We start from the raw sequence: 53,774 nt of genomic DNA, 5'->3' as shown, positions 1-53,774 counted from the left end.
CTGCACCGTCCGGCGCGCGGGCCCGGCCGCTCCCCTCGGGCCCTGGCCCCCCGCCCGGCCCCCCCCCCGCCGCCCCCCCCCCCCCCCCCCCCCGGGGGGGGGCCGCCCCCACCCCCCCCCCCCCCGCCCCCGACTCACATGCCGACCCCGTCGCCGCGGGGGCTGGGCGGCGCCTGCTGGGGCCCGGCCCGTCCCGGACCGCTCTCTCCGGCGCCGGGCGCCGGGGCGGAGGTACCGCGCCGCTCGGCGGCGCCGGGCTGCTTGTGGGTGAAGCCCGCCTGCCACGAGGGCGCATTGTTCTCGGGAGCGGCGGGCGCAGGGCCGCTCCTCGGGGCGGGCTGGGTGTGCGTGAAACCCGCCTGCCACGCGGGCCGGGGCTGCTCCGGTGCGGGTTGCTGAGGTGCGGGGGTCTGCGGCGCGGGATTCTCCTGACCGGGGGGCTGCTGGCCGGGAGTCTGCTGCCCAGGGGTCTGCGGTGCCGGGGTCTGCTGCCCGGGGGTCGCAGGCGCCGGGGTCTGCGGCCCGGGGGTTCGCGGCCCTGGACCTTCCTGCTCCGGACCTTCCTGCCCGGGACCTTCCTGCCCGGGTCCCTCCTGCCCGGGTCCCTCCTGCCGGGGACCTTCCTGCCCCGGACCCTCCTGCCCGGGCCCCTGCCGCTGTTGGCCGATGGCGGCCTGCTGAGGCGCCTGTTGCTGCCCTTGTTCCGGCGCCTCGGGCCTAAGTACCTGCCCGTTGGGTCCCTGGACCGTGCGGGCCGCGTCCCGCTCCTGGGCGGTGGCCATCATTTCGGGCCCGCGCTGCGGCAGCGGCGTCTGCTCCATGGTCGCCTGGACCAGGGCCTGCACGGCGTGGTCCCAGGAGTACTGCTGGAGTACGTCCCGCAGGTAGAGGGCGTCAGCCTGGCGCTGGGGGAGCTCCTCCTGCAGCCGGTTGATCGCCTGGAACCACGCTTCGGCACGGTCGCCACCGTTGGGCGGCTCGGGTACCACGACCCGCTCGCCGATCTCCTCCGGCACCCGATCGGTGTCCTGGAAGAACATCGCGGCGCCGCTCTCCTCGTTGACCAGCACCGGGACTCCATGGGCAAGGCCCTCGGGCGCCACCATGCCGTAGCCCTCGTGCTTCGAGGGCATGATCACCGCGTGGGAGTTCCTGATGTCCTCATTGAGCTCTTCGACGTTGCTCGTGCGGCCCTTGACCGTCGCGTTTCCGCCGCTGAGCTCTGCGATTCTGGCCGTAGCATCTGCTAGTTCCTCATCCTTGACACCTCGGACGGTGAGGTGGATGGAAACGCCGGCCTCGTTCAGCAGGGCAACCGCCCTCGCGGCGTCGTCCATGCCCTTGAGGGGGTCACTCACCCGTCCCATGACCAGGAGGTTCAGTCGGTCCGGTGCGGGGTCGTGCTGCACCGGATCGTAAATTCGGGTGCCCGGGACCACTTCATGGGAATGGGGAATGTTCGGACCGTCTTCGGAAAGCTGCCTGCTTACTTCCGACAGAAGAGGTCCGACTCCGGCCGCGACATCCGCGCGCGCCATTGTTGCCCGCTCGACAGCAGAGTCCCTGGCCGCCTTTCCCTGCGCCTTCTCGAGGGGATCTCCCTTGAAGAACGGCAGCCGTTCAGGGCTTGTGTGCAGGAAGTGCACCATGCGTGCTTCCGGGTACCAGTTCTCCCGCAGTTCAGCAGCGGCCGGTCCGGAGAAGCGTGAGTGCCCGATGATCATGTCGTAGGGCTGGCTCGCCGGATCTTCCAGACCGTACTCCGTGGGATCCTGGCCGGCGAGATGCTCGATCCAATCCCGTCGCTCCATCCCCCCTTGAGGCTGCGTCTGCACGATCCTCTGTATGCCCTCGTGCTGGGGCATTTCAGGGTTGGCCGTGAACAACGTGACGTTGTGGTGGCGGGCGAGAGCCTCGGCCATCTCCTGGTTGAAGACCTCCACGCCTCCCTCGCCTCGGCCGCTGTTGTCCGACACGACGAGAATGTTGTACCGCTTTTTAGCCATTGGTCCCCCCGTATTCCTCAATCACCGCTCGCCCCGTGTCAGAAGCCGTAGGTTTCCGCCAGTTCGCGGCCGATTCCTTCGGAGATGAATTCCGTCAGGTCGAAGGCGGAGAGGTGCATGATGCCGGATTCCGCACCCGGGTGGATCCTCGCGGCGTACTCGTCCAGGAGCTCCGCCAGAATTCCCGCGCGAACGGCGGAGATGGCGACGTGATCCGGGTCCCCCTTCTCGCGGAAGATGCGGCGCTCTCCGGGGTGCGGTGCCCTTGGCTTCTGTCCGAGTTCCTCACGGCGGGCGAAGGATTCCGCCGTGTCTCCGATCGGCCTGGGAACCGGCTGACCTTCGGGCCACTGCACTCCGGCGGTCGAGTGCACGCTCGGGTCGATCAACTCGTGCCGTTCCCGCCAGAACACCCGCGCCCGCCCGGCCAGCAGATTCTGAACGTCCTGCGCCGCCTTGGTTGTCGTCGGTTTCACCGAGGCATCCCCGGTCTGCCGCATGTACGCCAGGGTTGGCATGTTCTCCGACGCGCGCGAGGCCGCCCGGAACAGTGCGTCATACCGAGGCCGCAGGTCGTCCACGTCGGACGGCCGGTGGGACACCCGCGCCACGTTGACCGACCCGACCGGGTGCGGTGTCGGGGCGGACGCGCCCATCGCCGCCCGCAGGTCGTCGGCCGCGACGTGCACCAGTCGGCTCAGCTCCGCCGTGTCCCCGGCGATTTTCAGCGCGGGCCGGCCCGGCGCAAGCCTGTTGACCATGTCACCGAACGGGAAGGTCAGCGTCATCATGTGCCCCTCAGGCACGACCACCGCCCGCCCCGGCACCAGGTAGTCGTCCAGAAACGGCTCGCTCCGGGTCTCCCACGGACCCGGATCCGCGGCCATCCGGGCCTCCCACTCCGCCACCGCCTCCGCGAAGGTGATCGGGCGGTCGACCGGCCCGGCGGCACGCCGAGAGATCAGATGGCGCGCCGGATCCGAGGGTTCCCCTTCCTGCGGCGCGGGGCCTTCGGAGACCGACAGAGCCGCCTCCAACTCCCGCCACGTCGCTCGGCGTTCCTCCGACCACCGTCCGCCCCCACTGTCCAGGCGCCACACCCTGTTCTCCTGGACCCACATCATCCGCGAGGCCGCCGAATAGATCATTTCGTATGCGTCGGCAAGTTCCAGTTGGCCGCTCATCCCGACTCTCCTTCACGATCGATCAACTCACCCACATCCTCACATCGCACATGCGATCCGATCATCTTCGCGGGTCGAGCTGTTCTTGTGGCGCCCCGTCAGGAAGACGGCAGCCGTGAGCCCCGTGGGACCTTTCGGTTCCGCGGGTCGTCGGATTATGCGGCCTCGGCCTCGTCCGTCACCGTCACCCGGGTCAGCAGGTCCTCGTACGCCCCCCGGTCGAACTCGCCCGCCACCGGGGAGAGCACCGTCGCCGCCGAGAGGGCTACCGCGTGGGTGAGGCGGTCCGGCCAGGGGAGTTCGTCGACCAGGCCCGCCAGGAGGCCCGCGACGGCCGAGTCGCCCGCGCCCGTGGGGTTGCCCTTCACCGCGGCCGGCGGGGCCGCGTGCCACAGGCCGTCCGCGGTGGCGGCCAGCATGCCCTGGGGGCCCAGTGAGGAGACCACCGCGTGCGCGCCGCGGCGGCGGGCGTCGCGGGTGGCGCGGTGCGGCTCGCGGGAGCCGGTGAGCTGGGCGAGCTCGTCGGCGTTCGGCTTGACCACGTCGGGGCGGGCGGCGATACCGCGCCGCAGGGGCTCGCCGCTGGTGTCGAGGAGGACGGGGACGCCGGCGGCGCGGGCGAGCCGGATCAGCTCCGCGTACGCGCCGACGTGGATGCCGGGCGGCAGGCTGCCGCACAGGGCCACCGCGCGGGCGCCGGCGAGCAGCTCGGTGTAGCGGGCGGTGAGGGCGGACCACTCGGCGGGCGTGATGGTGGGGCCGGGCTCGTTCAGCTGGGTGGTGTCGCCGGTCGTGGTGTCGACGATCGCGACCGTACGTCGGGTGGGGCCCGCGACCGGGACCAGCTCGTCGCGGACGGGGCTCGGCGCCAGGTGTCCGCGCAGGATCTCGCCCGTGGAGCCGCCCGCGAAGCCCGTCACGACCGTCTCGTGACCGAGGGCCGCGAGGACGCGGGCGACGTTGAGGCCCTTGCCGCCGGGACGTTCGATCACCTGCGTGACGCGGTGGGAGGCGTGCGGGGTGAGGGCGGGGACGCGGTACGTGAGGTCCAGAGCCGTGTTGAGGGTGACCGTAAGAATCACCTGCCGTACCCCCGTAGCCCGTCGAAAGTTCTTGGAACAGCCGTAGAACGCGCCACGATCATGCCAAACGGAAGGCGGTTGGCCCAGTCCCCGGGCCAACCGCCTTGCGCTGTGCGGGCGCGATCAGGCCGACTGCGGCTCGACCACCCAGGTGCCCTTGCGCATCACGCCCTTGACGTCGAAGTCGGCGTCGAGGACGACGAGGTCGGCGTCCTTGCCGGGCTCCAGCGACCCGACCCGGTCGTCGATGCCGAGCACCCGCGCCGGGTTGGCGGAGATGGCCTGGACGACGGACTCGACGGGCAGCCCGTCGACGGTCGCGGCCCGCTTGAACGCGCGGTCCAGGGTGAGGGTCGAGCCCGCGATGGAGCCGCCCTCGACGAGTCTCGCCACGCTGTCCTTCACCTCGACGGCCAGCGTCCCGAGCATGTACCGGCCGTCGCCGAAGCCCGCCGCGTCCATCGCGTCCGTGATGAACGCGACCCGGCGCGGCCCCGCGTGATGGAACGCCAGCTCCAGGGCGGCCGGGTGCAGATGCGTGCCGTCGTTGATGAGCTCGACCGTGATCCGCTCGTCCTCCAGGAGCGCGGCGATCGGGCCGGGGGCGCGGTGGCCGAGGGCGGGCATCGCGTTGTAGAGGTGGGTCGCCACGGTGGCGCCCGCGTCGATCGCCTCGACGGTCTGCTCGTACGTCGCGTCCGTGTGGCCGATCGCGGCGACCACGCCGTGTTCGGCGAGGAGGCGTACGGAGTCGATGCCGCCGGGCAGTTCGGTGGCGAGGGTGACCATCCTGGCCTGGCCGCGGGCGGCGTCGATCAGTTTGCGGACGTCGGCCGGGTCGGGGTCGCGCAGCAGCGTCTCGTCGTGTGCGCCCTTGCGGCAGGGGGCGATGAACGGGCCCTCGAAGTGGATGCCGGCGATCTCGCCCTGCTCGGCGAGTTCGGAGAGCAGTCCGGCGCGGGTGCTCAGGAAGTCCATCTCGCCGGTCACGAAGGAGGCGACGACGGTGGTGGTGCCGTGCAGCCGGTGGGTGTGGACGCCGGTGAGGATCTCGTCCACCGTGCCGGAGGTGAAGGAGGCGCCGCCGCCGCCGTGGTTGTGCATGTCGACGAAGCCGGGGACGACCCAGTGGCCGGTGAGGTCGATCGCCGGCGCGTCGGCGGGCGCGGCGCCCGCGATGCGACCGCCGTCGACGATCACCCGTCCGTTCTCGACGATGCCGGTCGGCAGCACCACACGGGCACCGGCGAGAACTGTGGAAACGGCCATCAGGCGGATACCTCCGAGTCGAGGGAGAGAAGGTCCCAGGCGAGGAGGCCCGCGCCCAGGCATCCGGCGGTGTCCCCGAGGGCCGCGGGGACGACGGCGGGCAGCTTCTGGAACGTGACGCGTTCCTCCACGGCGGCCCTCAGTGGTGTGAACAAGGTTTCCCCGGCCTCGGCGAGACCGCCACCGATGATGAGCGTGCGGGGGTCCAGCAGGGTGAGCGCGGTGACCAGGCCGTCGGCGAGCGCGTCGACGGCGTCCTGCCAGACCCGTACGGCCCTGGTGTCGCCGGACTCGACGGCCTTGGCGCAGTCGGCGGCGTCGGCGTCCGGGTCGCCGGAGGCGGCGGCCCAGGCGTGGGAGACGGCGGAGGCGGAGGCGTACCGCTCCAGGCAGCCGCGCTGGCCGCAGCCGCACTCGGCGCCGCCGGGGCGGACGACGATGTGGCCGATCTCGCCGGCGTAGCCGTGGGCGCCGGCCTCGATGACCCCGCCGATGCCGATGGCGCCGGCGATCCCGGTGCCGAGCGGCACGAAGAGGAAGCGGTCGGCGCCGTTCCCGGCGCCGATCCGGCCCTCGGCGAGGCCGCCGGTGCGGACGTCGTGGCCGAGGGCGACCGGGATGCCGTCGAGGCGCTCGCTGAGCAGGGTCCGCATCGGGACGTCGCGCCAGCCGAGGTTGGCGGCGTAGACGGCGATGCCGTTCTCGGCGTCGACGATGCCGGGTACGGCGACTCCGGCGGCCGCGGCGGGCTCGCCGTACCGCTCCAGGCCGTAGGCGCGCAGGTCGGCGGCGAAGCCGAGGATCGTCTCGACGACGGCCTCGGGGCCGCGCTCGCGCCCGGTGGCGCGGCGTGCCTCGTGGAGCAGGGTGCCGTCCGTGCCGACGAGGGCGGCCTTCATGCCGGTGCCGCCCACATCGAGGGCGATGACGTGTCTCACGGGAACAGTCTCGCGCGTGCGGGCCCGAAAGGTCTAGTCCACTGGCCGATATTGTTGCGCAGGGATACAAATCCGGGCGGCAACCGCCCGGGCCGGGCTTCACAAGGCCTTCACCCGATCCCGAGGATCTACCCAAGTGGTGTAGACCTTATGCTTCCTCTTCTGTGAAAATCACAGCTCAACGACGAGCACGAGGGTGGGGCAACGCTGTGCAGCGGCGATTTCTTGGACTGACCGCGACGTTCGCCGCGCTGGGCATGACCGCCGGTCTCTCCGGCTGCGGCCTCTCCGGCAGCGACTCTGGCGACGTGACCCTGAAGCTGGTCGCCGCCGACTACGACCTGACCGGTGGCGACACCACCAGGAAGTACTGGGACGGGCTCACCGCCGCCTACGAGGCCGAGCACCCCGGCGTCCAGGTCGAGGTCCAGATCGAGTCCTGGAACGACGTCGACCGCAAGGTCGCCGAGATGGTCAAGACCGGCCAGGCACCCGACATCGCCCAGATCGGCGCCTACGCCGACTACGCGGCCGCCGACGAGCTCTACTCGGCGGACGAGCTGCTCTCCATCCCCGTCCAGGCCAACTTCCAGGCCCCCCTCGCCTCCGCCGGCGAGCACAAGCGCACCCAGTACGGCCTGCCCTTCGTCGCCTCCACCCGGCTGCTCTTCTTCAACGAGGACCTCTTCGAGCAGGCCGGCATCAGCAAGCCCCCGACCACCTGGGACGAGCTGGCCGCCGCCGCGGAGAAGCTGAAGGACAAGGACGTGAAGTACCCCTTCGCGCTGCCGCTCGGCCCGGAGGAGGCCCAGGCCGAGACGATGATGTGGCTGCTCAGCGGCGGTGACGGCTACACCGACGGCACCGACCGCTACCGGATCGACTCCGAGCAGAACATCGAGACCTTCGACTGGCTGAAGACGAACCTGGTCCAGAAGAAGCTCACCGGCCCGGTCGCCCCCGGCAAGCTCAACCGCAAGGACGCCTTCGCCGCCTTCTCGCGCGGTGAGGTCGGCATGCTCAACGGCCACCCCTCGCTCATGCAGGAGGCCGAGAAGAAGGGCGTCAAGGTCGGCAAGGTCGCCCTGCCCGGCGCGACCGGCAGGGCCAAGGCGTCCATGGGCGTCGCCGACTGGATCATGGGCTTCAAGCAGAACGGCCACCGCGAGGAGATCGGCGACTTCCTCGACTTCGTCTTCAGCGACGAGAACGTGCTGAAGTTCGCGGGCGACAACGACCTGCTGCCGGTGACCGTCAGCGCGTTCTCCCGGATGGAGAGCGACGAGGAGCACAAGAACCTGCGCGAGTTCCTCACGGAGCTGCCGAACTCGCAGCTCCCGCCGGTCGGCAAGACGTCCTGGGCCCAGGTCAGCGACCACATCAAGCAGAACATCGGCAAGGCCGTCACCCCGGGGGCGAAGCCCTCCGACGTCCTGGGGCAGATCGCTCGTGAGGCGACCGCGGCCGAGAGCGCGGAGTAATAGGTTGTTCGTATGACCGACACGAGCGTCTCCGGACCGAGCGACGACGGGGCCGGGGACGCGGGGCAGGACTCCGGGCTCGGGGCGCGGGAGCGGGCCGTGCTCGCCCTCGAACGGCGCTCCTGGCCCGGCCCCGGAGCCAAGGAGCGGGCCGTCCGCGAGCAGCTCGGCCTCTCCGCGACCCGCTACTACCAGCTCCTCAACGCCCTCCTCGACGACCCGCGCGCCCTGCGCCACGACCCGGTCACCGTCAACCGGCTGCGCCGGGTCCGTGCGGAGAAGGAGCAGCGCCGGTGAGCCCGCGTCGGTAGGGTCGTCGTATGGTCAGCAGCCTTCCGCACCCGACCACATCCGCAGGCCGCGACGGTCTGGCCGCGCTTCTCGCGCGCCCGGAGAAGGCCGTCGTCGCCCTCGACTTCGACGGGACGCTCGCCGAGATCGTCCCGGACCCCGAACAGGCCCGCGCGCACCCCGGCGCCGTGCCCGCGCTCGCCGCCCTCGCCCCGAGGATCGCCTCGGTGGCGGTGGTGACCGGCCGCCCGGCGGGCGTGGCCGTACGGTACGGCGGCTTCGCCGGCGTCCCCGGCCTCGACCACCTCGTCGTCCTCGGCCACTACGGCGCGGAGCGCTGGGACGCGGTCACCGGCACCGTCCAGGCCTCCGCCGTCCACCCCGGCGTGGCGTCCGTACGCGCCGAGCTCCCCGGCTTCCTCGACGGCGTCGGCGCCTGGCCGGGCACCTGGATCGAGGAGAAGGGCCGCGCGGTCGCCGTCCACACCCGCCGCTCCACCGACCCGGAGGCGGCCTTCGAGGCGCTCAAGGCCCCGCTCGCCGACCTCGCCACCCGCCACGGCCTGGTCCTCGAACCCGGCCGCATGGTCCTCGAACTGCGCCCGCCCGGCATGGACAAGGGCGTGGCGCTCGCGGAGTACGTACGGGAGGTGGGCGCCGGGTCCGTCCTGTACGCGGGCGACGACCTGGGCGACCTGCCCGCCTTCGCGGCCGTGGAGAAGCTCCGCTCGAACGGCACCCCGGGCCTGCTGGTCTGCAGCGGCTCGACGGAGGTCCACGAACTCTCGGACCGCGCCGACCTGTCGGTCCCGGGCCCGCAGGGGGTCGTGCGGTTCCTGACGGACCTGGCGGAGGCGGTACGCGCCGCGGAGGCCTGAGAGACCGTCAGCGCGGCGGCGCCGGGGGTTCGGTGTCGTCGCGCAGCGCGTTCAGCTGGGCCAGGAACCACTGCTGCGGCGGAAGCGCCGTCGCCGCCTCGGCGAGGTGCTTCGAGCGGTCCGCACGCTCGGTGGCCGGCATCGACAGGGCCCGGTGCAGGGCCGCCGCGGTCTCCGAGACGTCGTACGGATTGACCGTCAGCGCCGCCTCGCGCAGCTCGTCGTACGCCCCGGCCCCCGTCGAGAGCACCAGCGCGCACCCCGCCTCCGACACCACCGGGATCTCCTTGGCCACCAGGTTCATCCCGTCGCGGATCGGGTTGATCAGCGCTACGTCCGCCATCCGGTAGGCAGCGAGGGAGCGCGGGAAGTCGTCCTTCACCGACAGCAGCACCGGCTGCCAGTCGTCCGTGCCGAACTCCGCGTTGATCTGCTCCGCGAGCCGGGCGACCGCCTCCGTGTACGCGCGGTAGACCTCCAGGTCCTGGCGGGAGGGGTACGCCGAGGCCATGTGGACGACCCGGCCGCGCCACTCCGGGCGCTCCTGGAGCAGCTCCCGGTACGCGAGCAGGCCGCGCACCACGTTCTTCGACAGCTCCGTACGGTCCACCCGCACGATCGTCTTCCGGTCGCCGACCTCGGCGCGCAGCGCGGCCAGGCGGTCGTCGACCTCCGGCCGGTGGGCGAGCGCCCGCAGCTCGTCACCGTCCACACCGAGGGGGTAGACGTGGACCCGGGTGCGCCGAGGGGTGCCCCCCGCCCGGTGGTGGTGCACCCCGCGCCAGGGATCGTCGGGGCCCAGGGCTCCCTCGGCCGTGCCGCCCGCGCTGTCGATGTGCGCGCCGGTGATGAACGACCGCGCCCATCCCCAGGTGTGGAAACCGAGCTCGTCCGCGCCGAGCATCCCCCACAGAAGCTCCTCGCGGATCTCCTCCGGCAGCATCCGCATGTACTCCGGCGACGCCCACGGTGTGTGCGTGAAGTGGCCGATGCGCAGGTCGGGACGGAGCTCGCGGAGCTGCCCCGGCACCAGCGCCAGGTGGTAGTCCTGCACCAGGACCGCGGCGCCCTCGTCGGCCTGGGCCGCGAGCTCCTCGGCGAAGGCCCGGTTGTAGCCGCGGTACGACTCCCAGAGGCGCCGGAACTCCGCGTCGAAGACCGGCTCGTGCGGCACGTCGTACAGATGGTGGTGCAGGAACCACAGCACCGAGTTCGCGATCCCGTTGTACGCGCCGGCGTACACCTCCGGGGGGATGTCCAGCATGCGCACGCCGGGCTCGGCGACCCCGCGCCGCACCGCCTCGCGGTCGCCGTCCCCGAGGGCCGCGCACACCCACACGCTGTCCTGGGAGGACACCGCGCTCAGCCCGGAGACGAGACCGCCCCCGCCGCGCCGGGCACCGAGGGTGCCGTCGTCGGCGAGGGCGTACGAGACCGGACCCCGGTTGGACGCCACAAGCACAGAAGCCATGTGGCGAACCTAGCCCGTGACGTAAACGCTCAAACGTACGTATACGACTCTGGCGAATCCACGCCTCATGGCTCCCGGCGGCCGCGGAGGGCCGCCTTCGCCACCACGCCGGTCGCGGCCAGGGCGAGTGCGAGGCCGCCGAGCAGCCAGAGCCGCTCGCCGCTCGATCCGGTCTCGGCCATCGAGCCCCCGGTGCCGTGAGGGGCGTCCGGGGCGTCCGGACGCGGCTCGTGGGGGGTGGGGGCGGCGAGCAGCCCGATCTCGGACTCGCTCGGGTACGGGATCGGGGTCGGGGTGGAGGGCGGGGTGGGAGACGGGGTCTGGGAGGGGGACACCGTGCGCTCAGGGGCCTTCGGGTCTTCCGGGGCCGTCGGAGAGGGTGTGGGAGTCGTGCTCGGGCCGGTGCTCGGGCCAGCGGTCGGGGCGGTGCTCGGGCCGGTGCTCGGGCCAGCGGTCGGGGCGGTCGTCCGGCTCGGCTTCGGCGGGGCGATGACCGGGGTCACGGCGCAGGCCGGGTCCTCGCTGCCCTCTCCGCAGTTCGAGCGCGGCGACACGGCCTCGACGCTGTTCCGGAGCGTGCCGTCCCCGCGCACCGGGTCGCCGACCTTCACCGAGTAGGTGATCTTCGCGGTCCGGCCGGCCGGGATGTCACCCACATAGGTGATCTTCGGTGCGTCGTACGTCACCGTGCCGATCGTGGCCTTCGCGTCGCCGTTGTAGACGGCGTCGTCCAGGTTCCCCGTCAGGTCGTCGCCGAATCGGGCGTTCGGGTGGTCGAGGGGGCCCGTGTTCCTCGCCGTGACCGTGTAGGTGACGGTGTCGCCCGGCTTCGGCTTCAGCGGGCTCGCCGTCTTGGTGATCTCCAGGTCCGGCACCGGTACGGAGAAGGCGACGGCGGAGGGCACGTACGTGTCGCCCGTCGTCGTGAAGGTCAGCTCCGCCGACCGTGCGCCCACCGGCACGGCGCCCTTCGGGATGTCGAAGGTCTTGGCGTCGATGCTCAGGTTGTTCGTCAGCGCGGGCGACACGGCGCCGTCGTCCCCGCCGACGAAGAAGTTGCCGGCGTCTCCGGTGTGGGCCTCCGTGACGTTCCTGCCGTCGACGAGGAAGCGGTCGCCCGGCGCGTTCCGGTCACCTTCGTACGCCGTGACGCTCGCCCGCGCCCTGCCCGCCGTCCGGTGGAAGCCGTCGACGGTGATCGTGGTCGCGGGGGAGGTGGACCGCTGGAGGACGTGTCCACCGTAGATGTGGACGGCGCGCCGGTCCGGAGCGAAGGCAGGCTCGGGGCCGGGGAACTCGTGGACCACCGTCAGGGACCAGCCCGCCACACAGCCCTGGCCGTCGGCCGCCCAGATGTCGCCGACCGCGACCCGGATGTCGGTGCCGGTCACGCCCGCGAACGCGGCCGTGACGTCCGACTCGCCCGTGTAGTAGTGCGCCCCGCCGGTGTCGGCCGGGTCGGTCACCATGCTGTCGATCGAGACCGTCGTTTCGGGCCCCGCCCCGACCCTGATGCGCGGCTCGGTCGTGGCGTGGTCGCCGGGCGAGGTCACCACGTCGCGGCTGCCGGAGCTGTCGCACCGCTTCGTCTGCGCCCCGCTCGGCGCCCGGTACGTACCGTCGTTGCCGCCCCAGAAGAGCCGGGCGTACGCGACCCGGGCGCCGACCGGGATCACGACGTGGCCGATGCTGGAGCCGTAACCGGCGGTCATGGCCGCGGTGTCGATCCGCTCCATGGCGAACGTGTCGTTGTCCTCGCGGCCCTGCCCCGCGGCCGCGATGGCGCAGCGTGCGGCCAGGTCGGCGGGGGCGGTGGGGCAGCCCATGACCGTGTTGCCGATGGTCGTGAAGTCGCCGTAGAGCGACGCTTCGTAGCGCTTGCCGAAGGGCTCCACCACATCCGCCGCGGCCGGGCCGGCCGCGGCGAGGGTGAGCGAGCCGAGCGAACCGAGTGAGCCGGCGGCGAGGCCGAGCGCCGCCAGCAGCGTGGTCATTCGATGGGTGAACGGCATAAAACCGAAATGTATGCAAAAAGCATCATCATTCGGCGTTACGCCACGCGGCGGTGCGTGTACTCCGTGATGTCGATCATGGGTGGCCGTTCCTCGGTGTCCACGGCGTACGTCCGCGGGGTGAAACCGGTGTCGTCCCGCTCGAACTGGGTGAGCCGGGGCCGCACGAGATGCCCGCGGGAGAGGCGCAGCTGCGCCGTCCGGTAGATCGCCGCCGCCATCCGTCCGAGTGCCCTGCCGTCCTGGTGCCGGTGCTTGCGCACCCCGACGTCGACCTGGGCCAGGGCGTCCAGACCGACCGTGTGGAGCGCGTCCACGAGCAGGCCCAGCTCCACTCCGTAACCGACGGGGAACGGCAGCCGTTCGAGCAGCGAGCGGCGCGCCGCGTACTCGCCGCCGAGCGGCTGCACGAAGCCGGCCAGCTGCGGCCAGTGCAGATTGAGCAGCGGCCGTGCCACCAGCTCGGTCACCCGACCGCCCTGACCTGGGGCGTCGCCCAGCGGACGGTCGTACATCGCCTTCACGAAGTCGACGTCCGGGTCGGTCAGCAGCGGGCCGACGATCCCGGTGACGAAGTCCGCGGAGAAGTCCCGCAGGTCCGCGTCGACGAAGCAGACGATGTCACCGCGCGTCACCATCAGTGACCGCCACAGCACCTCGCCCTTGCCGGGCACGGCCGGTATCCGGGGAAGGATCGCGTCGCGTGCCACGACACGCGCCCCGGCCGCCGCCGCGACCTCCGCCGTACGGTCGGTGGAGCCGGAGTCGATCACCACCAGCTCGTCCACGAGCGGGACGGCCTCGGTCATGAGCTCCCGGCGGATCACGGAGACGATGTCGCCGACCGTCGCCTCCTCGTCGAGCGCGGGCAGGACGACGCTGACCGTCGTCCCGTGCTTCGCCGCCAGGACGCGGTCGAGCGAACGGTCCGCCACGGACCAGGACCGCCGGCCCAGCCAGCGCTCCACTTCCTCCAGCACGTGATCTCCATCTCGCGGTTCGGACGGCAGGTTCAACCCTCCGGGCCTTCGGTTACAGTCTTGAACAACGCGGATGCCCGATGCATGTCGGGGTCCCGCCCGCGTCCCACAACCGCTTCACACAATCGAATACCGCTCATCCAGAGGGGCAGAGGGAAACGGCCCGTTGAAGCCCCGGCAACCCTCCAGTCGGTCTCGTCCGCGTAGACAACGCGCCAGCGAGGCTCCCGGCTAGGGAAGGTGCCAAATCCGTCTCATGACGACATTCGTCATGGGAAAGATGAGGAGAAAGGGCCTCGCCTCCATGGCTGTACAGACTGTTTCCACCGAAACCTCCCGGACCGTCGATCTCGGTCCCGCTTCCGGCCTTTCCTGCCGGGAATGCGGTGAAGTCTTCCCGCTCGGCCCGATCTTCGCCTGCGAGCTCTGTTTCGGCCCGCTCGAAGTCGCGTACGACCTCCCCACCGGTGACCCCGAGGCGCTGCGCAAGCAGATCGAGGCCGGCCCCGCCAACATCTGGCGCTACGCCCCGCTGCTGCCCGTCCCGGCCGACGTCGCCGAGAAGCCGAACCTGAACCCCGGCTGGACCAAGCTCGTCCAGGCCGACAACCTCGCCCGCGAGCTCGGTGTCGAGCCCGGCAAGCTCTTCGTCAAGGACGACTCCGGCAACCCGACGCACTCCTTCAAGGACCGCGTCGTCGCCCAGGCCCTCGAGGCCGCCCGCGCCTTCGGCTTCACCACCCTGTCCTGCTCCTCCACCGGCAACCTGGCCGGCGCCGTCGGCGCCGCCGCCGCCCGCGCCGGCTTCCGCTCCTGCGTGTTCATCCCGCACGACCTGGAGCAGGGCAAGGTCGTCATGGCCGCCGTCTACGGCGGCGAGCTCGTCGGCATCGAGGGCAACTACGACGACGTCAACCGCTTCTGCTCGGAGCTCATCGGCGACCCGCTGGGCGAGGGCTGGGGCTTCGTCAACGTCAACCTGCGGCCGTACTACGGCGAGGGCTCCAAGACGCTTGCGTACGAGATCTGTGAGCAGCTCGGCTGGGTGATCCCGGATCAGCTGGTGATCCCGATCGCCTCCGGCTCGCAGCTCACCAAGATCGACAAGGGTCTGCAGGAGCTCATCAAGCTGGGCCTGGTCGAGGACAAGCCGTACAAGATCTTCGGCGCGCAGGCCGAGGGCTGCTCGCCGGTGTCGGCGGCCTTCAAGGCCGGTCACGACGTCGTACGGCCCCAGAAGCCGAACACCATCGCCAAGTCGCTCGCCATCGGCAACCCGGCCGACGGCCCGTACGTCCTCGACATCGCGCGCCGCACGGGTGGCGCGGTGGAGGACGTCGACGACGAGCAGGTCGTCGAGGCGATCAAGATCCTGGCCCGTACGGAGGGCATCTTCGCCGAGACGGCGGGCGGTGTGACGGTCGGCGTGACGAAGAAGCTGGTCGAGGCCGGCCTCATCGACCCGGCCCTCACCACGGTCGTGCTCAACACGGGTGACGGCCTCAAGACGCTGGACGCGGTGGCCGATACCTCGCAGGCGACCGCGACGATCCGCCCGAGCCTGGACGCGTTCCGCGAAGCCGGCCTGGCGGGCTGACGCCCGCGACCGCCGTGGTGCGGGGGCGGCCGGTGCTCCGGCCGCTCCGGCCGCCGCCCCGCTCCTCCGTCCCCGCCCGCCCCGCACCCGCCCCGTAGCCACCGAAGGTGATCAACCCATGAGCGTGAAGGTCCGCATCCCCACCATCCTCCGCACGTACACCGGCGGCCAGGCCGAGGTCGCCGCCGAGGGCGCGACCCTGTCCGAGGTCATCGCCGACCTGGAGAAGAACCACGCGGGCATCGCGGCCCGCGTCCTGGACGACCAGGGCAAGCTGCGCCGCTTCGTGAACGTGTACGTCAACGACGACGACGTCCGGTTCGAGCAGGGCCTGGAGACGGCGACGCCGGACGGCGCGGGCGTCTCGATCATCCCCGCGGTGGCCGGCGGTTGCTGAGCCTTCCGGCCCCCTGTTACCCGGCGTAACCGAGTTGCCCCCTCCGCGAGAGAAGCGGAGGGGGCAATTCTGCATGGTTGAGCGCGGTAGAGTTGGGGAAGTCCCCCCGGCCTTCCCTCGCTGCTTGTGCCAGACGCATATGAGAATGCGTCCGCGCCCGACAAGAAGCAGCCAAAGTGTTCGAGTGTTGTGTACCTTCTGCGCACTTTGCCGGGCCCGACTTGCCCCGGAATTCAGTGAATTCTCCGCAATTCTCCTTTACGCCATGCCCAGAATTCTCGCCCGATTGACCTGTTGCAGAGGGCAGTTGGGCAGATACATTCAGCCGCGGTCGACGCGTTCCGGCGCAGGGTCTGACCCGGGTCCCGCGAAGTGCGGGTCCCGCGCAAGGGCCAGTAATAGGGGAGTTAGGCATGGCTCAGGGCACCGTCAAGTGGTTCAACGCGGAGAAGGGCTACGGCTTCATCGCGGTCGACGGTGGTGCGGATGTATTCGTCCACTACAGCGCGATCCAGATGGACGGCTACCGCACCCTTGAAGAGGGTCAGCGGGTCGAGTTCGAGATCTCGCAGGGCCAGAAGGGTCCGCAGGCGGACATGGTCAAGCTCGCCGTCTGAGCACGGCGCGATCGGCCACCACGTACGCACTCACGCGTTCTCACGCCGAGGGGTCCGCATCCTGACCAGGATGCGGACCCCTCGTGCGTGCGCGGGAGGTGGCGCGGGTCGTCTCTCGATCTGCGGGAGTCGCTTGCACTCGCATGGGCCGAGTGCTAATCATTGGCGTTAGCACTCTGAAGGTGAGAGTGCTTACGAGGATCGGGCAGACGAGGTCCGCGGCCAGGTGGGGCAAGGAACCACAGGGCACGCAGGCCGTCCGTCGCGGGCGTCGGCGCGGTCCTGGAGCGTTATCCACCCCATGTCCGGGAGGACCACTTCACATGGCCAAGATCATCGCGTTCGACGAGGAGGCACGGCGCGGTCTCGAGCGCGGGATGAACCAGCTCGCCGACGCCGTCAAGGTCACCCTTGGCCCCAAGGGCCGGAACGTCGTCCTCGAGAAGAAGTGGGGCGCCCCCACGATCACCAACGATGGTGTGTCCATCGCCAAGGAGATCGAGCTCGAGGACCCGTACGAGAAGATCGGCGCCGAGCTGGTCAAGGAAGTCGCCAAGAAGACGGACGACGTCGCCGGTGACGGTACGACCACCGCGACCGTCCTCGCCCAGGCGCTCGTCCGCGAGGGCCTGCGCAACGTGGCGGCCGGCGCCAACCCGATGGCCCTCAAGCGCGGCATCGAGAAGGCCGTCGAGGCCGTCTCCGGCGCCCTGCTGGAGCAGGCGAAGGATGTCGAGACCAAGGAGCAGATCGCTTCCACGGCCTCCATCTCCGCCGCCGACACCCAGATCGGCGAGCTCATCGCCGAGGCGATGGACAAGGTCGGCAAGGAAGGCGTCATCACCGTCGAGGAGTCCCAGACCTTCGGTCTGGAGCTGGAGCTCACCGAGGGTATGCGCTTCGACAAGGGCTACATCTCGGCGTACTTCGCCACCGACATGGAGCGTATGGAGGCGTCCCTGGACGACCCGTACATCCTGATCGTCAACTCCAAGATCTCCTCCGTGAAGGACCTGCTCCCGCTCCTGGAGAAGGTCATGCAGTCGGGCAAGCCGCTGCTGATCATCGCCGAGGACGTCGAGGGCGAGGCCCTGTCGACCCTGGTCGTCAACAAGATCCGCGGCACCTTCAAGTCCGTCGCGGTCAAGGCTCCGGGCTTCGGCGACCGCCGCAAGGCCATGCTGAACGACATCGCCATCCTCACGGGCGGCACGGTCATCTCCGAGGAGGTCGGTCTCAAGCTCGAGAACGCCGGCCTGGACCTGCTGGGCCGCGCCCGCAAGGTCGTCATCACCAAGGACGAGACCACGATCGTCGACGGTGCCGGTGACAGCGAGCAGGTCGCCGGTCGCGTCAACCAGATCCGCGCCGAGATCGAGAACTCGGACAGCGACTACGACCGCGAGAAGCTGCAGGAGCGCCTGGCGAAGCTCGCCGGCGGTGTTGCGGTCATCAAGGCCGGTGCCGCGACCGAGGTCGAGCTCAAGGAGCGCAAGCACCGCATCGAGGACGCCGTCCGCAACGCGAAGGCGGCCGTCGAGGAGGGCATCGTCGCCGGTGGTGGCGTGGCCCTGCTCCAGGCCTCCAACGTCTTCGAGAAGCTCGAGGCCGACCTCTCGGGCGACGAGGCCACCGGTGCCGCGATCGTGAAGCTGGCCCTGGAGGCCCCGCTGAAGCAGATCGCCGTCAACGCCGGCCTCGAGGGTGGCGTCGTGGCGGAGAAGGTCCGCAACCTGCCCGTCGGTCACGGCCTGAACGCCGCGACCAACGAGTACGTGGACCTCATCGCCGAGGGCATCATCGACCCGGCGAAGGTGACGCGTTCCGCCCTGCAGAACGCGGCCTCCATCGCCGCGCTGTTCCTGACCACCGAGGCCGTCATCGCCGACAAGCCCGAGAAGGCCGGCGCGGCCGCCCCGGGTGGCATGCCGGGCGGTGACATGGACTTCTGAGCCTCGGCTCGGTAGTTCCTCGCTGTACGCGACCGAGGGCGGCACTCCCTGCTGGGGGTGCCGCCCTCGGTCGTTCGGGGTGATGCTGGTGGGGTGGGGGCGGTCAGCCCCTCCCGGAAGCGGAGCCTCTCGGAAGGCGGGAGCGATCCATGATCACGCTGCTGACGACACCGACCGACCGCGAGCTGGTCATCACCCGGACCTTCGACGCCCCGCCCGCCCGTGTCTGGGAGGCGTGGACGAAACCCGAGCATGTACGGCAGTGGTACGGCGTGGCCGCCCTGCCGACCGTGATCTCCGACATCGACCTCCGGATCGGCGGCGCGTGGCGCTGGGGCCAGAAGGCCCCCGACGGACGGGAGATCGTCTTCTCCGGCACGTACGAGGAGATCGTCCCGAACGAGCGCCTCGTCTACACCGAGGTCTTCGAGCTCATGCCCGGCCCCCCGGTCCACGTCACCCTCACGTTCGACGACACGCCCGACGGCGGCACGGCGCTCACCAGCACCTCGATCTGGCCGTCGTCGGAGATCCGCGACCAGGCGCTGGCGACGGGGATGGAGGCGGGGGTCAAGGAGGAGTACGACCGCCTGGCGGCCTACCTGGGGACGATGTGAGCCTGGACGTGCCGCGGCTGTCGGCCGGGGCGTACGACCTGCGCTCGTGGGAACGCGCGGACCTGCCGCTCGTGGAGGAGGCCTCGACGGATCCGTACATCCCGCTGACCACCACGGTTCCTCCGGTGTACTCGGAGGCGGAGGGCGAGGGGTTCGTCCGCCGCCAGTGGCACCGCTCGGAGTCGGGCGCGGGGTACTCCTTCGTCATCGTCCGCCGCCGCGACGACCGCCCGGCGGGAATGATCGGCCTCTGGCTCCGCGACCTCCCCGAGGGCCGCGCCACGGTCGGCTACTGGGTGGCCCCCTCCTGCCGCGGTGAGGGAGCGGCGGGAGCGGCGCTCACGGCGCTGAGCGCGTGGGCGATGGACGAACTGGGCATCCCGCGCCTCCAGTTGCTCGTCGAACCGTGGAACGAGGCCTCGGCGAGGACGGCGGAGCGGGCCGGTTACGTACGGGAGGGGCTGCTGCGGTCCTGGCAGGAAGTGGGCGGGGAGCGGCGGGACATGGTGATGTACGGGCGGGTGCGGGTCGCGTAGGGGGCGGGGCCCGCGGCCGGGCGGCTGCGGTGGAGGTTTCCGATCCGCTCAGCGCCATGACCGGGCCGCCCCGGTGCGCATGGCCCCGGTGTAGCGGCCGGGCGTGGTGCCGACGTGGCGCCGGAAGTGCCGGGTGAGGTGGGACTGGTCGTAGAAGCCCGTCGTCGACGCCACCTCCGAGGGCGGACGGCCGGCCAGGAGGAGGCGGCGGGCTTCGGCGATGCGGCGGGACGTCACGTACTGGTGCGGTGCGATGCCGAACGTCGAGGTGAATGCGCGGACCAGGTGGGTGGGGTGCGCGTGTACGAGCTTCGCCGCCTCGGTCAGGGTCAGGCCGTCGCGCAGCCGCGCGTCGAGGAGGTCCCGTAGGTCGTGGGCCACGCCGCGTGCGGCCTTCGCCCCGAGGCTCGGCACGGCGGCTAGGCGGGGGCGCAGGTGGCCGCGGAGGCGTTCGGCGATCAGGGCGAGGCGGCTCTCCGCCTCCAGCTCGTCGCTCCGGTGCGTGAGCGCCGCGTGCAGTTGCCCGACCCGGGCGCGCAGCAGCGGGTCGACGAGGTCGGGGCCGTCGACGGCGGCGCCGATGAGGCTCTCGTCCAGGCGGCTGAGGTCCAGGTAGACCACCCGCTTGCGGAAGCCCTGCTCGGTGGCGGGTGAGCCGTTGTGCGGCACGTGGGGCGGGAGCAGGGACACCGTGTCGTGCGGGGTGCCGTGCTCGCGCCGGTTCAGGTCGTAGCGGACCGCGCCGTCGTCGACGATCAGCAGCGTCCACACGTCGTGGACGTGCATCGGGTACGCGTGCTCGGTGAAGTGGGCGTGGAAGACCTCCACGACGCCCGGGACCGTCGGGCGCCACGCCGAGACCTCGTGCTGTGTCTCCTGACGCGCCACCATGCCAAGAACGTACAAGAAGGGGCCGCGGGACGAGAGGCAGTCTCAGGGTATGACCACCGAGAACAGCCCCGCGAACAGCGCCGAGACCACCCCCGACAGCCCCGAGACCACCCCCGAGAACAGCCCCGAGACCACCCCCGACAACGCTCCCGTGCGTTTCGACACCAAGATCGCCGTCCTGCTGCGCGAGGACCTGGAGACCTGGCAGCGGCTGAACGTCACCGCGTTCCTGGTCAGCGGCCTCGGCTCCGCGCTCCCCGAGGTGATCGGCGAGCCGTACGCCGATGCCGACGGCACGCCGTACCTGCCCATGTTCCGGCAGCCCGTCCTCGTCTTCGAGGGGACGAAGGAGACCCTGGTCGCCGCGCACGGCCGCGCCCTGTCGCGGGCGCTGCCCCGCGCCGTGTTCACCGCCGAGCTCTTCGCGACCGGCAACGACCGGGACAACCGCGCGGCGGTCCGGGCGGTGCCGGCGGACCGGCTGGATCTCGTGGGGCTCGCCGTCCACGGGCCGCGCAACGCCGTCGACAAGGTGCTCAAGGGCGCCCGGATGCACCACTAGGGCCCCTGTGGGTGCGCATCATCCACGGGGCTCGTGCGGAAGCGGAGACGGTACTCCGTCGGGGTCGTGTCGAGGCGGCGTCGGAACGCCCGGATCAGCGTGTCGGTCGTGCCGAAGCCGCAGGTGGACGCGATCCGTTCCAGGGTCGCGTCGGTGGTTTCGAGTGCTGCGCGGGCCCGTTCGACGCGCGCCGACTCGACGTAGACGCCCGGGGTCACGCCGAGTTCCTCCTTGAAGATCCGGGTGAGCTGGCGGCTGCTGACGTGCGCGTACGCGGCGAGGTCGTCGACGGTGAGCGGTTCGTCGAGGTGGCGGGTGATGTGGTGGCGGAGGTCCTCGATCCGCCGGGTCGTGGAGACCGGTTCGAGGGGCACGCTGAACTGGCTCTGCCCGCTGGGGCGCTTCAGGTACATCACGAGCTGCCGGGCGACGCGCAGCGCGACGGTCTCGCCGAAGTCCTCGGCGACGAGGGCCAGGGACAGGTCGAGGCAGGCGCTGATCCCCGCGCCCGTCCACACGTCACCCGAGCGGATGAAGATCGGGTCGGCGTCGACCTCGACCAGCGGATGGTCGGTGGCGAGCTGCCGCGCGGTCGACCAGTGGGTGGTGGCGCGCCTGCCGTCGAGGAGGCCCGCGGCGGCGAGGATGTGCGCTCCCACGCAGACGGAGGTGACCCTGCGCGTCCGCCCGGCCAGGGCCTTCACCCGCTCGACGACGGCGGGGTCGGCGAGGGCGTGGACCCGTCGCAGGTCGTCGACCTCGACGGAGCCGGGGACGAGGAGGGTGTCGATGCTCCGGGTGCCTGCCGCGCCGAGCAGTTCGTCGAAGGTGAGGTCCGGGAGGATCCGTACGCCGGCGGAGGTGGTGACGGGGTCCGCCGTCTCGGCGGCGAGGACGACGCGGTAGCCGGACGCGTCGTCCGTCTCGCGGCGCAGCAGCGAGAAGACCTCGGGCGGCCCGGTGACGTCGAGCAGGTCGACGCCCTCGAAGAGGACGATGACGATCAGTCGTTCCACCGGGCTCATCTCGATGTCCGTATCTGCAAGTTGGGCGACATTGCTGACGCGTCGGGGTCGGCCATAGCGTTTCAGACGTAGCGAAACAGCCCGAGCCAGGGGGTATTTCTTCCATGGGTACGACTCGTACGTCGACGACTCTGCGCGAACTGAACGGCTTCGACGGGACGCCGGCGTCGCTCTCCGACGCGACGCTGATCCTCGTCGACTACCAGAACACCTATACGCGCGGCGTGATGGAGCTGGACGGCTGGCAGGCCGCGCTCGACTCCGCCGCCGCGCTCCTCGCCCGGGCGCGGGAGGCGGGGGCGAAGGTGGTGCACGTCGTCAACGACGGCGGTGAGGGCACGCCGTACGACATACGCGAGGACATCGGCGCGATCCACCCGAGCGTGGCCCCGATCGAGGGTGAGCCGGTCGTCGTCAAGAAGGTCCCGAACGCCTTCGTCGACACCGACCTGGCCGGACACGTGGACGCCGCGGGGCACAAGGACGTCGTGGTCGCCGGATTCATGACGCACATGTGCGTGACGTTCACGGCGGAGGGCGCGTTCCTGCGCGGCAACCGCCCCACGGTCGTCGCCGACGCCTGCGCGACCCGCCCGCTGCGGACGACGGCCGCGGACGTGACCGCCGAACAGCTGCACCGGGCCGCACTCGCGACGATCGGCGACCTGTACGGCGTCGTGGTGGCGGCGGGGACGGATCTGAGGTGACCGGGGCGGAGCCAGGCCGCACCCGAATGCGGCCACCGGTCGCCACCCGCGAGGTGGCGACGTAGCGTCCGGATTGGTGACTGAGCGTCCGCAGAGGTGGCGTTCCGTGACGATTCCGGGCTTCTGGAGGTCCGTATGGTTTCCTACCGCGTTTCCGGTCTGACGGCCGCTGCCGCGCTGCTCGCTCTCGGTCTGCCGACCGGGACCGCCACCGCGGCTCAGGCCACGTGTTTCGGCGTACCGGCGAACATCACGGGGGCCGGGTCGATCCTGGGGACCGCCGGTGACGACGTGATCGTCGGGTCGGCCGGTGTGGACGCGATCGACGGTGGGGGCGGCGACGATCTGATCTGCGCTCTGGGCGGCGACGACCTCGTCGCGGGTGGCCTGGGCGACGACCAGATCGACGCCGGGGCGGGCGACGACCACGCGCGTGGCGACGTGCTCGCCCTGACCGGCGACGCCACCGGCGGCGGCGACGACCGGGTGTTCGGCCGTGAGGGCGACGACCGGCTCGGCGGTGACAGCTTCGCGCTCGCCGGGGTGGCCACCGGCGGCGGCGACGACCAGGTGTTCGCCGGGCCGGGCGACGACGTCGTGGCCGGTGACAGCCGCGGTTCGAGTGCGACCGGTGGCGGCGACGACGTACTGGACGGCGGCGCGGGCGTCGACGACATGGCCGGGGACTCCGTCGCGACCGTCACCGACGCCGCCGGAGCCGGTGACGACGTGCTGCGCGGCGGCACCGGCACCGACATCCTCATCGGCGACAACAACGCACAGCGGAACGCCTCGGGGAACGGCGGGGACGACCTCCTGGAGCTGGGTGCGGACGGCGGGTTCTTCGCCATCGGCGACCACAACGCGGCGGAGGGAACGGCCTCAGGCGCCGGCGACGACCGGATCGTCGGCGGAAGCGCCGACGAAGTCCTCCTCGGCGACAGCTCCGTGAACACCACGCCGCCCACCGGCGCGGGCGACGACCTCATCGAGGGGCGGGGCGGCGACGACCGGCTGCTCGGCGACAACGCCGACTTCTTCATCGAGAACACGGTCGGCACGGCCGGCGGGGACGACCAGCTTCTCGGCGGCGCCGGCGTCGACCGGCTGAAGGCCGGCCCGAGCGACGACGTGCTGCTCGGAGGTGCCGGATCGCCCGACGTCTGCGACGGCGAGGCAGGAACGGACGTCGCGGCCGGCGGCTGCGAGACGGTCTCGAACGTGCCCTGACGGAAGAGGAAGCGGGGGACGGGACAGGCGGCGCGGGACGGGGCGGGGCGGGACAGGGCGGGGCGGGACAGGGCGGGGTCTGGCCGGGGGCCGGGGCCGGGGGGCAGCCCCACCTCGGACCGGCCCGGCTGCCGGATGGGGTCATGACAGGGCGTCAACAAAACTTGTCGCATGACGACTTACGCATCCAAGGCCCTGCTGATCGCCCTCGCCTCCGCCGCCGTCGCGGCCGGCCTCACCGGGGCCGGTCCGGCCTCCGCCTCGGGTCCCGCCTCCTCCGCCGCACCCCCGTCGGCCGGACTCGCATGGTCCCAGTGCGCCGTCACCCACCCGCACCTGAAGCCCGAGCCGCTACCCGGGCAGGAGTGCGCGACCCTCTCCGTACCCCTCGACTACAGCGACCCCCACGGCCGGCAGGTCGGGATCGCCGTCTCCCGGATCCGCAGCGACCGGCCCGACGAGCGGCGCGGGGCGCTGGCCGTGATCCCCGGAGGCCCGGGGAGCTCCGGCGTGCAGCGGCTGACCACGAAGGCGGACGCGCTGCGGCGCGAACTGGGCGGCGCGTACGACCTGGTGGCGATGGACCCGCGCGGCGTGGGCGGCAGCGTCAGGGCGAGCTGCCGGCTGGACGACGACGACCGGCGGATGGTGACCCTCCGGTCCTGGCCGGCTGCCGACGGGAGCATCGCCGAGAACGTCGCCCGCTCCCGGCGGACCGCCGAGGCGTGCGCGCGCAACGGCGGTGACGAGCTGGCGAGCATGACGACGGCGAACCAGGCGCGGGACCTGGACCGGTTCCGGCAGGCGCTGGGCGAGGAGAAGCTGTCGGCCTGGGGAGTCTCGTACGGTACGTATGTGGGCGTGGTGTACGCGCAGAAGTTCCCGCACCGGACCGACCGCTGGGTCCTGGACAGCAGCAACGACCCGGATCCGAAGCGGGTGGCCAGAGGCTGGCTCGCGTACCTGGGGCAGGGTGCGGACGACCGCTTCCCCGACTTCGCGGCGTGGGCGGCGCACCCGGACCGGGCGACGCAGGGGCTGCGGCTCGCGGAGCGTCCCGAGGACGTACGTCCGCTGGTGATCGCGCTGGCGGAGCGGCTGGACCGCGCGCCGGCCGAGTCCACCACCCCCGGCGTCCCGCTGACAGGCACTGTGCTCCTTCAGGCTCTGCAGAACGCCCTCTACAGCGACGCGGCCTTCGCCGGGTTCGCGCGGCTGGTGGTGGACGCCCAGGACCCGGCGCGCAGGCCCGCGCTTCCGCCGGAGCTCGCCGCCGCGCTCCCCGACGAGGACGCGGCGATGATGGTCGGCGTCATCTGCAACGACGTGAGCTGGCCCCGTTCCGTCGCCGCCCACGAGCGGGCCGTCGCGGCGGACCGCGCCCGCCGACCGCTCACGGCCGGGTTCCCGGTGAACATCACGCCCTGCTCCTTCTGGAAGGCCCCGGCGGAGAGGCCGACCCGGATCACCGACCGGGGTCCGTCGAACATCCTGATGATCCAGAGCCTGCGCGACCCGTCGACCCCGTACGCCGCCGGCCTGAAGATGCGCGCGGCCCTCGGCGACCGCGCCCGGCTGGTCTCCGTCGACCAGGGCGGGCACGGCATGTACGTGGGCAACGGCAACGCGTGCGGGGACGCGGCGGTGACGGAGTTCCTGCGGACGGGGAAGCGTCCGGTACGGGACGCGTACTGCGCGAACTGACCACGACGCCCGTCCCTAGGATCAGCGTATGAGTGAGGGCGGGGAGCGGTACGAAGACCGGATCTGGACCTGGGACCGGGCGGAGCCGCTGAGGTTCCTCCTGGTCGGCGAGGAGTGGGACGGCGAGCAGACGGTGTGGGCGCGCTGCGCCGACATCCGGGGTCTGTTCGCGGAGGAGGAGCCGCGCCGCGAGCGGCTGACGCTGACCGGGTGCGTGCCCCGGGGCAGGCTGCGCAAGGCCGTCGACGGGGCCGTGCGGGAGCGCGACCGGTTGGGGGACCTGTCCCTGCACGTGGACGACGAGGACGATGCCTCGGGAAGGCCCCCGCACGACTGGGAGCTGGTCGATGTCGTCGTGCTCGACAGTCGGCCGAGCGCGGACGACCGTACGCGCCTGGACGTGGTGATCGAGGCGGAGGTGGGTGACTGGCCGGGCTCCCGCGCCGAGCCTGCGTCGGCCCGGGTCAGGATCTACAACGGGTGGGGCGGAGGGTGGCTCGGCGAATGCCGTCGGGTGGAAGGCCTCTACGGGCCTGGGCGCCCGTTCACGAGGCCGGAGTTCACGCTGGCCGGGTGCGAACCGGGGGAACCCCTGCTGCGGAGGCTCACCACGCGGCGGGAGGCCGGGGACCCGGTGTCCCTGTTCGTCCTCGACCGCGCGGGCCGGGTGGTGCGGGTCGAGGAGCACCTGTTCCTGCACGTCGGCGAGACGCGCCCGTCGGTGCTCGGAGGCGCGCTCGTGGACGTACGGCTGGAAGGGGGCGGCTTCGTGAAGCCGCAGCCGTACGCCGGCCGCCCGGCCTGGGACGCCTGGTACGAGGGCGCTCCGAGCTCGCCGAACGAGTGGGCCCGCCTCGACACGAGGGGCAGGGCCGAGTGGCTGAAGTTCGCCAGGCCGGCCGGCGGCGAGGACCGGGTGGGGGAGACCTGCCACCTGGACGGCCGGTTCGCCACGGACGTCCCGGGCGTCCAGTGCGCGCTCGGTGAGGCCGTCGGCGGCCCGGGCGCGGCCTTCGCCCAGTGCTGGGGCGCGGTGCGCGGCTGCCCCTGCGGCGGCAACCGTCTGCCGGGCCCGATCACTCTCGTCTGGCACGACGCGCACATCGCCCGGGAGGCGCTGGCATCGGTGAGTGCCGACGAGGCGGGCGAACTCACGTACTTCGAGAGTGTGCTGTGGCTGCTGGAACAGTCGGGCATCACGGTCGAGCCGGCGTAAGGGCCGGGCGGGCGTCGACGGCGACGCGTGAGGGGCGGGGCGTACCGATGCCGTGAAGGCCCCGGTACGACCCGCCCCAGGCAGGGTCAGACCCGTACGGGCTCCGGTGCCTCCGGCGCCACGGGGCCGCCCGCGGCCACGGGCACCTCCACCGCCTCCGTCTCCGTCTCCGCCTCCGTCTCCACGTCGAACTCCTCCAGGAGCTCCCGGCTGAAGCCCCAGAAGTACGTCGCCACGAACCCGACCGCATAGCCGACCAGCAGCCCGCCCGCGTAGATCGCGATCGTCTCGCCCAGGCCCTTGTTGCCGTCGAGGAGCGGGAAGAGGGCCCAGCCCGAGGGGCCGATGGCCGTGGAGCCGACCTTGTCGCCCAGCATGTTGAAGAGGCCGACGAAGCCGCCGCCGAACGCGCCGCCGACGCAGGCCGTGACGAACGGGCGGCCCAGCGGGAGCGAGACGCCGTAGATCAGGGGCTCGCCGACGCCGAGGAAGCCGGCCGGGAGGGCGGACTTGATGGTGCGGCGGATGGAGCCGTTGCGGGGGAGCTTGAAGTAGACCGCGACCGCCGCGCCGACCTGGCCCGCGCCCGCCATCGCCAGGATCGGGAGCAGGACGGTGAAGCCCTGCTGCTCGATCAGGGTGGTGTGGATCGGGATGAGGGCCTGGTGCAGTCCCAGCATCACCAGCGGCAGGAACAGCCCGCCGAGGACGAGGCCGGCGCCCGCACCGGCGTTGGCGAGGAGCCAGTTGGCGAAGTCGCCGATCGCGGTGGAGATCTCACCGGCCACGAACATCAGGCCGAAGATCGTGACCAGGCCGGATACCAGGACCGTGAGGGTCGGCGTGACCAGCACGTCGAGGGACTCCGGCACCCAGCGGCGGCACCACTTCTCGACGTACACCGCGAGCACCGCGGCGCCCAGCGCGCCGAGCACACCGCCCTGGCCGGGCGACAGCGTCTGGCCGAACGCGTCGATCTTCGCGACGCCGGGGAAGACGATGATCGCCGCGACCGCGCCGCCCAGGATCGGCGTACCGCCGAACTCCTTCGCCGTGTTGAAGCCGACGAAGACCGCGATCAGTGCCATGAACCCGCTCGCCATCGCCGCGAGCGCGGGCGTCACGCCCGGCAGCCACCCCAGGTTGATCAGCAGGCCGTTGAGGCCGGCGATGATGCCGCAGCCGATGAGGGCGGGGATGAGCGGGACGAAGATGTTCGCGATCTTGCGCAGGAAGAGCTTGAACGGCGTCTGGTTCCTCGCCTTCCGCGCCGCCTTGATCGCCGCGCCCTGGGCGGCGAGACCGTCGGCTGACGGCCGGGGCGCCGCGGCCACCAGAGCCTCGAACTCCGGCGTCACGCGGGCGACCGTGCCGGGGCCGAGCACGATCTGGTACGTGTCGTCCTCCACCACACCCATCACGGACGGCAGGGCCTTCAGGGCTTCGTCCTGGACGAGCGAGCGGTCCCGCAGGCCCAGCCGAAGCCGGGTCATGCAGTGGGCCACGGAGTCGATGTTCTCTGCGCCGCCGACGAGGGGGAGGATCGCGGCGGCGATGGCGCGGTTCTTGTCGTCTGTGCTCATGGTGCGGTGGTGCCTTGCTGTGCGGGGACGGGGGAGGTTCAGGGGGTGGTCTCGGCGTGCAGGGCGGCCCGCAGATGGCCCGCCGAGTCCGTGAGGCGCCGGGCGGCGGCCGTGGCGTCGATGTCGGCGAGGATCATCAGGATCGCGGTCTTCACCTCGCCGTCCGCTGCGGCGAGGGCGGTCTCGATCTGTTCGTCCGGTGCGCCGGTGGCCAGGGCGACGATCCGCCGCGACCGGGCCTGGAGCTTGTCGTTGGAGGCGCGGACGTCGACCATCAGGTTTCCGTACGTCTTGCCGAGCCGGATCATCGTGATCGTCGAGATCATGTTGAGGACCAGCTTCTGCGCCGTACCCGCCTTCAACCGGGTGGAACCGGTGAGGAGTTCGGGACCCGTGACGACCTCGATGCCGTGCTCGGCCGCGGCCGCGAGCGCGCTGTCCGCGTTGCAGGACAGGCCGATCGTCAGCGCGCCCTGGGCGCGGGCGTGCGCGACGGCGCCGATGGCGTACGGGGTACGGCCGGAGGCGGAGACGCCGACCACCGTGTCGTCCGGGGTGAGCTTGAGCGCGTCGAGGTCGGCGGCGGCGAGCTCCGCCGAGTCCTCGGCGCCCTCGACCGCCTTCACCATCGCCGACGGGCCGCCCGCGATCAGGCCGAGGACCTCCGAGGGGTCGGTGTTGAAGGTGGGCGGGCACTCGCTGGCGTCGAGGACGCCGAGCCGGCCGGCGGTGCCCGCGCCGGCGTAGATCAGCCGGCCGCCCTGGGCCATACGGGCGGCGGTGGCGTCGATCGCTGCCGCGATCAGCGGCAGCTGCGCGGCGACGGCGGCCGGGACGGTCTGGTCCTCGGCGTTCATCGTGCGGGCGATCTCGAGGGTCGGGAGCTGGTCGATCTCCGCGAGCTCGGGACGGAACGCCTCGGTGGCGAGGGTGGCCAGCTGGGCGCGCAGTTCGGAGTACGTAGCAGAAGACACGTGCGGCTCTTTCGAGGGTTTCCCGGTGCTACCGGGTGCGGGGCGAGTGGCGGTGGGCCAGGGCTTCGTACGAGGCCGCGAGGGCAGGGGCCGCCGTCTCGTACGTACGTTGGGTGACGCAGGTGAACAGGCAGTCCACGACCAGGAGTTGGCTGGTACGGGAGGACATGGCCGCGGGTCGCAGCTCGCTCTCGCGGGCCGTGGAGGTGGTGAGGATGTGGTCGGCGTACTGCGAGACGGGCCCGTCGGGGCGGCCGGTGATCGCGACGGTGGTGGCGCCGTGGTCGAAGGCGACGCGGAGGGGTTCTATGACGTCGCCGGTCGAGCCGGAGTGGGTGATGGCGATGGCGACGTCGCCGGAGCGGAGCTGTACGGCGTTGGTGACGGCGAGGTGCGGGTCGCTGTGCGCGTGCGCGATCAGGCCGATGCGGAGGAGCTTCTGGCCGAGGTCCTGGGCGACGAGGCCGGAGGCGCCGATGCCGTAGATGTCGATACGGCGGGCGGCGGCGAGGGCGGCGACGGCGGCGCCGAGCTGGACGGTGTCCAGTCCGGCGGCGGTGTCGGCGAGGGTCTGCTGCTCGTCGTAGGCGAGCTTGGCGACGACGTCGGCCACCGGGTCGTCGACGGCGATGTCGGCGGTGACGGCGGGCGCGCGGCCGGACTGCTGCTGGGCGGCGAGTCCGGCGAGGGCGAGGCGGAGGTCCCGGTAGCCGGGGTAGCCGAGGAGGCGGGCGGTGCGGACGACGGTCGCCTCGCTGGTGCCGGTGAGCTCGGCGAGGCCGGTGACGGTGAGCGCGGCGCAGCCGGCCGGGTCGCCGGCGACGGCTTCGGCGACCCGCTGCATGGAGCGGGTCATGGACGGCGCGAGGGTGCGCACCTTGGCCGCGAGGGCGGCGGGGGCGGGCGGGGCGTCGTGGCCGGACCCCGCACCGGACGCGGCGGAGGGCGGCGGCGAGGACGGGGCCCCGGGCGCGGGCACCTGGCCGCTGAAACTTTCCTTCACGTCATTGGTCACACCTGAAAGATATTTTCGAGCATGGGGAGCGTCAAGACCCCGTAGGTCCCTGACGGGGTCGGGCAGGTCCTGGAACATCCCGGAAAGTCCCGGATGCGGGCGGGACCTTCGCCCCTGAGGCTTGTCGAGTGACAATGTGTGCATGGACGACATCGACCCGCTGGAGCAGGCGCTGCACGCTGCCCGCGCCCTGGTCCTCGCCGATCTGGCGGCACGCGACGTGGCCGCGGCCGAGGTCGTGTCGATGGTGGAGGACGCTGTCACCCACCGGCGCTGGTGGGTCGAGCAGTGGCCCGAGGGCATCACGTACGTCGCCGGGCTCATCGCCCAGGACGTCCAGGACTCCCTCCTTGAGCGGTACGGCCGCTGGCCGCTGTGCCCAGTCTGCTCCTCGGGTGACCCGCACGCCCTGGACGTCGAACCCGAGCTCGGCCCGGACCCGCACTGGGTCTGCGGCAAGGCGGGAGTCGTGGTCGCCCCGGTGGGCGGCCTGAGGTGACCCTCTACATCGACCCGCCGACCTGGCCGGGCCACGGCCGCATGTGGTCGCACCTGGTGAGCGACGTCTCGTACGAGGAGCTCCACGCCTTCGCCGCCGCGATCGGCGCCCCGCCCCGCGCCTTCGAGCGCGACCACTACGACATCCCGTCGGACCGTTACGCGGACGCGGTGGCGGCGGGCGCGGTCGAGGTCGGCTCGAAGGAACTGGTCCGGCGCATCACGGAGGCGGGCCTGCGCCGCCCGAAGTTCCCGAGGCGCGCTCGGGAGGCGACGGAGTCGCCGGGGTCCGAGGTGACGTAGGCGCACCGCCCGCCTGTCCGGAAAGTCCGACGACGTCCGCGTGACGCGAATGCGGCCGGAACCCTCGGGCGTTCGTCCCTCGTCCGGCTATGGTGCGGCGGGAGTGGCACAGGCTGAGGCACGGGGGGTCCGATGTCGGTGGAGATCGTCACGACGGCGGCCGGAGTCGTCGGGAAGGTGACCGCCAAACCGCTGGCGGACACGGCGATGCGCCGGGAGGCGGTGATCCGGGCGCTGAAGGCGGTCCGGCTGGACCCCAAGACTCCGCCCCAGGACTTCTTCAGCCTGTACGCGTACACGCTCATCGAGTACTGCATCGGGCGCTCGGCGGCCGTGCTCGCGTTCTTCCGCGACGAGTACGTGCGGGAGGCCTTCCACAGCTCCTTCTCCGAGGGGAACTGGAGCCGGCTGCGCGAGGAGGCGGCGGAGGCCGTCGCCCGCAACCGCGAGACGATGGAATTCGGCCATCTGGACCACGGATTCGAGGAGCACGTCGACGGTTTCCTCGCCGCGTTCCAGTCACTGGTGGACCGCAGCCGGGCACCCCATGAAACGCGCATGGAGCAGAAGGTCGACGCTCTCCTGGAGCGGGTGAGTCAGACCCGTGTCGACGAGGAGAGCCACCGGGCACGCACAGAGCCGGGGCGGTCCGAACTCTCCCCCGCGCAACGGCTCATGCAGGACGTGCGCGAATGGTTCACCGCGGTCGGCTACGAGGTGCGGCGCACCTGGGAGCCGGTCCAGGACAGTGTCGCCCTGCTCGTCGACATCCCGCAGCGCCGCCGCGGGAAGTTCGACCGCACGGTCATGCTCTGTGTCGAGGGTGAACTCCTCCCGCATCACCTGCGACTTCTGGGGGAGCTTGTCGCCTCGGAGTCCGCCGCGGAGGGGTGGGGGCTCGCACGCCTCCGGGTCAGCGAGGCGGCTCGCCGGCACGCGGCGGGCAGCGACGACGTGCTGTTCTGCTACTCGTTCGACGAACTCGTCGATCTGGAGGCCGACTTCGAGCCGTACATCGACTGGATCGAAGCCGAGGTACGCCGCCGCGGTGTCGACTCGCGGTACGTGCCGATCTCCTGCCGTAAGGAGGAGATCGATCCGGCGACGCAGCGCGCTCTCGACACCAGTACCTATGACTGGCGCGACGGCGGGCTGGACGCGTACGTGGCGGGCTGGCTGGAGGAGCCCGCGAAGCGGCACCTGTCCGTGCTCGGCGAGTTCGGCATGGGCAAGTCGTGGTTCGCCCTGCATCTGGCCGGCGAGATGGCCCGTGGCTGGCGCGACGCCAAGCGCAAGGGGGTGCCCCGGCCCAGGATCCCGCTGCTGATTCCCTTGCGTGACTACGCCAAGCAGACCACGGTCCAGGGGCTGCTCTCGGAGTTCTTCTTCAACCGGCACAAGATCGATCTGCGGAGCTACGACGTCTTTCGGGTCCTCAATCGGATGGGCCGCCTCCTGCTGATCTTCGACGGCTTCGACGAGATGGCGGCGCGCGCGGACCGTCACACGGTGATCGCGAACTTCTGGGAACTGGCCAACGCCGTGGAACCCGGCGCCAAGGTCCTGCTCAGCAGCCGCAAGGAGCACTTCCGCGACGCGGACGAGGCGCGCGACCTGTTCGACGCGAAGGTGGGCGCGGCGGCGACCACGTTGCCCAAGGACGGCCCGGCCTTCGACATCGTCGAACTGGTCCGGTTCGACGACGAGCAGATCACGCGCATGCTCCGGCACGACCTCGCCGAGGACAAGGTCCGTCTGATCATGGCCAACGAGGACGTGCGCGAGCTCATGGGGCGCCCCGTCATGTCCGAGCTGGTGATCGACGCGCTGCCGGAGATCGAGCAGGGGGCCGAGATCGACCTCGCCCGCATCTACCTCTACGCCATACAGCGGAAGATGGACCGGGACGTGAAGGCCGAGCGCACCTTCACCTCGCGTGGGGACAAGCTCTTCTTCCTGTGCGAGGTCGCCTCGGAGATGCTCGCCACCAACCGGCTCAGCCTCAACTACCGGGACTTTCCGGATAGGTTGCGGTCCTGCTTCGGCGCCGCGGTGGAGAGCGCGAAGGACCTGGACTACTGGGAACAGGACATGCGCAACCAGGGCATGCTCGTGCGCAATGCCAAGGGGGACTACGGGCCCTCCCACAAGTCGCTTCTGGAGTTTCTGGCCGCGTTCAAATTCGCGGCCGAGCTGGGGTTGCTCGGCGGCGACTTCCTCGCTCTGATCCCCACGGCTGGTGCGCAGGACGACGTGGAGCAGGAGTGGACGTGGTCGCGGTACTTCGCCGCCCGGTCCACCGACGGAGAGCTGCCCCCGCTCACGCGGTTCGTGGCCGAGTCTCCGGCCGCGCTCGGGGCGACGTTCGGCGCGCTGGAGCAGAACGACGCGGTGTACCAGTTCCTCGGCACGATGGTTCGTGAGCGGGAGGACCGCCAGGAACGGCTCCTTGAGGTGGCGCGTGCGACCGCGGGCACACGGGCGCGGACCGGCAGTCTCGCGGCCAACTGTCTGAGCCTGATCCTGTTGTCCGGCGGCAGTCTGGAGCACGCGGATCTGCACGAGGCCGACCTGCGGGGCTTCGCTCCGTGGGACGGGGACCGTACCGTGTCGCTCGCAGGGGCGATTCTGCGCCGTGCGGATCTGCGCAAGGCCGAGCTCCGGGGTGTGGATCTTTCCGGCGCCGACCTCACCGGCGCTCGTCTGCGCGATCGCGAGCTGCTGGACGACGGTTGGTTCTGGCAGCCGGTCCTCGCTCACAGCAGCGGAGCCGTGGCGGTGGCCGAGCGCACCGAGGTGTTGCACTGGCCGACGGGGCAGCTCGACGAGACGCCGCTGAGGCTGCCGCTGCCCCCGGGGTCCGACTCGGTGCAACTACTGGAATGGGACGCCACGACGTGGTGGTGCGGTGACGACACCGGCGGCCGCGTCGTCGACGCGACGACGGGCGCGGTCGTCCGGACGGTCTCGGCGACCCCGATCGCTCAGCCCGTCCTGTGGCGAGGCCGCCGCGCCCTGGCCGAGTACCGGCTTCACGAGGATCGGATCACCGTCACGGAACCGGATACGGGCCTACCGGTCCACGAGGTCGATTTCCCGCCGGTGCCGTGGGCCAAGACGACGATGTTCATGCGGGGAGGGAGCGGCCTCGTCGTTCTGGCCCACGACGAGGCCTGCCTGCACCTGGCGACCGCCGGTGGCGACGAGGGGGAGAGCTGGCGCAGCGTTCGGACGGAGGAATGCCGGCCGGGCGAAGACAGAACCATGCTGAACACGACGTCGGACAGCGCCCTGCTCGTGCTGGACGACCGGGCTGTCGCGGCCGTCGACGCGTGGGGGCCGACCGCCCTGCTCGATGGCCAGGGGCTGCCCTTCCCGATGCCGCTCGACGGACACGTCGAGGCGTTCGCCTTCCGCGCCGCCTCGCACAGGGCGGCCCTGGCGATCGATGGGAGTCTGTACGGCTGGCGCCTCGAGGAATCCGTCTTCCACGAGATCACGTGGCGTATCCCGCTGGTGCCCAGTGGGGTCCGGGCCCTCAGGTCTGCCGAGGACGGCAACCGGCTCGTCGTCCTGACGAACATGGGCGAGCTGTGGACGTGCGACTTCCGCACGGGCGAGATCCTCTCCCGCACGACGGTCGGCAGCCGCCTCCGTGGTACCCGTTTCTCGGTCGACTGCGGCCTCGACCCGGCAGAGCTGGAGGCGATCCGCCGGGTCGGCGGCGTGCTGGTGGATTAGGCGCACCCCGGCCTGTCGGCAGGGCTCGGGCGGGTCAGTCGGCCGTGCGGCAGGCGGCGAGGTCGCCCTGGCGGGCGGGGGACGAGGGCGCGGAGGACGAGGCTGCGGGGGACGAGGCCGCGGCGGACGTGGCGACGACGTGGCTGCTCGACGTGCGGCGGGTCAGCCGCAGCGCCAGGGCGACCGTCGCGAGGGCCACCGCCGTCATCGCCGCGCCGGCCCAGGCCGTCGAGGCGAAGCCGAGGCCGGTGTCGATCGTGGTGCCGCCGAGCCAGGGGCCCGCCGTGTTGCCGAGGTTGAAGGCGGCCGTCGTCGTGGCGCCCGCCAGGGTCGGTGCGGCGCCGGCGACGTTGAACATCCGGGCGTTGAGCGCGGGGGCCGTGTAGAAGGCCGAGACACCCAGGAGGAAGGAGAGGGTGATCACGGCGACCGGGCTGGAGGCGAAGAGGGCCAGGGCGACCAGGAAGACCGTCGAGGCCGTGACGCCGCTGAGCAGGACCCCGAAGAGGTGGGCGTCGGCGACCCGGCCGCCGATGGTCGTACCGATCAGCGCGCCGATGCCGAAGAGGCCGAGGATCGCGGAGACCCAGCGGGCGTCGATCCCGGCGACGTCCGTGACGACCGGGGCGAGGTACGAGAACGCGCAGAAGACGCCGCCCGCGGCGAGCGCGGTGATCACGATCGCGAGCAGGACCTGGCGGTCGCGGTAGATCGCCAGCTCCCGCTTGAGGCGGGGCCTGGTCTCCGGGACCGGGATGTGCGGGATACGGGTCACCACGCCCACGAGCGCGATGGCCGAGGCCACGCCGACCGCCCAGAACGCGGCGCGCCAGCCGAGGTGCTCGCCGAGGAAGGCGCCGGCGGGGACGCCGAGGACGTTGGCGATGGAGAGGCCGCCGATCATGACCGCCATCGCGCGGGCGCGCGAGCCGACGGGGACCATCGCGATGGCGACGGCCGCGCCGACCGCCCAGAAGCCCGCGCAGGCGAGCGCGCTCACGACGCGCGAGGCGAAGAGGACCGCGTAGTTCGGCGCCAGCGCACCGGCGACCTGGCCGAGGCCGAAGACGGTGATCAGGGTGACGAGCGTCGTCTTGCGGGGGAGCCGGAGGGTCGCGACAGCGAGCAGCGGGGCGCCGACGACCATGCCGATCGCGAAGGCCGAGATCAGCAGGCCGGCGCGGGGTATGGAGACGTTCATGTCGTCGGCGATGGATCGGAGAAGGCCGGACAGCATGAACTCGCTCGTGCCGAGCGCGAAGACGGAGAGGCCGAGGATGTAGACGGCCAGCGGCAGGCGGGTGGGCGTGGACGGCGCCGCGGGGGCGGTGGCGGCTTCGGCGCGCTCGGCTGAGGTTGACGGCATGACATGCGTCAACCTGCGGTTTGTGCCTGACATTCCCCCTGTGACAGGCGTCTCGCGATGCGGACCGGCCGGCCTCAGGCTCCCAGGTCCGTCAGTTCTCGGGCCAGGTTCCTGCGGGCCCGCTCCTCCCAGGCGGCCGCGCCGTAGGGGGTGCGGAAGAGGCGGGGGAGGGAGAGGAGCTGGCGGAGGACCGCCGCGCGGCCCTCCCTGAACGCGTCGTCCGGGACGAAGGCGTACTCCTCGCGGACCGCGCGCGTATACCCCCCGTACGTATCCTCGTCCGTCGCCAGGATCGCGAGGTCCGCGTCGCAGAGGGTCTCGCCGTTGAGGTCGCCGGCCGCCGGGTCGTGGGTCACGGTCAGGCGGACCAGGCGGGCCACCTCCGCCACCTCGTGGGGGGTGAGGCCCGCCTCGGGGAGGGCCTTTTCGGCCAGCATCGCCGAGCGTTCCTCGTTCTCCGAGCGGTCCGGCCGGTAGACCGCGTCGTGGAACCAGGCGGCCAGCCGGACCAGCTCCAACTCCCCGCCCTCGCCGCCCTGGTCGGCGAGTTCGTCGATGCGGTCGAGGACCGCCCGCAGGTGGTCGACCGTGTGGTACTTGCGCTGCGGCTCGGCCCAGCGCTCCAGCAGGTTCCGGCCGTACGGAGACGGGTCCGGACCCTCGCGGCCGGCGCGGGCGGCGCGCAGGGTGGCGTTCCAGCGCTGGAGCAGGGCGGGGTCCACGGGTTCGGTCATGGCTGCATTCTGCCGCCCCGACGGACTGGAAGCTCGCGTTCCGGGCGCCCGGCAGTGGGCCTTCCGCTCTCTCTTACATACCCCCCGTGGGTATGCTACGGTGCTGCGCGAAGGTACCCCCTAGGGGTATGTGCGAGAGAAGGAGCAGGGCAATGTCAACCGTCAATCCCCGGCGCTGGTGGGCACTTGTCGTGCTCGCCGCCGCCCAGTTCATGGTCATCATGGACACGTCGATCATCGGCGTCGCGCTCCCCGAGATGCAGAAGGACCTGGGCTTCTCGCAGAGCGAGCTCCAGTGGATCTTCAACGCCTACGTCATCGTCTTCGGCGGACTCCTGCTCCTCGGCGGCCGCCTCTCCGACCTCGTCGGAGCCCGCAAGATCTTCGCCTCCGGGTGGGCGATCATGATCGCCGGCTCGGTCGTCGCCGCCGCCGCGCAGACCGCCTGGGTCGAGATCGCCGGCCGCGCCGTCCAGGGCGTCGGCGGTGCGCTCATCGCCCCCTCCGCCATGACCCTGCTCATGATGCTCTTCATGCACGACCCGAAGGAGCTCGGCAAGGCGATGGCGCTCTACGGCGCCGCCGCCCCCGCCGGCGGTACCGCCGGCGTCTTCCTCGGCGGTGTCTTCACCGAGTGGATGAGCTGGCAGTGGGTGTTCATCATCTACATCCCGATCGGTCTCGCCACCCTCGCCGCCACCAAGCTCCTCCCCGCCGTCGAGTCCCGCCGCGGCTCCGTCGACATCCTCGGCGCCGTCGCCGTCACCGCCGGCCTCGCGCTCGCCGTCTTCGCCGTGGTCCGCGCCCCCGAGGTCGGCTGGGGCGCCACCGCCACCGTCCTGGAGCTGGTGGGTGCCGCCGTGCTCCTCGGCCTGTTCCTCGTCGTCCAGAAGTCCGTCCGCGAGCCGCTCATGCCGCTCAGCGTCTGGCGCGTCCCGCGCCTCGGCTCCGCCAACCTGGCGATGACGCTGCTCGGTGCCGCGTGGATCCCGATGTGGTACTTCCTCAACCTCTACCTCCAGCAGGTCCTCGGCTACGGCGCCTTCGCCTCCGGTGCCGCGCTGCTCCCGATGACCGTCCTGCTGATGATCTTCATGACGGCCATCACCGCCCGTCTCATGGGCAGGTTCGGCGCCAAGCCGCTCGTCGCCGGCGGTCTGCTGGTCCTCGCGGCCGGGCTCGTCTGGCTGGCGGCCGTCCCGCCGACCGGCACCTTCCTCGTCGACGTCCTGCCCGCCTCACTGGTCGCCGCGCTCGGCATGTCCCTCGCCTACATCCCCGCGATGATCGCCGCGATGGCCGGCGCCCCGCAGGAGCAGGCCGGACTCGCCTCCGGCATCGTCAACACCACCTACAACGTGGGCTCCGCCCTCGGCCTGGCCGCCCTGACCGCCGTCGCCATGTCCCAGGGCGCCGACAGGATCGGCGACCTGCCCGCCCTCACCGACGGCTTCTCGGCCGCCTTCATCGGCGCCGCGATCATCGCCGCCGCCGGAGGCGTGATCACGCTCCTCGTCATGAAGAGCGACAAGGCCCTCGCCGCCGAGCCCGACCCCGCCCCGCGGGGGGAGAAGGTCTCCGCGTGAGGAGCGCCTCCGCCGACCGAGGGGCCGCCCGATGTCCGTGCCGGACATCGGGCGGCCCCTTTTCCCTGACGAGAGGAAACACGATGAACATCCGTACCCGCGCCGTCCATGTCGCCGACGAAGCGCCCGAGCACGGCAGTCGGCCGCTCTCCGTGCCCCTCGTGCAGTCCTCCGCGTTCGCCTTCGACTCCGCCGACGCGCTCGCCGACGCCATGGCGGGCCCCGACGGCCGGTACGTCTACAGCAGGTGCGGCAATCCCACCGTACGAGCCCTGGAGCAGACCCTGGCCGGGCTCGAAGGCGGTGCGTCCGCCCTCGCGTTCGCCTCCGGCATGGGGGCCGTCAGCGGTGTCCTGCTCGCCCTCCTGCGGCCCGGCGACCGGGCGCGACGGAACAGGAACTCCTCATCTACCGCTGAGCCCGTGGCAGACGCTCCCTTGTCCCGCCCGCCCGCCCGCCCGTTCGGGCGTGGCCGCGGTGCGGGCGGGGGAGACGGGTGGTGTGCTGGTCGGGATCCCATCCGCCCACGCCCACATACGGGAGCACCCCATGGCCGTCATCGTCACCGTTCACATGCCGGGTGTCACGAAGCAGCAGTACGAGTCGGTCAACGCGAAGCTTCTCGCCTCCTCGTTCTGGCCGCCCGAGGGGTTCATCTCCCATGCCGGGGCGCCGGCCGAGGGCGGATGGTTCGTGGTGGATCTGTGGGAGTCGGAGGAGGACTTCGAGGCGTTCGTGCAGCAGGCGGGGCCCATCTTCGCGGAGTTCGGTGACCTGGAGTTCCGGCCGACGTTCTACGGTCCGGCGGCCAGGATCACGTCCTAGACGTGGTGGCCCGCCGCTCGCGGGCCTAGCGTTGGTCCATGCTCACGACGGAGTCACGAGTCGAACTGCGCCCGCTCACCCTCGCCGACCAGGACGAGTTCTGCGCTCTCGTACGGGCCAGCTCCGAGCTGCATCTGCCGTGGATGCGGCTGCCCGCTACCGCGGAGGAGTTCCAGGCCTGGATGCGCCGCTTCGACGACGGCACCAACCTGGGCTTTCTCGTCCGTGTCCGGGAGACCGGCGCGACCGCCGGCATGGTCAACATCAACTCGGTCATCCGGGGCCGCTACCAGGGCGCGTCCCTCGGCTATGCGGCCTTCGCCCCGTCCGCCGGGCGCGGGTACATGACCGAGGGGCTCGCCGCCGCCCTGCGGTACGCCTTCACCGACCTGCGGCTTCACCGGCTGGAGGCCAGCATCCAGCCAGCGAACAAGGCATCCCTGGCCGTGGTCCGACGGCTGGGCTTCCGCTACGAGGGGCTGTCGCCCGACTACCTCTACATCGACGGGGCCTGGCGGGACCACGAGCGCTGGTCCGTCACCGCACCGAACCCCTGGACACCCGACCCGTCCCTGCCCGAGGTCTGAACGAAATTGCGTTGCCGGGGCGGCGCGGCGCGCGGCAGGCTTCCGCGCATGACTTCCCACCCCGTGGCGGACCTCTTCTCCGCTGAAGGACGACTGAAGGCGATCCCGCGCAGGGCCCCGCGGCGCGCGCAGCTGCTCGCCCATCTCGCCGAGACGCTCTTCGACCCTGCCCGCTCCTACACCGAGCGCGAGGTCAACGAGGCGCTCCTGACCGTCCACGAGGACTTCCCGGCCCTGCGCCGCTACCTCGTGACCGGCGGCCTCCTCTCCCGTACGAAGGACGGCGCCAGCTACCGCCGACAGCAGCAGCCCGGCTCCCCCGGAGGTCCGATCCTGTCCGTCGCGTGACCGCCGCGGTGGTCGCCGGCCTGATCGCCGGCTACGGCATCGCGATCCCGGTCGGCGCCGTCGGTGCCTACCTGGTGGCGGTCACGGCACGCACGAGCTGGCGTACGGGAGCGGCCGCGGCGCTCGGCATCGCCGCGGCGGACGGGGTGTACGCCCTGATCGCCGTCCTCGGCGGCTCGGCGCTCGTACCTCTCCTCACGCCGGTCATGACCCCGCTGCGCTGGGTCTCGGCGGTGGTCCTCGTGGGACTCGCCGCCCGCTCCGCATGGACGGCCGTACGGGCCTACCGCGCGCGTCGTGACGTCGCAAGCACGGACGATCGCGACAGCCCCCTGACCCCGCGGCGCGCCTTCCTCACGTTCCTGGGCATCACGATCCTGAACCCCATGACCGTGATCTACTTCGTGGCCCTGATCCTGGCGACGGGCCCTTCGGGTCCGGCGACACCCCTCGACCGTACGGTCTTCGTCCTGGCCGCCCTGGTCGCCTCCGCCAGCTGGCAGCTCCTCCTTGCCTCCGGAGGAGCCCTCCTCGGCCGAGGCCTCACCGGCCCCCGTGGCCGGCTGACGACCGCCCTCGTCTCGAGCACCCTCATCGCGGGCCTGGCGATCCACCTCGTGAGCTGATCCGAACCCGCACAGCTCATGTCACCTGCGGAGAGGGGCCTCGCCGTCCGGTGCGGGCCGGAGGCGGAGCATGGAGATCTCCGGCCGCACTTTGGCGATCGAGGTGAAGTCGTCGTCCACGTGGATCAGCGTGAGGCGGTGCTGCTCGGCGGTGAGCGCCACGAGGATGTCCGTGGGAGAGGGGCCCCGGTGGTGTCCGATCCGCACCAACTCCCGCTGAACGGCGATGATCCTCGGCCAGGGGTCGTCGAGTGCGGGAACCCGGCCGAAGGTCTGGTTCAGCATCGTGAAGAAGGGTTCGTGGTCGCGGTCGGTGCGCAGGCCGGGCATCAACTCGGCTTCCACCGGCGGGCAGATGGACACCTGGCCACGCGCCACACGATCGGGCCACGGTTCGCCGATCTGGCGTCGAAGGAGGCGCCAGACCGCCGAGGTGTCGGCGAGGTAGTTCACAGCCCCTGCCGCTCCCGATCCTCGAGGACGTCGAAGTCCAGGAAGTCATGAGCGTTGTCCTGGAGCCAGCGCAGCGCCCGCGCCCGGTCGTCGGCGCTGATGGCCGCCGCTATGGTCAGTGCGCGATTGATCGTGTCGCGCTTCGTCTTGGGCCCCGGCCGCGCCGCCCCCCTCGCATACGATCGGATCATGAACCCCGTCACTCTCCGCGCGCCCGGTCTCGTGCTCCGACCCTGGCGCGTGGACGACGTCCCCGCGCTGGTCGAGGCTGCCGGGGACGCCGACCTGCGGCGATGGACCCGTACGTCGGTGGGCGATGCCGCCGACGGCGCCCGGTACGTCGAGGAGCAGCGGCAGGGCTGGGAGAGTGGGTCCAGGCTCGCCTTCGCCGTGCTCGAGGACGAGCGGCTCGTCGGTCATGTCGTCGTCAAGGGCGTGGTGCCGGGCGCGCCGGTGGCCGAGGTCGGTTACTGGACCGCGGCGCACGCGCGTGGCCGGGGCGTGGCGCCCCGCGCCGTGGAAGCGCTCACCGGCTGGGCCTTCGCCACGTTCGGGCCCGAGGGGCTGGCCCGCCTGGAACTCCTGCACCAGGTGGACAATCTCGGCTCGTGCCGGGTGGCGGAGAAGAGCGGGTACGACCTCGACAGGACCCTGCCCGCCGCACCGCCCGCGTACCCTCGCGACGGCCATGTGCACGTCAGGCGCGCGGGGCCGGCCGCCTAGCCCCGCCCGCGGCCCCGGCCGGCCGTCAGTGCCGCACCAGCGCACACCGCCACCGCGGTGACCGCCGTGAGTGCTCCCGCCGCCATGACGCCCTTGTGCGAACGCCAGGACATGACGGACCACCGTGACTGGGCGGAGAGCAGCGAGCCGGCGCTCAGCCAGGACCCGACGGACGCCACGGACGCGGCGGAGCCGATCGACCCGATGGACAGAGCGGATCCGACGGACCCGATGGACAGCACCGAACCCACGGATCCGATCGACAGCACCGAGTCCTGCGACCAGAGGGAGAGCTTCGACATGTGTCGATCGTAGGGCGAGGAGCGCCTGAGCCGCAGGACGAACGCGTCGTGCACCCGGCGCCGGACCGGCTCCCTCAGTCGGTGTGGACGACCTGGAACGCCTCCGCCATGCTGCCCGGGGGAGGCCGCCCCCCGCCGCGTGTTCGCTCAGCCAGGCGCGGAGCAGGCCGGCCAGGTCGTCGAAGTGGGCGGTCTGGGAGGTGTGGATGCGCAGGGCCTCGACCTTGCGGTCGAAGACCGGGGTGACGTCCACGTACTGATCGGGCGTCGGACCCGTCATCAGCCACAGCTCGTGGACGGTCCACGGCTCCAGCCCCTCGTCCTTGAGGAGCGAGGCGTGGGCGAAGGGGTTGCGGGCCTCCGGGTAGATCGCGCGCAGGCAGGCGTCGCCGACCGCTCGGTGGTCGGGGTGGAGGTCGGCGGCGCGCGCCCAGTTGATCTCGGGGGAGGGGATGATCGCCCGCTGGGGGCGTACCTCGCGGATGACCCGGCACAGGTCGCGGCGGAGCTCCACGCTCGGCTCCACGAAGCTGTCGGGGTAGCCGAGGAAGCGGACGTCGGCGACGCCGCTGAGCTTGGCGGAGTGGACCTGTTCGGCGCGGCGCAGGTCCGCCATCGCCTGGCGCGGCAGCCGTTCGTCGTAACCGCCCGCGTCGCCGTCCGTGACGATGCAGTACGTGACGCGGGTGCCGCGTTCGATCCACCGCATGACGGTGCCGCTGACGTCGTGGCGTGAACCGGACATGGCACTTACGCGCTGTCTTCAGGGAGCGCCCGGCGGCACGGGCCCCCTCAGACGAAATTCCCTTTCATGAATCCTGGAGGAATCATGTCCGCCGTGCGTACCCCCGCCCCCGGCGCCACCCAGCCCATGACCTCGCAGCAGGCCGGCGCGGAGAACGACTGGCCGAAGGCGCCGACCCCCTCCCCCGTCGTCCCCGTCGACTAGGAGGACGACGAGCTGAATTCAGCTGGGGAGTCAGCCGACATCAGCCGGTAGAAACGGAGCCCCGCGATCCCCATGAGGGATTGCGGGGCTCCGCATGTCCTGAACCGATCGCGATTCTTCATTCCTGCGCGTCATGTCAATGCCCCGATCGTCACCCCGTGCTCTGCCAAGCTGCGAAAGCACCGTTGATTCCCCAGGCAGCCAGGGAGTATGAACGCCGATGCAGATTCGAATCGAGAGGGCCGGTGGTCTGGCGGAACCGCTGTCCGGGGGAGACGCACCACGCGCCCGCCGCGCACCGGCGGTACCGTGCGCGGTCGCCGCCGTTCTGCTCACCACAGCGGCCGGCTGCGCGGCGCTGCCGGATCCCTATGTCCCGCCCCGGCCGAACGCCGCCAAGGGGTACACGTTCTACGTGAGCCCGCACGGCGACGACGACAACGACGGCCTGGCCCCGGACCGGGCGTGGCGGACGCTGCTCAAGGCCGACGCCGTGACCTACAGGCCGGGCGACCGGCTGCGGCTGCTCGGCGGGGTCCGGCACCGGGGCACCCTCACGATCGGGCCGCGCGAGGCGGGCAGCGCGAGCAGGCCCGTGGTGGTCGAGTCGTACGGCACAGGGCGCGCGACCATCGCGGCGGCGGGCAGGGACGGCATCTCCGTGTACAACACCGGGGGTGTCGAGGTCCGCGATGTCGCCATCGTCGGCGACCACCGCGCGTACACGAGGAGTACCGGCATCAGGTTCTTCAGCGACCGGCCGGACGAGGGGAAGCACGAGCACGTCGTGGTGGCGGACGTCGACGTCTCCCACTTCCGCACCGGCATCACGCTGGCCGGAACGAAGGGAGGCAGCGGCTTCCGGGACGTCCGGATCACCGACTCCACCCTCCACGGCAACAGGGACGCGGGACTGTCCACGGTGGGCCCCGTGTTCGACGCGAAACGGCCGGAGTACTCCCACGAGCGGTTGTCCGTCGTCCGCGTCGAGGCGTACGGCAACGACGGCGATCCGAAGGCCGACACCCGCAACACCGGCAGCGGCATCATGCTCGGCAGCGTCCGGGAGGCCAAGGTCCAGCGGTCGACAGCGCATCACAACGGACGGAAGTCGTCGGCCAGGGCCAACGAGGGACCCGAGGGGATCTGGGCCTACGACTCCACCCGTGTGGTCGTCGAGCACAGCGTCTCGTACGCCAACCGGACAGGCTCCCTCATGGACGGCGGCGGCTTCGGCCTGGACAACAACACGTCCGCGTCGGTCCTCCAGTACAACCTGGCCTACGGCAACGACGGTCCCGGCTACCTCGTCTACACCCGCGAGGCGACCGACGCGCACCGGCAGAACGTCGTCCGCTTCAACCTGAGCCACGACGACTCCCGCAAGCTCCCGTTGTACGGAGGGATCGTGGCCTATGGCGGCCGCGTCAGCGATCTCGACATCTACCACAACACGGTGGTCATGAAGGCGACGGACCGCGACGGGGAGGACGCGCCGGCGCTCCGTCTGGACAAGGGGCTGAAGAACGTCAGGGTCCGGAACAACATCTTCGTCACGGACGGCGCACCCGTGGTGGCCTCGAACGTGGCGTTCGAGCCCGCCGTGGTGACACTCCAGGGCAACGACTACTTCAGCACGGGCGAGTGGCGGGTGCGCTGGGGTGACGACAGCTTCTGGGCGCTCGGGGACTGGCGCACGACGGTCCGCCAGGAGCGCGCGGGCTCCACGCCGACCGGCACGGACGCCGATCCCTGTCTGCAAGGCACGGAGGCCCCCCTCACCAGTGTGAAGGGGGCCGTGATGCTGGTGCCGGGGTGCCCGAGAGAGCTCACCGAGGCGGCGCTGAACCTCAGATCGTTCGGCGTCGATCCGGGTTCCGTCGACTACTTCGGCGAGTACCTGCCCCCGACCGCCGCCGCGGGGGCCGCTCAGCCCACGTCGGACGAGTAGACCGCGGCGAGGTCGCCGGCCGCCGCCTGCTGGTTCGGCAGGGCCGGCGGCGTCGGTCTGCCGAGCGCCCGCACGGTCCAGCCGGCCGACCGCCAGCGCGTGAGGTCGAGCGCGTTGCGCGCGTCGAGGAGCGTGCGGGACCGGGTCACCGAGGCGAGGACGGAAGGGTCGATCGCCCGGTATTCGGCCCATTCGGTGAGGTGCAGGACGAGGTCGGCGTCTTCACAGGCCTTGGACACCTCATGGGCGTACTCCAACCGAGGCAGCACGGCCCGCGCGTTCTCGATGCCCTCCGGGTCGTGCAGCCTCACCTCGGCACCCTCATGGTGCACCGCGGCGGCCACGGCCAGTGCGGGTGAGTCGCGCACGTCGTCGCTGTCCGGCTTGAACGTGGCTCCGAGCACCGCGACACGGCGGCCGGTGAAACTGCCGCCGACCATGCTCCGGGCGATGTCGACCGTACGGCGCCGCTGGCGGGCGTTGATCGCGTCGACCTCGCGCAGGAACGCCACGGAGCCGCTCACGCCGAGGTCCTCGGCACGCGCCATGAACGCGCGGATGTCCTTGGGCAGACATCCGCCGCCGAAGCCGAGACCCGCGGAGAGGAACCGGCGTCCGATGCGGGTGTCGTGCCCGAGCGCCTCGGCCAGCGTGGTCACGTCGGCCCCGGCCGCGTCGCACACCTCGGCCATCGCGTTGATGAACGAGATCTTCGTGGCGAGGAAGGCGTTCGCCGACACCTTCACCAGCTCCGCGGTCGCCGGGTCCGTGCTGATGTACGGCACACCGGCGCGCAGCATCGGCGCGTACACGCTCCGCAGGATCCGGTCCGCCCGCTCCGACGAGACCCCCGCCACCAGACGGTCCGGTCGCAGGGTGTCCTCGACGGCGAACCCCTCCCGCAGGAACTCGGGGTTCCAGGCGACCTCGACGTCCGCGCCGTCCGGGGCGAGTGCGGCGACGCGCGCCGCGACCTGCGCCGCCGTCCCCACCGGGACCGTCGACTTGCCCACGAGGAGGCACGGCTTGCGCAGATGGGGCGCGAGCCCCTCGACGACCGCGTCGACGTACCGCAGGTCCGCGGCGGGGGAGTCGCGCCGCTGGGGGGTGCCCACGCAGAGGAAGTGGACCTCGCCGAAGTCGGCGGCCTCGCGCAGCGAGGTGGTGAAGCGCAGGCGCCCGGAGGCGAGCGCCCGGGTGAGGACCTCCCGCAGCCCCGGTTCGTGGAAGGGCGCCCTGCCCTCGTTGAGTGTCGCGATCTTCTCGGCGTCGACGTCGACGCCGAGGACCTCATGTCCGATGTCGGCCATGCACACGGCGTGCACGGCGCCCAGGTATCCCGTTCCGATGACGGTCAGCCGCATGTCGTACGTCCCTGTCTGGAAGTCAGTCCGCGTAGCCGGACGGGTTCAGTTGCTGGAAGCGCCAGGCGTCCTCCGCCATGGCGGTCAGGTCCCGCGTGGTGGTCCAGTTCCATGCGCGGGTCACGGCCGTGGGATCGGCGACCAGCGCGGCCACGTCCCCGGGGCGGCGGCCGGTGATCTCGTACGGGATCGGCGTCCCGCACGCGCTCTGGAACGCCGCCACCAGCTCCAGGACAGAGGTGCCCCGGCCCGTGCCGAGGTTGAGGACGGTCATGCCCCGGGTGTCGTCGAGATGATCGAGGGCGACGCGGTGGCCCTCGGCGACGTCCATCACGTGGAGGTAGTCGCGGACGCCGGTGCCGTCCGGGGTCGCGTAGTCGTCGCCGAAGATCTTGAGCCGGTCGAGCCGTCCCGCGGCGACCTGGGCGAGATACGGCATCACGTTGTTCGGGACGCCCCGCGGCACTTCGCCGAGCAGCCCGGAGGGGTGCGCCCCGACCGGGTTGAAGTAGCGCAGGGCCAGCGCCGAGAACTCGGGGAGCCGTCGGCAGACATCCGCGACGATCTGCTCGCAGAGCCACTTCGACGTCGCGTACGGATTGGTGGGGCGCGCCGGGTCGCCCTCGGTCAGCGGCACCTTGGTGGCGTTGCCGTAGATCGAGCACGAGGAGGAGAACACCAGCCGGTGCACCCCGTGGTCGCGCATGGCGCGCAGCAGCGCCGTCGTGCCGCCGACGTTGGTGTCGTAGTACTCGACGGGCTGTTCCACGGACTCGCCGACGGCCTTCCTGGCGGCGAAGTGGACGACCGCGTCGAAGGAGTGGTCGGCGAACACCGTGGCGAGCGCGCGCGGGTCGAGCAGGTCCGCCTCGTAGACGGCGGCCGGTGGTCGGCCTGCGACCTTCGCGATGCGCTCCACTGCGCCCGGGGAGCTGTTGGAGTAGTTGTCGACGATCACGACGTCGTGGCCGTGTTCGAGGAGTTCGACGCAGGTGTGGCTGCCGATGAAGCCGGCGCCGCCGGTCACGAGCACGGTGGAGTTACCAGGCATGGAGCACCTTTCGCGGGGGTGGGCGAAGGGACGGGGGTGGGTTCACACGGCGGCGAGGACACCGGCGAGGTAGACCGGGTAGAGGACGGCGGCCAGCGTGAGCGGGAGCAGGCAGGACGCGCCGGCGAGCAGCGGCAGCCACGCGGTGCCGAAGGCCCGGCGGACCCGCACGCCGGCCCCTCTCGCGGCCTCGACGACGTGCAGCGCCGACACGGCGAGGGCGACCACCGCGTACGACAGGGACCCGAGGATGCTCAGGAAGACGTAGCCCGCCGCCGGGCCGGTGAGCTCTCCGACGATCGCGGCGGCCGAGAGCCCGAGGCTGATCAGGACGTACGGGAGGACCAGGCGCAGCGGCAGCGGTTCGAGTCCGTCGCGGGACTTGGGCGTCACCTTGAACACGGTCGGCCGGGGCCTCACCCGTTGCAGCAGGGCCGCGGCGATCCCCCAGATGACGAACGGCCACCGGGCCAGGACGAAGAGCCACTGCTCCCAGCTGAAGACGGGGGCGTCGTGCGGGCGCAGCAGGCCGCGGCTGCGGGCCAGCAGGGTGAGAAGGACCAGCCACACGGACATCGCCCAGAAGTGGCCGAGGAAGCCGAAGTAGTTGACGTTGATCCAGGACCCTCCGGTGGCCGCCGCGATCGGCGGGAGCGCCAGTCCACCGAGCGTCGCCATCGCGAGCAGGGGGTAGTAGGTGGCGATGAGGCCGAACCGCAGCCGGAGGCGGCGGCTCATCCGCTCCATGTGCTTGGGCAGTGTGCCGAAGAGCAGGACGGCCAGGCTGCGCGACCACTGGAACTCCTGGGTGGCCATCGCGGCGAAGGTGAGCGGCCCCTCCCCGTGCGCCTCGGCGTCGATCGCGAACGCGCCGTGCCAGCCGGCGGAGTTAAGCAGGAAGGTCGTGGAGAAGTCCTCGGCGAGCTCGGGTCCGATGCCGCCCACCTCGCGCAGCGCCTGCGTACGCACCGCGTAGTGGGAGCCGATGCACAGGGGCGCGTACCCCTCGGAGTGTCCGAGCTGGAAGGCACCGTGGAAGACGGCCTCCCGGTACAGCCGGCCGCGCGCCGACCAGGAGGCGGCGGCGTTGGAGTCGCAGACGCTGGGGGCGGCGACGTAGCCGATCGCCGGGTCGGCGAAGGGCCGCACCACCTCGACCAGATAGTGCGGCTCGGGCACGTGGTCGCAGTCGAGCTGGGCGACGACGTCGTAGTTCTCGTAACCCCAGCGGTCGTAGAAGTGGGCGAGGTTGCCTTCCTTGCACCGGGTGCGCCGGGGCCAGGTGGAGCGGTGGTACTCCGCGTTGCCTTCCCGGCACGACAGCCCCACCCCGTTCTCCCGGCACCACACCACGATCTCCTCGGTGGGGCTTTCGTCGCAGAGCCAGACGTCGTAGGGGTGCGGGAACCTCTGGTCGAGCATCGCCCTGAGCGTGGTCCGGGCAACCTCCCAGTGTTCCGACGGCGCGCGCGTCACGACGAACGCGGTCCGCAGGCACGGGACGGCGATCGCCGGGTTGAAGCGCCGCATGCGCAGACACACGAACACGAAGTGGAAGGGGAGGACGGTCAGGTAGACCAGCAGCGCGCTGTTCAGGATCAGCCCCACCCAGCCGACCCGGTGCTCCGGCCGCAGCCACCAGGCCCAGAACCAGACGAGCCCGGCCAGCCATCCGATGCTCAGCAGGGCCACCCTGAGCCGGTCGCTACGGGAGAACTGGCGGACGAAGCTGTCGGCCCCGGTCGGCGCCGTACGCGGGGGGTGCGCGAACTCCGGTCCGTCGGGGGAGATGCGGACCACGTTCCCGGCGGAGAGCTCCTGGATCTCGCCCCGGAGCGCGTCGGGCGATGTCGCGGTGATCGTGGCGGTCTCGGGGACTGGGCCTGGCGGGGCCTGCGTCATGAGTGTGCTCCGGGGAGGATCTCGCGTGGGTCGGTCGTCGGTGGGGTGCGGGCGCGCCGGGTCCGGAGCCGGGAAGGGACGGGTGCCGGGACCGGCCCGGCGTGCGCCGCGGGGCCTTGGGGGCAGGGGGAAGCCCGAGGAGGGCTGGGGAACGAAGGGTCAGCCGACGGGGACGGTGTCCTGTTGCCCGCCACGGATCGCCGCGGCACCCACAGTGATGTCCTCCGGACGGGTCCGGAACCAGTCGACGGTCCTGCGCAGCCCTTCCTCGACCGTCACTTCGGGGTCCCAGCCGAGGTGTTCCTGGGCGCGGGTGATGACCGGGCGCCGGCGGGTCGGGTCGTCCGTGGGCAGTGGGTGGTACTCGACGTCCGACATCGAACCGGTGATTTCCAGGACGAGGTCCGCGAGTTCGGTCACCGTGCGCTCCTCGGGATTCCCGAGATTGACCGGACCTCGGGCGGTCGAGTCCAGCATCGCGACGATTCCGCGGATCAGGTCGTCGACGTAGCAGAAACTGCGGGTCTGTTTGCCGTCCCCGTAAATGGTGAGCGGTTCACCGGCGAGCGCCTGCGTGATGAAACTGGAGACGACCCGGCCGTCGTGCGGGCGCATACGGGGTCCGTACGTGTTGAAGATGCGGACGATCCCGACGTCGACGCCGTGGCTCCGGTGGTAGGCCAGCGAGACCGCCTCGGCGTACCGCTTGGCCTCGTCGTACACGCTGCGGGGACCGACCGGGTTGACGTTGCCCCAGTAATCCTCGGTCTGCGGGTGGATCAGCGGGTCGCCGTAGACCTCGCTGGTCGACGCGAGCAGGAAGCGGGCACCGTTGCGCTGCGCCAGGCGCAGCATGTTCTCCGTGCCGCGGCTGCCCACGGCGAGGGTCTGGAGCGGTCGGCGGAGGTAGTCGGGCGGGGACGCGGGGCTTGCGAGATGGGCCACGGCGTCGAGCCGGCCCGGGACCTCCCCTTCCTCGCACACGTCGGCGAGGATGAATTCGAACTCGGGAAATTCGTACAGATGTGCGATGTTTTCCGGATCGCCTGTGCTGAAGTTGTCGACGCACACCACGGCGTCTCCGCGCCTCAGTAGTGCCTCGCACAGGTGTGACCCCAGAAATCCGCCGCCACCGGACACGGCAACGCGCATGGGCTTCTCTCCAGGAATACAGGAACGAGCGGAAGGCGGCTTCTGTGCCGACCGCGAGAAAAGCTTATGGGCGGATAGAAATCATTACTGATCGGTCGTCAGATCGGGTGAGCTGTTCGGGCGCCACGCAAATGGGGGTGGAGTGACCCCGGACCCGGCGCCACCGTCGCAGCCGTGCGGCACAGGCGGGGGAGGGGTGCCCGAGCGTGAGTACGGGCCCTTCACTCGGCCGTGTGATGGTCCGCCGCGCGCGTCGGGGTGCGTCCGTGGCCGTCAGTCGAGCCAGCCCAGGACGCACCGCGCGCACCCGGCCTCGAATCGGCTCGACGCGCCCAATTCCTGCATGAGTTCGGAGAGCATACGGCTCACGGTGCGCAGCGACACTCCGAGGTTCCGGGCGATCTTCTCGTCCTTCATTCCCGAGGCGAGCATCTGGAGCGCCTCCCGCTGCTGCTCCGAGAGCCCGTCGCCATCGTGCTCGGGCCGCTCCTCGTCGCCGTAGCGCGTGGCCGCGTGCCAGCAGTACTCGTACAGCGCGAGATAGGAGCGGACCAGGCCTCCCGAGGGAGAGAGTCACGTCCTGATCAGCCGGGCGATGGCCTTGGAGGCCTCGCCCACCTTCACCTTCGCCTGGTCCCCGCCCGGGGCGATCGCCTCGGTGACACAGCAGCTGAGGTGCTCGTCCAGGAGGGCCACGGCGCAGGACTGGAGCGCCGCGTTGATGGCCGAGACCTGGGTCAGTACGTCGATGCAGTAGACGTCCTCGTCCACCATCCGCTGCACGCCCCGGACCTGGCCCTCGATGCGCCGCAGGCGCCTGATGATGTCTTCCTTGTGGTGCACGTAACCGGCCACGACGGGCTCCTTGGGTCAGGTCACTTGTCGGCTGCCTGGAAGCCGCGCAGGCGGAGGCTGTTGCCGACCACGAAGACCGAGGAGAAGGCCATCGCGGCGCCGGCGATCATCGGGTTGAGCAGTCCGGCCGCGGCGAGCGGCAGGGCGGCCACGTTGTAGGCGAAGGCCCAGAAGAGGTTGGAGCGGATCGTGCCGAGCGTCCGGCGCGAGAGCCGGATCGCGTCGGCGGCCGCCCGCAGGTCTCCCCGTACGAGGGTGAGGTCGCCGGCCTCGATGGCGGCGTCGGTGCCGGTGCCCATCGCCAGGCCCAGGTCGGCCTGGGCGAGCGCGGCGGCGTCGTTCACGCCGTCGCCGACCATGGCGACCGAACGCCCCTCGGCCTGAAGCCGCTTGACGACGTCGACCTTGTCCTGGGGCATGACCTCGGCGATGACCTCGTCGATGCCGACCTCGGCGGCGACGGCCTCGGCGACGGCCCTGTTGTCACCGGTCAGCAGGATCGGGGTCAGACCGAGCGCGCGCAGCCGTCCGATCGCCTCGGCGCTGGTCTCCTTGACGGCGTCGGCGACCTCCAGAACCGCGCGGGCCTTCCCGTCCCAGGCCACAGCGATCGCGGTCTTCCCGGCCTTCTCGGCGCCGTCCTTCGCGGACTTGAGCCCGTCGGGCAGCTCCATCGCCCACTCTTCGAGCAGCTTCTCGCGGCCGACGAGGACGGCGTGGCCGTCGACGACGCCCTGAACGCCGAGCCCCGGGATGTTGGCGAAGTCCTCGGGGGCGGGGAGCGTACCGACCCTGGCGGCGGCACCGGTGGCGACGGCCTGGGCGATCGGGTGCTCGGAGGAGTGCTCCAGGGCGCCGGCGAGACGCAGGACGTCGGTCTCGTCGACGCCGTCGGCGGTGTGGACCTTGATGAGCGTCATCCGGCCGGTGGTGACGGTGCCGGTCTTGTCCAGGACGATCGTGTCGACCTTGCGGGTCGTCTCCAGGACCTCCGGGCCCTTGATCAGGATGCCGAGCTGCGCGCCCCGGCCGGTGCCGACCATGAGCGCGGTCGGGGTCGCGAGGCCGAGGGCGCAGGGGCAGGCGATGATCAGTACGGCGACGGCGGCGGTGAACGCGGCCGTGAGCCCGGATCCCGTACCGAGCCAGAAGCCGAGGGTGCCCAGCGCGAGGGCGATGACGATCGGCACGAAGACGGCCGAGATCCTGTCGGCGAGGCGCTGGGCGGCGGCCTTGCCGTTCTGCGCGTCCTCGACCAGCTTGGCCATGCGGGCGAGCTGGGTGTCGGCGCCGACGCGGGTGGCCTCGACGACGAGCCGGCCGCCGGCGTTCAGGGTGGCACCGGTGACGGAGTCGCCGACGGAGACCTCGACCGGCACGGACTCGCCGGTGAGCATCGAGGCGTCGACGGCGGAGGAGCCCTCGACGACGGTGCCGTCGGTGGCGATCTTCTCGCCGGGGCGGACCAGGAACCGCGTCCCGACCTGGAGTTCGGCGGTGGGCACGGTGACCTCGCGGCCTCCGCGCAGGACGGTGACCTCCTTGGCGCCCAGCTGCATCAGGGCCTTGAGCGCGGCGCCGGCCTTGCGCTTGGAACGTGCCTCGAAGTACCGCCCGGCGAGGATGAAGGCGGTGACGCCGGCGGCGGCCTCCAGGTAGATGTTCCCGGCGCCGTCGGTGCGGGCGATCGTGAACTCGAAGGGGTGCGTCATGCCCGGTGTGCCGGCGGTCCCGAAGAACAGGGCCCACAGGGACCAGAGGAACGCGGCGATCGTGCCGACCGAGATCAGGGTGTCCATGGTGGCCGCGCCGTGCCTGGCGTTGGTCCAGGCGGCCTTGTGGAAGGGCCAGGCGGCGTAGACGACGACCGGCGCGGCGAGGGTGAGGCTGAGCCACTGCCAGTACTCGATCTGGAGCGCCGGGACCATCGCCATCGCGATGACGGGGACGGCGAGCGTGACGGCGGTGACGAGCCGCTGCCTGAGGGGCCGGAGCTCCTCGTCGGCCTTCTCCTCGTCCGTGGGCCCGTCGTCGCCCCCGGACTCGGCCTGCGGGGGAGCGGGCTCCTGGGCGGTGTAGCCGGTGGCCTCGACGGTGGCGATCAGGTCGGCGACGGAGACGTCGGCGGCGGCGTCGAAGGTGACCTTCGCCTTCTCGGTGGCGTAGTTGACGGTGGCCTCGACCCCGTCCATGCGGTTGAGCTTCTTCTCGATACGTGCCGCGCACGAGGCGCAGGTCATGCC

At 71.5% G+C, this 53,774-nt stretch carries 49 protein-coding genes, 2 pseudogenes and 1 riboswitch (1 of these 52 running past the window's edge); of the genes and pseudogenes, 25 read left to right on the top strand and 26 right to left on the bottom strand.

Annotated elements, in window-relative coordinates; translation table 11 throughout:
• Positions 1-134: 134 nt before the first annotated feature.
• The 5 genes from ACFY8U_RS34285 to ACFY8U_RS34265 form a co-directional block, all read right to left on the bottom strand.
• A complete protein-coding gene (locus tag ACFY8U_RS34285) occupies positions 135-2,006 on the bottom strand; it encodes a glycosyltransferase (protein WP_389576060.1) in 1,872 nt (623 codons plus the stop codon).
• Between the two features lie 38 nt (positions 2,007-2,044).
• Positions 2,045-3,043, bottom strand: a complete 999-nt coding sequence (locus tag ACFY8U_RS34280) for a hypothetical protein (RefSeq protein WP_389576059.1) — start codon at positions 3,041-3,043, stop codon at positions 2,045-2,047.
• 302 nt (positions 3,044-3,345) lie between these two features.
• Positions 3,346-4,272 carry a 1-phosphofructokinase family hexose kinase gene (locus ACFY8U_RS34275; RefSeq protein WP_389576058.1) on the bottom strand — a complete coding sequence of 309 codons (927 nt, stop codon included), beginning with the start codon at positions 4,270-4,272 and terminating at the stop codon, positions 3,346-3,348.
• Positions 4,273-4,395: 123 nt separating this feature from the next.
• Positions 4,396-5,541 carry an N-acetylglucosamine-6-phosphate deacetylase gene (gene nagA, locus ACFY8U_RS34270; protein ID WP_389576057.1) on the bottom strand — a complete coding sequence of 382 codons (1,146 nt, stop codon included), beginning with the start codon at positions 5,539-5,541 and terminating at the stop codon, positions 4,396-4,398.
• A complete protein-coding gene (locus ACFY8U_RS34265) occupies positions 5,541-6,479 on the bottom strand; it encodes an ROK family protein (RefSeq protein WP_361598923.1) in 939 nt (312 codons plus the stop codon). Before ACFY8U_RS34265 ends, nagA begins: the two co-directional genes overlap by 1 nt.
• 209 nt (positions 6,480-6,688) lie before the next feature.
• Between ACFY8U_RS34265 and ACFY8U_RS34260 the strand changes: the two genes are divergently transcribed.
• The 3 genes from ACFY8U_RS34260 to otsB are packed head-to-tail and all read left to right on the top strand — an operon-like array spanning position 6,689 to position 9,129.
• The gene (locus ACFY8U_RS34260) at positions 6,689-7,960 is read left to right on the top strand and encodes an ABC transporter substrate-binding protein (protein ID WP_389576056.1); all 1,272 of its coding nucleotides are present in this window, start codon (positions 6,689-6,691) and stop codon (positions 7,958-7,960) included.
• A 12-nt stretch (positions 7,961-7,972) separates the two neighbouring features.
• Complete coding sequence (locus ACFY8U_RS34255; RefSeq protein WP_361598917.1) at positions 7,973-8,257, top strand: DUF3263 domain-containing protein; 285 nt, start codon at positions 7,973-7,975, stop codon at positions 8,255-8,257.
• Positions 8,258-8,280: 23 nt separating this feature from the next.
• On the top strand, positions 8,281-9,129 hold the full coding sequence (gene otsB, locus ACFY8U_RS34250; RefSeq protein WP_361598914.1) for a trehalose-phosphatase: 849 nt from the start codon (positions 8,281-8,283) through the stop codon (positions 9,127-9,129).
• Between the two features lie 7 nt (positions 9,130-9,136).
• Here otsB and ACFY8U_RS34245 read toward each other — a convergent pair whose 3' ends face one another.
• The 3 genes from ACFY8U_RS34245 to ACFY8U_RS34235 all read right to left on the bottom strand — a co-directional run bounded on the left by ACFY8U_RS34245 (position 9,137) and on the right by ACFY8U_RS34235 (position 13,592).
• Entirely contained in the window at positions 9,137-10,600 is a 1,464-nt protein-coding gene (locus tag ACFY8U_RS34245; protein ID WP_389576055.1) for a trehalose-6-phosphate synthase, read from the bottom strand.
• Between the two features lie 65 nt (positions 10,601-10,665).
• On the bottom strand, positions 10,666-12,594 hold the full coding sequence (locus tag ACFY8U_RS34240; RefSeq protein ID WP_389576054.1) for a hypothetical protein: 1,929 nt from the start codon (positions 12,592-12,594) through the stop codon (positions 10,666-10,668).
• Between the two features lie 56 nt (positions 12,595-12,650).
• Positions 12,651-13,592, bottom strand: coding sequence for a glucosyl-3-phosphoglycerate synthase (locus ACFY8U_RS34235; protein WP_361598905.1), 942 nt, complete (start codon positions 13,590-13,592; stop codon positions 12,651-12,653).
• 133 nt (positions 13,593-13,725) lie between these two features.
• A riboswitch (SAM riboswitch) is annotated at positions 13,726-13,879 on the top strand.
• Between the two features lie 17 nt (positions 13,880-13,896).
• Between ACFY8U_RS34235 and thrC the strand changes: the two genes are divergently transcribed.
• From thrC to ACFY8U_RS34205, 6 genes are all read left to right on the top strand, one after another.
• Positions 13,897-15,189: a threonine synthase gene (gene thrC, locus ACFY8U_RS34230; RefSeq protein WP_383225932.1), complete on the top strand. Its 1,293-nt coding sequence runs from the start codon at positions 13,897-13,899 to the stop codon at positions 15,187-15,189.
• 118 nt (positions 15,190-15,307) lie between these two features.
• Positions 15,308-15,586 carry a MoaD/ThiS family protein gene (locus tag ACFY8U_RS34225; RefSeq protein WP_361437037.1) on the top strand — a complete coding sequence of 93 codons (279 nt, stop codon included), beginning with the start codon at positions 15,308-15,310 and terminating at the stop codon, positions 15,584-15,586.
• A 413-nt stretch (positions 15,587-15,999) separates the two neighbouring features.
• Positions 16,000-16,203, top strand: coding sequence for a cold-shock protein (locus ACFY8U_RS34220; RefSeq protein ID WP_005315736.1), 204 nt, complete (start codon positions 16,000-16,002; stop codon positions 16,201-16,203).
• 323 nt (positions 16,204-16,526) lie between these two features.
• Entirely contained in the window at positions 16,527-18,155 is a 1,629-nt protein-coding gene (gene groL, locus ACFY8U_RS34215; RefSeq protein ID WP_361437039.1) for a chaperonin GroEL, read from the top strand.
• Between the two features lie 149 nt (positions 18,156-18,304).
• Entirely contained in the window at positions 18,305-18,772 is a 468-nt protein-coding gene (locus tag ACFY8U_RS34210) for an SRPBCC family protein (RefSeq protein WP_361754102.1), read from the top strand.
• Positions 18,769-19,308, top strand: a complete 540-nt coding sequence (locus ACFY8U_RS34205; RefSeq protein WP_389576053.1) for a GNAT family N-acetyltransferase — start codon at positions 18,769-18,771, stop codon at positions 19,306-19,308. The genes ACFY8U_RS34210 and ACFY8U_RS34205 overlap by 4 nt, the downstream gene beginning before the upstream one ends.
• A gap of 48 nt (positions 19,309-19,356) precedes the next feature.
• Here the strand turns inward: ACFY8U_RS34205 and ACFY8U_RS34200 are convergent, their stop codons facing one another.
• The gene (locus ACFY8U_RS34200) at positions 19,357-20,199 is read right to left on the bottom strand and encodes an AraC family transcriptional regulator (protein ID WP_389576052.1); all 843 of its coding nucleotides are present in this window, start codon (positions 20,197-20,199) and stop codon (positions 19,357-19,359) included.
• Here ACFY8U_RS34200 and ACFY8U_RS34195 point away from each other — a divergent pair.
• Positions 20,198-20,761, top strand: a complete 564-nt coding sequence (locus tag ACFY8U_RS34195) for a DUF2000 family protein (RefSeq protein WP_389576051.1) — start codon at positions 20,198-20,200, stop codon at positions 20,759-20,761. The genes ACFY8U_RS34200 and ACFY8U_RS34195 overlap by 2 nt on opposite strands.
• Here ACFY8U_RS34195 and ACFY8U_RS34190 read toward each other — a convergent pair.
• Positions 20,758-21,786, bottom strand: a complete 1,029-nt coding sequence (locus tag ACFY8U_RS34190; protein ID WP_389576050.1) for a GlxA family transcriptional regulator — start codon at positions 21,784-21,786, stop codon at positions 20,758-20,760. The genes ACFY8U_RS34195 and ACFY8U_RS34190 overlap by 4 nt on opposite strands.
• Before the next feature lie 104 nt (positions 21,787-21,890).
• On the opposite strand from ACFY8U_RS34190, the gene ACFY8U_RS34185 reads away from it, so the two are divergent.
• The 4 genes from ACFY8U_RS34185 to ACFY8U_RS34170 all read left to right on the top strand — a co-directional run bounded on the left by ACFY8U_RS34185 (position 21,891) and on the right by ACFY8U_RS34170 (position 26,643).
• Entirely contained in the window at positions 21,891-22,493 is a 603-nt protein-coding gene (locus ACFY8U_RS34185) for an isochorismatase family protein (protein WP_389576049.1), read from the top strand.
• A 135-nt stretch (positions 22,494-22,628) separates the two neighbouring features.
• Positions 22,629-23,723, top strand: a complete 1,095-nt coding sequence (locus ACFY8U_RS34180; RefSeq protein WP_389576048.1) for a calcium-binding protein — start codon at positions 22,629-22,631, stop codon at positions 23,721-23,723.
• 171 nt (positions 23,724-23,894) lie between these two features.
• Positions 23,895-25,427, top strand: a complete 1,533-nt coding sequence (locus ACFY8U_RS34175; protein WP_389576047.1) for an alpha/beta hydrolase — start codon at positions 23,895-23,897, stop codon at positions 25,425-25,427.
• A 28-nt stretch (positions 25,428-25,455) separates the two neighbouring features.
• On the top strand, positions 25,456-26,643 hold the full coding sequence (locus ACFY8U_RS34170; RefSeq protein ID WP_389576046.1) for a hypothetical protein: 1,188 nt from the start codon (positions 25,456-25,458) through the stop codon (positions 26,641-26,643).
• 86 nt (positions 26,644-26,729) lie between these two features.
• Here the strand turns inward: ACFY8U_RS34170 and ACFY8U_RS34165 are convergent, their stop codons facing one another.
• From ACFY8U_RS34165 to ACFY8U_RS34155, 3 genes are read right to left on the bottom strand one after another with little or no spacing between them, the layout of a single operon-like run.
• Positions 26,730-28,226 (bottom strand): PTS transporter subunit EIIC, encoded by a 1,497-nt coding sequence (locus tag ACFY8U_RS34165; RefSeq protein WP_389576045.1) that lies wholly within the window; start codon positions 28,224-28,226, stop codon positions 26,730-26,732.
• Positions 28,227-28,264: 38 nt separating this feature from the next.
• Entirely contained in the window at positions 28,265-29,200 is a 936-nt protein-coding gene (murQ, locus tag ACFY8U_RS34160) for an N-acetylmuramic acid 6-phosphate etherase (protein WP_389576044.1), read from the bottom strand.
• Positions 29,201-29,228: 28 nt separating this feature from the next.
• On the bottom strand, positions 29,229-30,215 hold the full coding sequence (locus ACFY8U_RS34155; RefSeq protein ID WP_361598871.1) for a MurR/RpiR family transcriptional regulator: 987 nt from the start codon (positions 30,213-30,215) through the stop codon (positions 29,229-29,231).
• Between the two features lie 142 nt (positions 30,216-30,357).
• Between ACFY8U_RS34155 and ACFY8U_RS34150 the strand changes: the two genes are divergently transcribed.
• The 3 genes from ACFY8U_RS34150 (at position 30,358) to ACFY8U_RS34140 (ending at position 34,757) form a co-directional block, all read left to right on the top strand.
• Positions 30,358-30,714, top strand: coding sequence for a hypothetical protein (locus ACFY8U_RS34150; protein ID WP_361437067.1), 357 nt, complete (start codon positions 30,358-30,360; stop codon positions 30,712-30,714).
• Positions 30,711-31,016 carry a DUF4031 domain-containing protein gene (locus ACFY8U_RS34145; RefSeq protein WP_361754137.1) on the top strand — a complete coding sequence of 102 codons (306 nt, stop codon included), beginning with the start codon at positions 30,711-30,713 and terminating at the stop codon, positions 31,014-31,016. The genes ACFY8U_RS34150 and ACFY8U_RS34145 overlap by 4 nt, the downstream gene beginning before the upstream one ends.
• A gap of 132 nt (positions 31,017-31,148) precedes the next feature.
• A complete protein-coding gene (locus ACFY8U_RS34140; RefSeq protein WP_389576043.1) occupies positions 31,149-34,757 on the top strand; it encodes an NACHT domain-containing protein in 3,609 nt (1,202 codons plus the stop codon).
• 34 nt (positions 34,758-34,791) lie between these two features.
• On the opposite strand, the gene ACFY8U_RS34135 is transcribed toward ACFY8U_RS34140, so the two are convergent.
• Positions 34,792-36,054 carry a Cmx/CmrA family chloramphenicol efflux MFS transporter gene (locus ACFY8U_RS34135; RefSeq protein ID WP_389576143.1) on the bottom strand — a complete coding sequence of 421 codons (1,263 nt, stop codon included), beginning with the start codon at positions 36,052-36,054 and terminating at the stop codon, positions 34,792-34,794.
• Between the two features lie 143 nt (positions 36,055-36,197).
• On the bottom strand, positions 36,198-36,857 hold the full coding sequence (locus ACFY8U_RS34130) for a hypothetical protein (RefSeq protein ID WP_389576042.1): 660 nt from the start codon (positions 36,855-36,857) through the stop codon (positions 36,198-36,200).
• A 152-nt stretch (positions 36,858-37,009) separates the two neighbouring features.
• Here ACFY8U_RS34130 and ACFY8U_RS34125 point away from each other — a divergent pair, with 152 nt between their 5' ends.
• The 6 genes and pseudogenes from ACFY8U_RS34125 (at position 37,010) to ACFY8U_RS34100 (ending at position 40,829) form a co-directional block, all read left to right on the top strand.
• Positions 37,010-38,443 (top strand): MFS transporter, encoded by a 1,434-nt coding sequence (locus ACFY8U_RS34125; protein WP_389576041.1) that lies wholly within the window; start codon positions 37,010-37,012, stop codon positions 38,441-38,443.
• Positions 38,444-38,526: 83 nt separating this feature from the next.
• Positions 38,527-38,814, top strand: a pseudogene (locus ACFY8U_RS34120) (PLP-dependent transferase); the annotation flags it as partial.
• A gap of 178 nt (positions 38,815-38,992) precedes the next feature.
• Entirely contained in the window at positions 38,993-39,268 is a 276-nt protein-coding gene (locus ACFY8U_RS34115; protein ID WP_389576149.1) for a hypothetical protein, read from the top strand.
• A gap of 38 nt (positions 39,269-39,306) precedes the next feature.
• Positions 39,307-39,855, top strand: coding sequence for a GNAT family N-acetyltransferase (locus tag ACFY8U_RS34110; protein WP_389576040.1), 549 nt, complete (start codon positions 39,307-39,309; stop codon positions 39,853-39,855).
• Between the two features lie 48 nt (positions 39,856-39,903).
• Positions 39,904-40,203, top strand: a complete 300-nt coding sequence (locus ACFY8U_RS34105; RefSeq protein ID WP_389576039.1) for a DUF2087 domain-containing protein — start codon at positions 39,904-39,906, stop codon at positions 40,201-40,203.
• Positions 40,200-40,829: a LysE family transporter gene (locus ACFY8U_RS34100; protein ID WP_389576038.1), complete on the top strand. Its 630-nt coding sequence runs from the start codon at positions 40,200-40,202 to the stop codon at positions 40,827-40,829. The genes ACFY8U_RS34105 and ACFY8U_RS34100 overlap by 4 nt, the downstream gene beginning before the upstream one ends.
• A 21-nt stretch (positions 40,830-40,850) precedes the next feature.
• On the opposite strand, the gene ACFY8U_RS34095 is transcribed toward ACFY8U_RS34100, so the two are convergent.
• Together ACFY8U_RS34095 and ACFY8U_RS34090 are read right to left on the bottom strand one after the other, a co-directional pair.
• The gene (locus ACFY8U_RS34095) at positions 40,851-41,282 is read right to left on the bottom strand and encodes a PIN domain-containing protein (RefSeq protein ID WP_389576037.1); all 432 of its coding nucleotides are present in this window, start codon (positions 41,280-41,282) and stop codon (positions 40,851-40,853) included.
• Entirely contained in the window at positions 41,279-41,473 is a 195-nt protein-coding gene (locus ACFY8U_RS34090; RefSeq protein WP_389576036.1) for a DUF2191 domain-containing protein, read from the bottom strand. The genes ACFY8U_RS34095 and ACFY8U_RS34090 overlap by 4 nt, the downstream gene beginning before the upstream one ends.
• Here ACFY8U_RS34090 and ACFY8U_RS34085 point away from each other — a divergent pair.
• Positions 41,472-42,005 (top strand): GNAT family N-acetyltransferase, encoded by a 534-nt coding sequence (locus tag ACFY8U_RS34085; RefSeq protein ID WP_389576035.1) that lies wholly within the window; start codon positions 41,472-41,474, stop codon positions 42,003-42,005. The genes ACFY8U_RS34090 and ACFY8U_RS34085 overlap by 2 nt on opposite strands.
• Here ACFY8U_RS34085 and ACFY8U_RS34080 read toward each other — a convergent pair.
• Both ACFY8U_RS34080 and ACFY8U_RS34075 read right to left on the bottom strand, forming a co-directional pair.
• Positions 42,002-42,307 (bottom strand): hypothetical protein, encoded by a 306-nt coding sequence (locus ACFY8U_RS34080; protein WP_389576034.1) that lies wholly within the window; start codon positions 42,305-42,307, stop codon positions 42,002-42,004. The two genes, ACFY8U_RS34085 and ACFY8U_RS34080, sit on opposite strands and share 4 nt — an antisense overlap.
• 430 nt (positions 42,308-42,737) lie before the next feature.
• Positions 42,738-43,016 (bottom strand): annotated as a pseudogene (locus ACFY8U_RS34075) (PIG-L deacetylase family protein); the annotation flags it as partial.
• Between the two features lie 460 nt (positions 43,017-43,476).
• Here ACFY8U_RS34075 and ACFY8U_RS34070 point away from each other — a divergent pair.
• Complete coding sequence (locus ACFY8U_RS34070; RefSeq protein WP_389576033.1) at positions 43,477-45,207, top strand: right-handed parallel beta-helix repeat-containing protein; 1,731 nt, start codon at positions 43,477-43,479, stop codon at positions 45,205-45,207.
• Here the strand turns inward: ACFY8U_RS34070 and ACFY8U_RS34065 are convergent.
• From ACFY8U_RS34065 to ACFY8U_RS34035, 7 genes are all read right to left on the bottom strand, one after another.
• A complete protein-coding gene (locus tag ACFY8U_RS34065) occupies positions 45,186-46,571 on the bottom strand; it encodes a UDP-glucose dehydrogenase family protein (protein ID WP_389576032.1) in 1,386 nt (461 codons plus the stop codon). The two genes, ACFY8U_RS34070 and ACFY8U_RS34065, sit on opposite strands and share 22 nt — an antisense overlap.
• A gap of 22 nt (positions 46,572-46,593) precedes the next feature.
• The gene (gene galE, locus ACFY8U_RS34060) at positions 46,594-47,622 is read right to left on the bottom strand and encodes a UDP-glucose 4-epimerase GalE (protein WP_389576031.1); all 1,029 of its coding nucleotides are present in this window, start codon (positions 47,620-47,622) and stop codon (positions 46,594-46,596) included.
• A gap of 42 nt (positions 47,623-47,664) precedes the next feature.
• The gene (locus tag ACFY8U_RS34055; RefSeq protein WP_389576030.1) at positions 47,665-49,524 is read right to left on the bottom strand and encodes a glycosyltransferase family 2 protein; all 1,860 of its coding nucleotides are present in this window, start codon (positions 49,522-49,524) and stop codon (positions 47,665-47,667) included.
• Positions 49,525-49,683: 159 nt separating this feature from the next.
• On the bottom strand, positions 49,684-50,676 hold the full coding sequence (locus ACFY8U_RS34050; RefSeq protein ID WP_389576029.1) for a UDP-glucuronic acid decarboxylase family protein: 993 nt from the start codon (positions 50,674-50,676) through the stop codon (positions 49,684-49,686).
• Between the two features lie 273 nt (positions 50,677-50,949).
• The gene (locus ACFY8U_RS34045) at positions 50,950-51,210 is read right to left on the bottom strand and encodes a helix-turn-helix transcriptional regulator (protein ID WP_389576142.1); all 261 of its coding nucleotides are present in this window, start codon (positions 51,208-51,210) and stop codon (positions 50,950-50,952) included.
• A 39-nt stretch (positions 51,211-51,249) separates the two neighbouring features.
• Positions 51,250-51,531 carry a metal-sensitive transcriptional regulator gene (locus ACFY8U_RS34040; RefSeq protein WP_389576028.1) on the bottom strand — a complete coding sequence of 94 codons (282 nt, stop codon included), beginning with the start codon at positions 51,529-51,531 and terminating at the stop codon, positions 51,250-51,252.
• Positions 51,532-51,551: 20 nt separating this feature from the next.
• On the bottom strand, positions 51,552-53,774 hold the 3' portion of the coding sequence (locus ACFY8U_RS34035) for a heavy metal translocating P-type ATPase (RefSeq protein ID WP_389576027.1). Its footprint extends 48 nt past the window's final position; the window shows 2,223 of its 2,271 coding nt (coding positions 49-2,271); the start codon falls outside the window, past its right edge; its stop codon occupies positions 51,552-51,554.

The sequence above is a fragment of the Streptomyces sp. NPDC012508 genome (assembly GCF_042902595.1).
Lineage (GTDB): Bacteria > Actinomycetota > Actinomycetes > Streptomycetales > Streptomycetaceae > Streptomyces.
The sequence above is the reverse complement of the archived record's forward strand: the minus strand, read 5'-3'. Positions and strand labels throughout refer to the sequence as shown.

Excerpts from the sequence above, each read along its gene's own strand:
- ACFY8U_RS34285 (WP_389576060.1), bottom strand. The coding sequence starts at position 2,006 with ATGGCTAAAAAGCGGTACAACATTCTCGTCGTGTCGGACAACAGCGGC.
- nagA (WP_389576057.1), bottom strand. The coding sequence starts at position 5,541 with ATGGCCGTTTCCACAGTTCTCGCCGGTGCCCGTGTGGTGCTGCCGACC.
- ACFY8U_RS34255 (WP_361598917.1), top strand. The coding sequence starts at position 7,973 with ATGACCGACACGAGCGTCTCCGGACCGAGCGACGACGGGGCCGGGGAC.
- otsB (WP_361598914.1), top strand. The coding sequence starts at position 8,281 with ATGGTCAGCAGCCTTCCGCACCCGACCACATCCGCAGGCCGCGACGGT.
- ACFY8U_RS34245 (WP_389576055.1), bottom strand. The coding sequence starts at position 10,600 with ATGGCTTCTGTGCTTGTGGCGTCCAACCGGGGTCCGGTCTCGTACGCC.
- ACFY8U_RS34240 (WP_389576054.1), bottom strand. The coding sequence starts at position 12,594 with ATGACCACGCTGCTGGCGGCGCTCGGCCTCGCCGCCGGCTCACTCGGT.
- thrC (WP_383225932.1), top strand. The coding sequence starts at position 13,897 with ATGGCTGTACAGACTGTTTCCACCGAAACCTCCCGGACCGTCGATCTC.
- ACFY8U_RS34225 (WP_361437037.1), top strand. The coding sequence starts at position 15,308 with ATGAGCGTGAAGGTCCGCATCCCCACCATCCTCCGCACGTACACCGGC.
- ACFY8U_RS34220 (WP_005315736.1), top strand. The coding sequence starts at position 16,000 with ATGGCTCAGGGCACCGTCAAGTGGTTCAACGCGGAGAAGGGCTACGGC.
- groL (WP_361437039.1), top strand. The coding sequence starts at position 16,527 with ATGGCCAAGATCATCGCGTTCGACGAGGAGGCACGGCGCGGTCTCGAG.
- ACFY8U_RS34210 (WP_361754102.1), top strand. The coding sequence starts at position 18,305 with ATGATCACGCTGCTGACGACACCGACCGACCGCGAGCTGGTCATCACC.
- ACFY8U_RS34195 (WP_389576051.1), top strand. The coding sequence starts at position 20,198 with ATGCCAAGAACGTACAAGAAGGGGCCGCGGGACGAGAGGCAGTCTCAG.
- ACFY8U_RS34200 (WP_389576052.1), bottom strand. The coding sequence starts at position 20,199 with ATGGTGGCGCGTCAGGAGACACAGCACGAGGTCTCGGCGTGGCGCCCG.
- ACFY8U_RS34190 (WP_389576050.1), bottom strand. The coding sequence starts at position 21,786 with ATGAGCCCGGTGGAACGACTGATCGTCATCGTCCTCTTCGAGGGCGTC.
- ACFY8U_RS34185 (WP_389576049.1), top strand. The coding sequence starts at position 21,891 with ATGGGTACGACTCGTACGTCGACGACTCTGCGCGAACTGAACGGCTTC.
- ACFY8U_RS34180 (WP_389576048.1), top strand. The coding sequence starts at position 22,629 with ATGGTTTCCTACCGCGTTTCCGGTCTGACGGCCGCTGCCGCGCTGCTC.
- ACFY8U_RS34175 (WP_389576047.1), top strand. The coding sequence starts at position 23,895 with ATGACGACTTACGCATCCAAGGCCCTGCTGATCGCCCTCGCCTCCGCC.
- ACFY8U_RS34170 (WP_389576046.1), top strand. The coding sequence starts at position 25,456 with ATGAGTGAGGGCGGGGAGCGGTACGAAGACCGGATCTGGACCTGGGAC.
- ACFY8U_RS34165 (WP_389576045.1), bottom strand. The coding sequence starts at position 28,226 with ATGAGCACAGACGACAAGAACCGCGCCATCGCCGCCGCGATCCTCCCC.
- ACFY8U_RS34150 (WP_361437067.1), top strand. The coding sequence starts at position 30,358 with ATGGACGACATCGACCCGCTGGAGCAGGCGCTGCACGCTGCCCGCGCC.
- ACFY8U_RS34140 (WP_389576043.1), top strand. The coding sequence starts at position 31,149 with ATGTCGGTGGAGATCGTCACGACGGCGGCCGGAGTCGTCGGGAAGGTG.
- ACFY8U_RS34130 (WP_389576042.1), bottom strand. The coding sequence starts at position 36,857 with ATGACCGAACCCGTGGACCCCGCCCTGCTCCAGCGCTGGAACGCCACC.
- ACFY8U_RS34125 (WP_389576041.1), top strand. The coding sequence starts at position 37,010 with ATGTCAACCGTCAATCCCCGGCGCTGGTGGGCACTTGTCGTGCTCGCC.
- ACFY8U_RS34115 (WP_389576149.1), top strand. The coding sequence starts at position 38,993 with ATGGCCGTCATCGTCACCGTTCACATGCCGGGTGTCACGAAGCAGCAG.
- ACFY8U_RS34110 (WP_389576040.1), top strand. The coding sequence starts at position 39,307 with ATGCTCACGACGGAGTCACGAGTCGAACTGCGCCCGCTCACCCTCGCC.
- ACFY8U_RS34105 (WP_389576039.1), top strand. The coding sequence starts at position 39,904 with ATGACTTCCCACCCCGTGGCGGACCTCTTCTCCGCTGAAGGACGACTG.
- ACFY8U_RS34085 (WP_389576035.1), top strand. The coding sequence starts at position 41,472 with ATGAACCCCGTCACTCTCCGCGCGCCCGGTCTCGTGCTCCGACCCTGG.
- ACFY8U_RS34090 (WP_389576036.1), bottom strand. The coding sequence starts at position 41,473 with ATGATCCGATCGTATGCGAGGGGGGCGGCGCGGCCGGGGCCCAAGACG.
- ACFY8U_RS34080 (WP_389576034.1), bottom strand. The coding sequence starts at position 42,307 with ATGTCGAAGCTCTCCCTCTGGTCGCAGGACTCGGTGCTGTCGATCGGA.
- ACFY8U_RS34070 (WP_389576033.1), top strand. The coding sequence starts at position 43,477 with ATGCAGATTCGAATCGAGAGGGCCGGTGGTCTGGCGGAACCGCTGTCC.
- ACFY8U_RS34065 (WP_389576032.1), bottom strand. The coding sequence starts at position 46,571 with ATGCGGCTGACCGTCATCGGAACGGGATACCTGGGCGCCGTGCACGCC.
- galE (WP_389576031.1), bottom strand. The coding sequence starts at position 47,622 with ATGCCTGGTAACTCCACCGTGCTCGTGACCGGCGGCGCCGGCTTCATC.
- ACFY8U_RS34055 (WP_389576030.1), bottom strand. The coding sequence starts at position 49,524 with ATGACGCAGGCCCCGCCAGGCCCAGTCCCCGAGACCGCCACGATCACC.
- ACFY8U_RS34050 (WP_389576029.1), bottom strand. The coding sequence starts at position 50,676 with ATGCGCGTTGCCGTGTCCGGTGGCGGCGGATTTCTGGGGTCACACCTG.